This window comes from Pseudomonas orientalis, from assembly GCF_002934065.1.
In the GTDB taxonomy this organism is placed as follows: Bacteria; Pseudomonadota; Gammaproteobacteria; order Pseudomonadales; family Pseudomonadaceae; genus Aquipseudomonas; species Aquipseudomonas orientalis_A.
In genome coordinates this window covers 2757120-2814790 of sequence record NZ_CP018049.1, presented here as the reverse complement: position 1 = coordinate 2814790, position 57671 = coordinate 2757120, and the positions used below count along the sequence as shown (strand labels likewise).

40 protein-coding genes and 5 pseudogenes (2 of these 45 cut by a window edge) are annotated in these 57671 nt (G+C 59.2%); 21 read left to right on the top strand and 24 right to left on the bottom strand.

What is annotated here, in order from left to right:
* Positions 1 to 326 carry the 5' end (the start) of a VRR-NUC domain-containing protein gene (locus BOP93_RS12535; protein WP_104502873.1) on the bottom strand. 1321 nt of this gene lie to the left of the window's left edge, so only the first 326 of its 1647 coding nucleotides appear in the window; the start codon lies at positions 324 to 326; the stop codon falls past the left edge of the window.
* Positions 327 to 514: 188 nt separating this feature from the next.
* Between BOP93_RS12535 and BOP93_RS12530 the strand changes: the two genes are divergently transcribed.
* Positions 515 to 739, top strand: coding sequence for a YgdI/YgdR family lipoprotein (locus BOP93_RS12530; protein WP_104502872.1), 225 nt, complete (start codon positions 515 to 517; stop codon positions 737 to 739).
* Positions 740 to 886: 147 nt separating this feature from the next.
* Here BOP93_RS12530 and BOP93_RS12525 read toward each other — a convergent pair whose 3' ends face one another.
* The 8 genes from BOP93_RS12525 to BOP93_RS12490 form a co-directional block, all read right to left on the bottom strand.
* Positions 887 to 2311, bottom strand: a complete 1425-nt coding sequence (locus tag BOP93_RS12525) for a polyurethane esterase (RefSeq protein ID WP_104502871.1) — start codon at positions 2309 to 2311, stop codon at positions 887 to 889.
* A 178-nt stretch (positions 2312 to 2489) separates the two neighbouring features.
* Positions 2490 to 5609 (bottom strand): autotransporter serine protease, encoded by a 3120-nt coding sequence (locus BOP93_RS12520; RefSeq protein WP_104502870.1) that lies wholly within the window; start codon positions 5607 to 5609, stop codon positions 2490 to 2492.
* Between the two features lie 157 nt (positions 5610 to 5766).
* The gene (locus BOP93_RS12515; protein ID WP_104502869.1) at positions 5767 to 8724 is read right to left on the bottom strand and encodes an autotransporter serine protease; all 2958 of its coding nucleotides are present in this window, start codon (positions 8722 to 8724) and stop codon (positions 5767 to 5769) included.
* 34 nt (positions 8725 to 8758) lie between these two features.
* Positions 8759 to 10099 carry a TolC family outer membrane protein gene (locus BOP93_RS12510; protein ID WP_104502868.1) on the bottom strand — a complete coding sequence of 447 codons (1341 nt, stop codon included), beginning with the start codon at positions 10097 to 10099 and terminating at the stop codon, positions 8759 to 8761.
* Between the two features lie 2 nt (positions 10100 to 10101).
* Positions 10102 to 11394, bottom strand: coding sequence for an HlyD family type I secretion periplasmic adaptor subunit (locus BOP93_RS12505; protein WP_104502867.1), 1293 nt, complete (start codon positions 11392 to 11394; stop codon positions 10102 to 10104).
* A 91-nt stretch (positions 11395 to 11485) separates the two neighbouring features.
* Positions 11486 to 13228: a type I secretion system permease/ATPase gene (locus BOP93_RS12500; protein ID WP_104502866.1), complete on the bottom strand. Its 1743-nt coding sequence runs from the start codon at positions 13226 to 13228 to the stop codon at positions 11486 to 11488.
* A 104-nt stretch (positions 13229 to 13332) separates the two neighbouring features.
* Positions 13333 to 13689, bottom strand: a complete 357-nt coding sequence (locus BOP93_RS12495; RefSeq protein WP_104502865.1) for a protease inhibitor Inh/omp19 family protein — start codon at positions 13687 to 13689, stop codon at positions 13333 to 13335.
* A 47-nt stretch (positions 13690 to 13736) separates the two neighbouring features.
* Positions 13737 to 15170 (bottom strand): serralysin family metalloprotease, encoded by a 1434-nt coding sequence (locus tag BOP93_RS12490; RefSeq protein ID WP_104502864.1) that lies wholly within the window; start codon positions 15168 to 15170, stop codon positions 13737 to 13739.
* Positions 15171 to 15756: 586 nt separating this feature from the next.
* Between BOP93_RS12490 and BOP93_RS12485 the strand changes: the two genes are divergently transcribed.
* Complete coding sequence (locus BOP93_RS12485; protein ID WP_104502863.1) at positions 15757 to 16029, top strand: DUF1652 domain-containing protein; 273 nt, start codon at positions 15757 to 15759, stop codon at positions 16027 to 16029.
* Between the two features lie 139 nt (positions 16030 to 16168).
* Here BOP93_RS12485 and BOP93_RS12480 read toward each other — a convergent pair whose 3' ends face one another.
* A complete protein-coding gene (locus BOP93_RS12480) occupies positions 16169 to 18616 on the bottom strand; it encodes a UvrD-helicase domain-containing protein (protein WP_104502862.1) in 2448 nt (815 codons plus the stop codon).
* Between the two features lie 217 nt (positions 18617 to 18833).
* Between BOP93_RS12480 and BOP93_RS12475 the strand changes: the two genes are divergently transcribed.
* On the top strand, positions 18834 to 19529 hold the full coding sequence (locus BOP93_RS12475) for a pirin family protein (RefSeq protein WP_104502861.1): 696 nt from the start codon (positions 18834 to 18836) through the stop codon (positions 19527 to 19529).
* Between the two features lie 133 nt (positions 19530 to 19662).
* Here the strand turns inward: BOP93_RS12475 and pgm are convergent, their stop codons facing one another.
* The 4 genes from pgm to BOP93_RS12455 form a co-directional block, all read right to left on the bottom strand.
* Entirely contained in the window at positions 19663 to 21306 is a 1644-nt protein-coding gene (pgm, locus tag BOP93_RS12470) for a phosphoglucomutase (alpha-D-glucose-1,6-bisphosphate-dependent) (protein ID WP_104502860.1), read from the bottom strand.
* Between the two features lie 108 nt (positions 21307 to 21414).
* Positions 21415 to 22818, bottom strand: coding sequence for a PLP-dependent aminotransferase family protein (locus BOP93_RS12465; protein WP_104502859.1), 1404 nt, complete (start codon positions 22816 to 22818; stop codon positions 21415 to 21417).
* Between the two features lie 34 nt (positions 22819 to 22852).
* Positions 22853 to 24277 (bottom strand): hypothetical protein, encoded by a 1425-nt coding sequence (locus tag BOP93_RS12460; protein WP_104502858.1) that lies wholly within the window; start codon positions 24275 to 24277, stop codon positions 22853 to 22855.
* A 702-nt stretch (positions 24278 to 24979) separates the two neighbouring features.
* Entirely contained in the window at positions 24980 to 26002 is a 1023-nt protein-coding gene (locus tag BOP93_RS12455) for a zinc-dependent alcohol dehydrogenase family protein (RefSeq protein WP_104502857.1), read from the bottom strand.
* Positions 26003 to 26268: 266 nt separating this feature from the next.
* On the opposite strand from BOP93_RS12455, the gene BOP93_RS12450 reads away from it, so the two are divergent.
* The 8 genes from BOP93_RS12450 to BOP93_RS12410 all read left to right on the top strand — a co-directional run bounded on the left by BOP93_RS12450 (position 26269) and on the right by BOP93_RS12410 (position 35549).
* A complete protein-coding gene (locus tag BOP93_RS12450; RefSeq protein WP_104502856.1) occupies positions 26269 to 27183 on the top strand; it encodes a LysR family transcriptional regulator in 915 nt (304 codons plus the stop codon).
* A 368-nt stretch (positions 27184 to 27551) separates the two neighbouring features.
* A complete protein-coding gene (gene hxsD, locus BOP93_RS12445) occupies positions 27552 to 27851 on the top strand; it encodes a His-Xaa-Ser system protein HxsD (RefSeq protein ID WP_034103415.1) in 300 nt (99 codons plus the stop codon).
* Positions 27848 to 29335, top strand: a complete 1488-nt coding sequence (hxsB, locus tag BOP93_RS12440) for a His-Xaa-Ser system radical SAM maturase HxsB (RefSeq protein ID WP_104502855.1) — start codon at positions 27848 to 27850, stop codon at positions 29333 to 29335. The genes hxsD and hxsB overlap by 4 nt, the downstream gene beginning before the upstream one ends.
* A complete protein-coding gene (gene hxsC / locus BOP93_RS12435; RefSeq protein WP_104502854.1) occupies positions 29335 to 30570 on the top strand; it encodes a His-Xaa-Ser system radical SAM maturase HxsC in 1236 nt (411 codons plus the stop codon). Before hxsB ends, hxsC begins: the two co-directional genes overlap by 1 nt.
* A complete protein-coding gene (hxsA, locus tag BOP93_RS12430) occupies positions 30567 to 31175 on the top strand; it encodes a His-Xaa-Ser repeat protein HxsA (protein WP_104502853.1) in 609 nt (202 codons plus the stop codon). The genes hxsC and hxsA overlap by 4 nt, the downstream gene beginning before the upstream one ends.
* 316 nt (positions 31176 to 31491) lie before the next feature.
* The gene (locus BOP93_RS12425) at positions 31492 to 33267 is read left to right on the top strand and encodes an SIR2 family protein (RefSeq protein WP_104502852.1); all 1776 of its coding nucleotides are present in this window, start codon (positions 31492 to 31494) and stop codon (positions 33265 to 33267) included.
* A 612-nt stretch (positions 33268 to 33879) separates the two neighbouring features.
* The gene (locus tag BOP93_RS27790; protein WP_237140414.1) at positions 33880 to 34467 is read left to right on the top strand and encodes a hypothetical protein; all 588 of its coding nucleotides are present in this window, start codon (positions 33880 to 33882) and stop codon (positions 34465 to 34467) included.
* 113 nt (positions 34468 to 34580) lie between these two features.
* Entirely contained in the window at positions 34581 to 35549 is a 969-nt protein-coding gene (locus tag BOP93_RS12410; protein ID WP_104502850.1) for a toll/interleukin-1 receptor domain-containing protein, read from the top strand.
* 65 nt (positions 35550 to 35614) lie between these two features.
* Here BOP93_RS12410 and BOP93_RS12405 read toward each other — a convergent pair whose 3' ends face one another.
* On the bottom strand, positions 35615 to 36457 hold the full coding sequence (locus BOP93_RS12405; protein ID WP_104502849.1) for a hypothetical protein: 843 nt from the start codon (positions 36455 to 36457) through the stop codon (positions 35615 to 35617).
* Positions 36458 to 36459: 2 nt separating this feature from the next.
* The gene (locus BOP93_RS12400; RefSeq protein WP_104502848.1) at positions 36460 to 37782 is read right to left on the bottom strand and encodes an AAA family ATPase; all 1323 of its coding nucleotides are present in this window, start codon (positions 37780 to 37782) and stop codon (positions 36460 to 36462) included.
* 186 nt (positions 37783 to 37968) lie between these two features.
* Here BOP93_RS12400 and BOP93_RS12395 point away from each other — a divergent pair.
* Positions 37969 to 38154 (top strand): annotated as a pseudogene (locus BOP93_RS12395) (transposase); the annotation flags it as partial.
* A gap of 178 nt (positions 38155 to 38332) precedes the next feature.
* Here the strand turns inward: BOP93_RS12395 and BOP93_RS28180 are convergent.
* The 3 genes and pseudogenes from BOP93_RS28180 to BOP93_RS12380 form a co-directional block, all read right to left on the bottom strand.
* Positions 38333 to 38535: pseudogene (locus BOP93_RS28180) on the bottom strand (IS3 family transposase); the annotation flags it as partial.
* Between the two features lie 466 nt (positions 38536 to 39001).
* Positions 39002 to 40073: pseudogene (locus tag BOP93_RS12385) on the bottom strand (IS630 family transposase).
* Between the two features lie 164 nt (positions 40074 to 40237).
* A complete protein-coding gene (locus tag BOP93_RS12380; protein ID WP_157943497.1) occupies positions 40238 to 43273 on the bottom strand; it encodes an HD domain-containing protein in 3036 nt (1011 codons plus the stop codon).
* A 233-nt stretch (positions 43274 to 43506) separates the two neighbouring features.
* On the opposite strand from BOP93_RS12380, the gene BOP93_RS27550 reads away from it, so the two are divergent.
* Both BOP93_RS27550 and BOP93_RS12370 read left to right on the top strand, forming a co-directional pair.
* Positions 43507 to 43938: a hypothetical protein gene (locus BOP93_RS27550; protein ID WP_162303205.1), complete on the top strand. Its 432-nt coding sequence runs from the start codon at positions 43507 to 43509 to the stop codon at positions 43936 to 43938.
* 151 nt (positions 43939 to 44089) lie between these two features.
* Positions 44090 to 44431, top strand: a complete 342-nt coding sequence (locus BOP93_RS12370; RefSeq protein WP_205885800.1) for a hypothetical protein — start codon at positions 44090 to 44092, stop codon at positions 44429 to 44431.
* Positions 44432 to 45062: 631 nt separating this feature from the next.
* On the opposite strand, the gene BOP93_RS12365 is transcribed toward BOP93_RS12370, so the two are convergent.
* A complete protein-coding gene (locus tag BOP93_RS12365; RefSeq protein ID WP_104502846.1) occupies positions 45063 to 45581 on the bottom strand; it encodes an SgcJ/EcaC family oxidoreductase in 519 nt (172 codons plus the stop codon).
* A 167-nt stretch (positions 45582 to 45748) separates the two neighbouring features.
* Between BOP93_RS12365 and BOP93_RS12360 the strand changes: the two genes are divergently transcribed.
* The 5 genes from BOP93_RS12360 to BOP93_RS12340 all read left to right on the top strand — a co-directional run bounded on the left by BOP93_RS12360 (position 45749) and on the right by BOP93_RS12340 (position 51920).
* Positions 45749 to 46933: a sensor histidine kinase gene (locus BOP93_RS12360; protein ID WP_104502845.1), complete on the top strand. Its 1185-nt coding sequence runs from the start codon at positions 45749 to 45751 to the stop codon at positions 46931 to 46933.
* Positions 46930 to 47583 carry a response regulator gene (locus tag BOP93_RS12355; RefSeq protein ID WP_104502844.1) on the top strand — a complete coding sequence of 218 codons (654 nt, stop codon included), beginning with the start codon at positions 46930 to 46932 and terminating at the stop codon, positions 47581 to 47583. The genes BOP93_RS12360 and BOP93_RS12355 overlap by 4 nt, the downstream gene beginning before the upstream one ends.
* A complete protein-coding gene (locus tag BOP93_RS12350) occupies positions 47580 to 49898 on the top strand; it encodes an ATP-binding protein (RefSeq protein ID WP_104502843.1) in 2319 nt (772 codons plus the stop codon). Before BOP93_RS12355 ends, BOP93_RS12350 begins: the two co-directional genes overlap by 4 nt.
* On the top strand, positions 49895 to 50404 hold the full coding sequence (locus BOP93_RS12345; protein WP_104502842.1) for a response regulator: 510 nt from the start codon (positions 49895 to 49897) through the stop codon (positions 50402 to 50404). Before BOP93_RS12350 ends, BOP93_RS12345 begins: the two co-directional genes overlap by 4 nt.
* 250 nt (positions 50405 to 50654) lie before the next feature.
* Positions 50655 to 51920: a pectate lyase gene (locus BOP93_RS12340; RefSeq protein ID WP_162303215.1), complete on the top strand. Its 1266-nt coding sequence runs from the start codon at positions 50655 to 50657 to the stop codon at positions 51918 to 51920.
* Here the strand turns inward: BOP93_RS12340 and BOP93_RS27780 are convergent.
* The 4 genes and pseudogenes from BOP93_RS27780 to BOP93_RS12320 all read right to left on the bottom strand — a co-directional run.
* Positions 51896 to 52510: pseudogene (locus tag BOP93_RS27780) on the bottom strand (alpha/beta fold hydrolase). The gene BOP93_RS12340 and the pseudogene BOP93_RS27780 sit on opposite strands and share 25 nt — an antisense overlap.
* A 69-nt stretch (positions 52511 to 52579) precedes the next feature.
* Complete coding sequence (locus BOP93_RS12330; RefSeq protein ID WP_104502841.1) at positions 52580 to 53839, bottom strand: type II toxin-antitoxin system HipA family toxin; 1260 nt, start codon at positions 53837 to 53839, stop codon at positions 52580 to 52582.
* The gene (locus tag BOP93_RS12325; RefSeq protein WP_104502840.1) at positions 53832 to 54149 is read right to left on the bottom strand and encodes a helix-turn-helix domain-containing protein; all 318 of its coding nucleotides are present in this window, start codon (positions 54147 to 54149) and stop codon (positions 53832 to 53834) included. The genes BOP93_RS12330 and BOP93_RS12325 overlap by 8 nt, the downstream gene beginning before the upstream one ends.
* 235 nt (positions 54150 to 54384) lie before the next feature.
* Positions 54385 to 54510, bottom strand: a pseudogene (locus BOP93_RS12320) (short-chain dehydrogenase); the annotation flags it as partial.
* Positions 54511 to 54777: 267 nt separating this feature from the next.
* On the opposite strand from BOP93_RS12320, the gene BOP93_RS12315 reads away from it, so the two are divergent.
* Positions 54778 to 55581, top strand: coding sequence for a response regulator transcription factor (locus BOP93_RS12315; protein WP_104502839.1), 804 nt, complete (start codon positions 54778 to 54780; stop codon positions 55579 to 55581).
* A protein-coding gene (locus BOP93_RS12310) for a hybrid sensor histidine kinase/response regulator (RefSeq protein ID WP_104502838.1) crosses the window boundary here: on the top strand, positions 55581 to 57671 show its 5' portion. It continues 312 nt past the right edge of the window; 2091 of the gene's 2403 nt are visible here — the first part of the coding sequence; its start codon is at positions 55581 to 55583; its stop codon lies beyond the right edge, outside the window. The genes BOP93_RS12315 and BOP93_RS12310 overlap by 1 nt, the downstream gene beginning before the upstream one ends.

Sequence of the window (57671 nt, the reverse complement as noted above, 5' to 3'; positions counted from 1 at the left end):
AACTCACTTTTTTGCAGCAAGCCGAACAGCTCTTCAAAGCCCAACGGGCATTGGTCCTCCACCCAACCGGATGCCAGCAGTGGCTGCATGGCCGCGTGCGGACAGCCGATTTCCAGGTAGTTAAGCTTTGCCCCACGAAAATGCACGCCCTTGCGCATGACCATGCGCACCAATAACGCTTGTGACGCCTGGGGCAACCTGTCGAATTGCTGAATGAACTGCAATTCGTCCGGGTCGAGCAGATCGGCATAGCGCTGCTCCAACCACATCAGCACTTGGCGGAAGTTGTGCAGGTAATACAAGGGGTCTTCGAGGGGGTGGCTCATGGCACAACGCGGTCAACTACTGGTTATGCATACAGAGTGACGCTGCAAACGGTTTGTTGCAATCAGTAATAGATAAATGGCGCCTGCAACTTTTTGAAAAAAAGCGATCAGATGAGGGAGCTGATCGCGTAACATTTATGCCTCGCAGCCAGACGCTGCGGGACTTTTCAGGGTTAAAGGTAAGGGTAATGAACATGAAGAATTTGGGTCTTCCACTGGTTGCACTCACTTTTCTGGTACTGGCCGGTTGCTCCACGCAAACGGTGGTCACGTTGCAAAACGGCACACAGTATCTGACCAAGGACACACCCAACGCCAAGACCGCCGACGGCTTCTACGAATTCACCGACATCGCCGGCAAGAGTATTCGTATCAAGGCCGATGATGTGGCGACGGTGCGCAAGGAACAATAATTTCAGGCTGGCCTATATCAAATGTGGGAGGGGGCTTGCCCCCGATAGCGGTGTATCAGCCTGCTTATAGGTAGCTGACCCACCGCTATCGGGGGCAAGTCGAATCGTCGCACCGCCCCTCCCACAGTTTTAACCGCATTCCAATAGTCAGCCGATCATAATCCCCTCCCCCGACACACTGCTCACCCCCACCAGCGTCACCGAGTCGGCACCGAAGCTGATCACGGTATCCCCGCCGACCAGCTTGGCATGATCGCGATAATCCGCGCTGCCCTGCACGTCCGTGAAGACCAGCTTGTCCGTCGCCTGGTAGCCCACCACGCGATCATTGCCAAAGTGCCCGCTGAACAGGAAGGTGTTATGCCCGCTGCTGTCGCGGATCGTGTCATTGCCTTTGCCGCCCTCGATAAAGTCCACGCCCTTGCCGCCCTGGATCAGGTCGTCGCCGTGACTGCCGATGATGAATGTGTCACCCTTGTGCGCCTCGGCATTGCGGTTGAGGTCTTGCACCCAGGTGGTGGCCCGCGCGGGGTCGGACAGGTTGGCGACGATCACCGTGGAGTCGCGGGTCATCTGCTCATAGAAGCCGGAGTCGAGAATGCGCGTCATGCCATCACCGTAGCCGGTGGGCAAGTGCGACACCCAGGTCGGCAGGTTGAGGATGGAAAACGGCAGCACGTTCCACAGCGATGACGCGTAGTGGTCGTTGAAACTGACGATATTGTCGGTGGTGGACTCATGGGGGTTGTCGTGCACGCCCAGGGACGACGGGTTGAACGATGCGCCATCCAGCGCACGGAACACCGGGTCATTTTCGTAGCCCACGTTCAGCACCTTGTCACCGGCGCTCTGGGTCGGCGAAGCATAGGCCACATAGTTGGCGTCCTTGTAGAAGCCCGACCATTTGCTGTCGCTCAAGTCAGCCATGCTGTTGACCGCCAGCCCACCGAGGCTGTGACCGCTGACCAGTACGTCCTGGCCGTTGAGGCCATGGGCACCGGCAAACTCGGCGACGTTCTTGAGCAAGCCGCCGAAGGCTTCGCCGACGTAGTTTTTCGCGTAGTCCTTGGGCCCGAACGCGGCGAGCAGGTCGCTGATCACATCGCCGATGGCGTCACTGATCAGGTGTTCCCGCGGCCCCGACGTGCCGCGAAAACCGATGCCGATTTCCTGCAGCGTGCCGGCGTCATCGTATTTGCCCAGCACTTCGACCTGGGCCGAGGCGTAGCCGGGTTTCTCGCCAAAAAATGTCCCCCGCGCGTCCACCTTGCCGGTGTAACCCAGGGCGCTTGCGCTGATCGGCGTCCACCCAGCCGCGTGCACCGCGTCAAGGGCGGCTTTTTCCGAGTCCGGGTTCCAGGGGATGCCGCCAATCACCCCCTGGGCATCGGTGCCGCCGATCAAGGCGCTCACCAGCGTGGCCGGCAAGCCCAGGCCCAGGCCATTGTTCTGGTAACCCACGGCAAACCCGTGATCCAGGTTGTGGTAGGCATACAACGTGATCGCCAGCGCATCGGCGAACAGCGCTTTGGAGCCCTCGGTCCCGAGGTTTTTGTAGTCAAAAATACCCATGGCACTGCCTCTCTGTTGTTGGATTTGTCGAGAAAGCGAAAACACCTTTTGTCCATCACCCGCTGTAGGAGCGAGCTTGCTCGCGAAGATCGTCAACGATGACGCGCTCTACCTGAACAACCGCGCCGCACTTGAGTTTTTCGCGAGCAAGCTCGTTCCTACAGTGGTTTTTAACGCGTCAGAACGCCCAGTCCAGGCTCAAACCGACGCCATGCACTTTCTCCTTGCTGGCCAGCAAACCGTTGTAGTCGAAGTTCACCCGCGCATCCTTGCTCAACGCCAGGCTCACCCGTGCCCCGACCAGGGCGGCATCGCGCACCATCGGCGCGCTTTCCACCGCGAACGAAGGGCCGCCGGAGGCAAACGCCAGGTGCTGTTCGGCGTCCGTGCTGCTCAGGTTGTGCTGCCAGCCCAGGGTGCCGGACACTTCCAGTTGCTGATGATCATCGACGTTGAAGGTTTTCAAGGCACGCACACCCAGGGTGCTCAGCACCAGGTCGCGGCTGTCGTCGCCACTTTTCAGCGCAGCGGCATCGCCCTTCTCTTTGAAGCTGTCGGTGTCCAGGTGCACGTAGGCCAGGTTGGCGAATGGCTCAAGCGCCAGGGGTTGCAGGTTGATGCGGTACGCCGCCTCGGTGAACACCTGGGTGCTGTGGGCATCGACCTTGGCTTTCTGCTTGCCGCTGACATCGCCGTATTGCAGGTCACGCTTCACATCGGCGCGGTGCCAGCTGTAGGTTGCGCCGCCACTCAGGCGCCAGGCGCCGATTTCATGCCCGGCATAGGCACCAAAGTGGTAACTGTCGACCGAGGCACGGCTATGGGTGTCGCTGCCCATGTTCAGCGACGTATCGCTGTAGCCGGCCACCAGGCCGATGCGCGTTGCGTCGTCGAGGGCACCGTCCACGCCGGCCAGCATGCCGCCGATGGACGTGGTGTAGCCCGCCGTGTCGCTGCGGCTGTCGGTCTTGCCCCAGGCCCCCAGCGCTTTTACCCACACATTGCCACGACTGTCGATGGCATGGCTGGTCGCGCCCATTTCACCGTTGCGCAGCCGCTCGCCGACCGCTTCGCGCACGTAGCGGCTGTCATTGACCAACGCAGTCTCCAGGGCTGGATAGACTTCGCCACTCAGTTGCTGGAACGCGCCCTGTGCCGAGGCCGCCGTTGGGGCCAGCAACAGGCTTTCATACACGCCGTTGCCTGCGCCCAATTGCTCGGCGGCTGCGGCGACGGCGCGCTGGTTTGGCGTCGCGGCCACGCTGGCGAAGCTGTTGGTGCGAGCCACATCCAGCTGCACACCGCCCGCCGCGTAGTTCAACGTGCCGCCGATGAACAGGTAGTCCGGCAGTACCGCACCGAAGCGGCCGGTAATACCGCCCGCTGCTTGCAGGATGTTGTACTGGCGGCCGATCAGGCTTTGCGCCTGGGTCGCGCTGAGCAAGGTCGGGCTGTTTTCCAGGGCCAGGGTCACGGTACCGCCATTGAGCGTGGCGGTGCCGCCGGCGACGATGCGGTCGCTGCTCGTGGGCGACAGCTCTACCGCGTAAGTCGAGCCCGCATCGAAGGTGACATTACCCGCCACGTTCAGCGTACCGATGGAGTTGCCCGGCGCCACAGTGCCGCCGCTTCTCGCGGTCAGCGAGCCGATACGCCCCGAGCCACCGACCACGCCGCTCTGGCCGACGGTCACGTCGGAGGTGAGCGAGCCGTTGATCGCCAGCAAGCCCTGGTTGACCAGGGTCGGGCCGCTGTAGGTGTTGGCGCCGGTCAGCACCAGGGTGCCAATGCCCTGCTTGGTCAGGCCGCCATGCCCGGCGATGTCATTGCTCCACACATCCAGCCCGCAATGGATGTCGGTGCACACGCGCTGGGTCGGTTTGCCGGCATCCACCACCGCGCCAATGCCCGGCAGGTCGGCGACGAACTGGCCACTGCCATAGGCGCCGTCGATGCGAAACTCGGCCGGAATATCCTCGGCGGTAACGAACATCCCCGGACCGTTGATCGCCTTGCCCAGGTTGATCATGCCCCAGCCATACAGCGAGTCGATGCCCGGCGCACCAAGGTCGGTGGCGGTGGTCTTGAGCAGCGTGGAGATCTGGTCGCCGCTCATGTACGGGAAACGCTCCATCAGCACCGCCGCACTGCCGGCCACATGAGGCGCGGCCATGGAGGTGCCGTTGAAGTTGGCGTAGTCGTTGGTGAGGTTGTCCAGGTTGGTGCCGTTGATGATCGAACTGAAAATCTTCGTACCCGGCGCCGCTACGCAGAAACTCGCCGCATAGCCACAGCGCGAGGAGAAGGTGCTGATCACGTAGGGGTTGGCGCTCGTGGTGTCCGGGTTCTGCTGCAGGGCCGCCACCGACAGCCAGTTCGGCGCAATCTGCGGCACGAAATACGCCAGGCCCGAGATCGCATCCGGGTTGTTGCGGTTGTAGTCGTTACCGGCGGCAAAGATGGTCAGTACACCGCTGCGGGCCGCGTCGATCGCACCTTGATAGGCACCACCGGCAATCGTGCCGAGGATCGGCCGGATGTTGTTGAACTGCGCCTGGGCTTCATTGACCGTGAAGTTGGGGAACGCCGGATCGCGCCCGCCCTTGGCGTACTGATCGCCGATGCCGATGCCCCAGCTGTTATTGATAATGCGCGCGCCGCTGGCGACCAGCGCATCCCAACCGGCTTTGTACACCGCGCCATCGTTGCCCAGGATGATCCCGTCTTCCGGGCCGGGGTCGCCGTTTTCGGCGCTGATGATTTGCGCGTTGAACGCCACGCCATGCATCGGCCCGCCATCGCGGTTACCCGCCGCAATGCCGCCGACGTGGGTGCCGTGATTGCCCAGCTTGCCGTTGGAGCCCAGGGACGGCGTGCCGTCATAGCGAAACGCATCACCGGCCTTCACCGGGATGTACGGATCGGTGTACTGGCGGATGCCCTCGGTGACGATCGTCACCACTTTGCCCGGGCTGGCGAACTCCGGATGCTGGGCGTACACCGGCTGGTCGAAGATGCCCAGCTTGACGCCCTTGCCGGTGTAGCCGGCGGCGTACGCGGTGTCGGCGTGCACGGCGCCCAGGCCCCAGTCGGCCTTGAACTCGTTACTGCGCCAACTGGCGGCATCGCCCGGCTTGCCGGTTTCCATATAGGGTGCGGCCTGGGCGGTTTGCATGCTTGCGAGGCCGCTGGCCAGGCAGCACAGCAACGCGCCGTATGGCACGCGGCTCAACGCCTTGAGCGGATAGCCCGGCCCTGTGTGGAGGGCAATGGTGAACCCTGACTTGCGTTTTTTCACGGTGACCTTCCTTAGTTTTCTTATTGCCAGTAGGTGAATCACTTTCCCTGTGGGAGGGGGCTTGCCCCCGATAGCGGAATGTCAGTCGCCGGATGTACCGGCTGACCCACCCTCATCGGGGGCAAGCCCCCTCCCACATTTGATCGGTGGTGTGCCTTTAGAACTGCCAGTTCAGGCTCAGCCCCACGCCCTGGGTTTTCTCGCGCCCGCCCAATTGGCCGTTGTAATCCAGGTTGACCCGTGTCGACGGGCTCAGCGCCAGGCTCGCCTGCAGCCCTACCAACGCGGCGTCGCGCAGCAACGGTGCGCTGCGCACGGCAAATGACGGCCCGCCGGCGACAAACGCCAGGTGTTCCTCGGATTCCACCGCCGTCAGGCTGTGCTGCCAGCCCAGCGACCCGGACAGTTCCAGTTGTTGATGGTCGTTCAACACCAGGGTTTTCAGTGCGCGCACGCCAAGGGTGCCGAGCACCGCATCACGTCGGTCACTGCCGCGTTCCAGGGCCGCCGCAGCGCCTTTTTCGTGGAACGAATCGCTGTCCAGGTGCACGTAGGCCAGGTTGGCGAAAGGTTCCAGTGCCAGCGGTTGCAGGTGAATGCGGTACGCGGCTTCGGTGAACAGCTGCGCGGTGCGGGCCTCAAGCTTGGTCTTTTGCTTGCCGCTGACCTCGCCGTATTGCAGGTCACGCTTCACATCGCCGCGATGCCAGCTGTAGGCGCCGCCGACACTCAGGCGCCAGTCGCCCAGCTCACGCCCGGCATAGGCACCGAAGTGGTAGCTGTCGATGGACGCCGAGGAATGGGTGCCGCCGCCCATGTTCAATGAGCTGTCGCTGTAGCCGGCGACCACACCGACGCGGGTCTGTTCGTCCAGTGCGCCGTCGACACCCGCCAGCAAACCGCCGAGGGAGGTGGTGGAACCCGCCGTTTCACTGCGCGCATCCGACTTGCCCCAGGCGCCCAGGGCCTTGAACCACAGGTTGCGTTCACCGGCCACCGGCACATGGCGCAGGCGCTCGCCCACCGCGTCGCGCAACTGGCGGCTGTCGTTGATCAACATCGCGCCCACGGCCGGGTAGATTTCACCGGACAGTTGCTGCAAGCCCTGTTGCGCGGTGGCAATCGAGTCGGACTGCAGCAGGCTTTCGTACACCGGGTTGCCGGCCCCCAACTGCTCGGCGGCCGTGGCGACGGCGCGCTGATTGCGGGTGGCGCCGACGCTGGCGAAGCTGGCGTCATTGCGCCCCACCGCCAGTTGCACGCCGTTGGCGGCGTAATCCAGCGTGCCGCCGAGGAACAGATAGTTCGGCAGCACCTGGCCGAACTGGCCCTGGATACCGCCGGCCGCCTCGAGAATCGAGTATTGCCGGCCGATCAGGCTCTGGGCCTGGCTCTGGCTCAATAACGTCGGGCTGTTTTCCAGGGCCAGGGTGACGGTACCGCCCCCCAGCACGGCCTTGCCGCCGGCGACGATGCGGTCGCTGCGGGTGGGGGTGAGTTCCACCGCGTAGGTGGAGCCTGCGCCAAGATTCACATCCCCGGCTACTTGCAAGGTGCCCACCGAATTACCCGGCGCCACGCGTCCGCCGCTGTTGACCGATAGCGCGCCGATCCGCCCGGAGCCGCCTAGGGTGCCGCTGTCGTTGACCGTTACGGCCGAGGTCAACGCGCCGTTCACCGCCAGCAGGCCGCCGTTGACCAGGGTTGAGCCGCGATAGGTGCTGTCGCCGCTGAGCACCAGGCTGCCCGCGCCGGATTTGATCAGGCTGCCTTCGTACACGCGGTTCGCCGCCGCCTGATCACGCGCGCTGCCCACGGCGTAGTCGGCCTGGTCCTGCTGGCTGGCGCTGGCGCTCACGCCGTTCTGCCAGCCTTTGTCGAGCAGGGTTTGCTGCCAGGCGCTGTGTTCAGCGCGGTCTTCGGCCTGGCGCTGGAGCAAGGCCTGGTCGGAGATGCCATTGCTCCACACATCGCCCTGCCCGGCCGCGAGGTTCACGTTCATTGCGCCGAGCAACTGCCCCGGCCCGTGCATCGCCCGGCCGAGGTCCGGCACGCCCCAGCCGACGATGGCGTTGGGGGCCTGGGTGATTGAGCCGTCAAGCTGCGTGGCGGTGGTCAACAGTACCTGCAGCGCCTGTTCGTTGGTCATGTAGGGATAGCGCTCCATCACCAGCGCCAGGGCGCCGGTGGCATGGGGCGCGGACATCGAGGTGCCGGATTTCACCCCATAACCACCGTCCGGGATGGTGCTGTTGATCAGCGCACCCGGGGTGGAGATGCACCAGTATTTGGCGATGCCGCACTTGTTGTACTTCTGGTTGTTGGCCTTATCCAGCCCCGACACTGCCAGCCAGTGACCTTCCAGTTCCGGCTGGAAATACGGCAGCGCCGAGCGCACGCTGGCATTCGCATAGCCGCTGTTGCCGGCGCTGAACACGTTGATCACGCCGGCCTTGGCCACATCCGCCGCCGCGTCCAGCCAGGTGCCGCGGTTGTAGTGCTGAGCGTAGGCCGCGTGCAGGTCACCGAGGGTCTGGTAGCTGACGTCCTTGGGTTGGCTGCCCCAGCTGTTGTTGATGGCGCGCACGCCGGAGTCCACCAGGGCGCTGTACACCGTCTTGAAATACTTGGGGTCCGGGGTCGGGCCGAACAGGAAGCTGTCGTTGGCGTTGGTGTTGCCGACGTAGACCTGTGCGTTGTACGCCACCCCATGCATGCCCACGCCGTCGCGCGCCGCGCCCATGGTGCCGGTGACGTGGGTACCGTGGGAGTCGTTGTTCGGGTTGAGCGCGCCCGTGGTGCTGAAGGCACTGCCATCGACGTACGTGCCGCTGGCGGTCACCGGGTGGAAGCGCTCTTTGGACGCTTCGGGGTGATTGGCATCGAAACCCGAGTCCAGCGCGCCGATTTTCACGCCCTTGCCGCTGATTCCGGCGGCATAGGCTTCATCGGCCTTCATGCGCCCCAGGCCCCAATCGCTCTGGTATTCGGCGGAACGCCAGCTGGCGGGGTTACCCGCTTGGCCGGTCTCGGTGTATTGCGCCTGCGCCGCAACGGACAACAGCAGCAATGAGCCTGCGGTGAAGGGTTTGAACCGTGGTGAATCGGTGATCATCCGTACACTCCTGTTTTATTGTTATGGCGTGCCCCTACCGCGTTCGCTCCGGGCCGAAGGCTTCGTCCACCTTGGCCAGGTCGGTGTCGCGCAGGTTGCCCGCGTAGTAATGCAATTTGGTCCAGGCCATCAGGTAGTCGTACCGCGCCTGGGCCAGATCGCGCCGGGTGCTGTAGAGCTGCTGCTCGGCGTTCAACGCATCGAGGTTGACCCGCTCGCCGCCGAGGATGCTTTGCTTGGTCGATACCACCAGTGCCTCGGCGGAGGTCAGTGCCTTCTGATAGGCGCGCAGCTTGCTCACCCCCGACAGGCATGCGCTGAACTGGCGACGCAGTTCGATCAGGGTTTCGCGGGTCTTGCCTTCCAGTTCGTACTCGGCCTGTTCCATGGCGCGGCTGGCCTGGCGCGTGGAGGCCGAGATAGCGCCACCGGCATACAGCGGCAGGCTGACCTCGACGCCGATGGTGTTGGTGTCGTAGCGCTGGTTATAGGTGTTGCCGCTGTCCGATTCCTGCTTGCGCGAACTGGCGTAGGCGGTAATTTTCGGCAAATGCCCGGCGCGGTTGCGCTCCACTTCATAGCGCGCCACTTCCAGGGATTGGCGCTGCGAGGCCAGCACCGGGTTGTTGGTCAGCGCCAGTTCGTGCCAGGTGGCGTAGTTGGCCGGGCTCAGGCTGAACGCGGCGAAGCTCTGATTGAGCGGTGCCAGGTCGTCGATATTGACGCTTTGCACACCGATCAGCGCGCCCAGTTCGCGCAGGGAAGCATCCTGCTCATCCAGGGCCTGGATCTCTTCGGCGGTGGCCAGTTCATAGCGCGATTCAGCTTCCAGGATGTCCGTGCGCGTGCCCTCGCCTGCCTTGAACAAATGCTCGTTCTGCTGGAACTGCTGCTCGAAGGCTTTCTTCTTGGCGCGGGCAATGTCGATCTGGTCCTGGGCGAACAACGCCTGGGTGTAATAGCTCAACACCCGCACCAGCAGGGCCTGGCTCTTGTCGCGAAAGCTCTCGTCGGCAAACAGCGCCTGGGCCACGCCCTTGCGGTAGTTGGCGTAGGCTTCGTAGTCGAACAGCGGCTGTTGCAGGCTGAAGGTGGAACCGTAGCTGTTGTAGTTGCGGTCGTCGCGATAGCTGCCGCCGCGCCCGTCGGGCAGGTGCGCTTCGGAATTGTTGCGGCCCTTGTTGTAGTTGTACGACAGCCTTGGCAACAAGCCCGCGCGGCCGATGGTGCGGTTTTCCAGGCCGGCGTCGCGCTCCTTGATCGCGCCGAGGAACACCGGGTCGTTGCGCAGGGCTTGCTCGTACACATCGAACGGGCCCATGGCGGCGTGCGCGCCGGCACAGCTGAACAGCAAGGCGAAGAACACCGGTTTCATGCTCATTCCTCGGTCAACGCGGAGCCGGCGCGATCCAGCAGCGGCTTGAACAGATAATTGAGCAACGAACGTTCGCCGGTGCGCACGAACATCTCGGCGGGCATGCCCGGCTTGATCACCAGGCCGTGAAGTTTTTCCAGCGCCGCCTCGCTGACAGTGGTGCGCAGCACGTAATACGGCGCGCCGGTTTTTTCATCGAGCATCTGGTCGGCAGAAATCAGGCTCACTTCCCCCGGGACACGTGGGGTGCGGCTCTGGTTGAAGGCGGTGAAGAGGATGTCCACCGGCAAGTGCGTGCCGACCTTGTCCACCAGATGTACCGGCAAGTGCCCTTCCACTTCCAGGCGCGTGCCTTGCGGCACGATCTCCAGCAAGGTTTCCCCGGCGCGCACCACGGCGCCCTCGGTGTGTACGCCAAGGTTGACCGCGATGCCATCGGCCGGTGCGTTGATTTCGCTGTGCTGCAGGTCGAACCCGGCGGAGGTGAGTTGCTGCTCCAGGGTCAGGCTGCGCAGTTGCGCGTCGGCCAGTTGGCTGCGCACTTCCTTCTGATATTCCTCGCCGTGCTGCTGCAATTTGAGGCGCGATTCGACAATGCCCTGTTCGACGCGGCCACTCTCGCCGGCGTTTTGCGCCAGGTCCTGCTGCACCTGGGACAACTGGCGCTGGTAGTCCATCAGGCGGTTGCGCGGGATGTAGCCGTTGTCGGCCAGCGGTTGCAGACTGCTCAGCTGGTCGCGCAGGGATTGCGCCTGGGCGGTCAAGTCGCTGCGGGCACGGCGCATACCGCTCAACTGCGACGTGGCGCCGTCGATGCTCGCCCGAATGCCAGCCTGCTCACGGGCAAAGGCTTCGCGGCGGCTGCTGAACAGTTGGCGCTGGCCTTCAAGTACCAGCGCCAGGGCCGGGTCGGGGTTGTCGCTCAGTTGCGCGGGGAAGCTGACGCCGGGCAGATTGTCACGTTCACTCTGCCAGCGTGCGGCGCTGGCCCAGGCCATACGGTACTGGGCTTGCAGCGATTGCACGTCGGCCTGGTGCTGGGTCTGGTCAAGGCGAAACAGCGGCTGGCCTTGTTTCACCACCTCGCCTTCGCGCACCAGAATCCGGCTGACCACGCCGGGGCTGAGGGTCTGCACGGCCTTGCGCTTGCCCGACACTACCACCGTGCCTTGCACCGGGATGCCTTGATCCAGCGGCGCCAGGCTGGCCCAGAGGAAGAAACCGCCGGCGCCGACCACGGTCAGCAGCCAGCCCATGCGCACGAAGAAGCGCGCGTCGTGTTGTTCGTAAATCATGCCAGTATCCTTACTGCTTGACGCAAAACGTGTAGGAGCGAGCTTGCTCGCGAAAAACCCACAGGCACTGTGTGTATCCAATCGGAGCGCGTCATCGTTGACGACTTTCGCGAGCCAGCTCGCTCCTACCGCCGGTTTTTTCCCTCGGTGCCTCGTGCTGGCCGGACAACGCGCGCAGCACGTCCTGGCTCGGTCCGAACGCCTGCAGCTGGCCTTCGCTGAGCACCAGCAACTTGTCGGCCTGGGCCAAGGCGGAGGAACGGTGCGTCACCAGCACCACGCTGCTGCCCTGGGCCTTCATCTGCACGATGGCGCTGGCCAGTGCCGCTTCGCCGACGGTGTCGAGGTTGGAGTTGGGTTCATCCAGCACGATCAGGCGCGGCCCGCCATACAGGGCGCGGGCCAGGGCAACGCGTTGCTTCTGCCCGCCGGACAGACCGCCGCCGTTGTCGCCCAGAACGGTGTCGTAGCCCTGGGGCAGGCGCAGGATCAATTCGTGCACCCCGGCCTGTTGCGCGGCCTTGACCACCCGCTCCGGGTCTGCCTCGCGAAAACGCGCGATGTTGTCAGCGATGCTGCCGCTGAACAGTTCGATGTCTTGGGGCAGGTAACCGATATGCGGGCCAAGATCATCGCGGTTCCAGCGGTGAATATCCGCGCCGTCCAGGCGCACGGTGCCGGCCAGGGTCGGCCATACGCCCACCAGCACCCGGGCCAGGGTGGACTTGCCCGAGCCCGAGGCGCCAAGCACACCCAGCACTTCGCCGGCGCCCAGGTTGAAGCTGACGTGGTGCAGGGTCGCCAGGCGTCGACCGGGCGGGCCGGCGCTGACCTGCTCGAAGCTGACCTGGCCCTTGGGCGCCGGCAAGGCCATCTGCTCCGCTTGCGGGGGAAATTCGCGCAGCAATTCGTCGAGGCGCTGGTAGGCCAGCTTGGCTGAACTCCACTGCTTCCACACTGCAATCAGTTGGTCGATAGGGCTGAGTACCCGGCCCATCAATATGGAGCCGGCGATCATCATCCCGGCGGTCATATCGCCCTTGATCACCAGGAAAGCGCCCAGGCCCAACACCAAAGATTGCAGGCACAGCCGCAAGGATTTGCTCAGGGAGGTGATCACCGAGCCGGTGTCGCTGGCCTGGTTCTGCAAGCCGAGGAACTGCGAATGCACCGCGAACCAGCGCTGGCGCAACGCACCGAGCATGCCCATGGCCTGGATGGTTTCGGCATTGTGCAAATGGCTGGTGGCCAACTGCGTCGACTGCTGGGAAAACCCGCTTGCGTCACCCAGCGGCTTTTTGGTCAGGTACTCGTTCAGGCAGGCCAGGCCGATCAGCAGCACCGCTCCCGCCGTGGCCAGTACGCCAAGCCACACGTTGAACAGGAAAATCACGAACAGGTAGATGGGAAACCAGGGTGCGTCGAAAAACGCGAACAGCGCAGGCCCGGTAATGAACTGGCGAATATGGGTCAGATCGCCTAGGGATTGCCCGGCATGCCCCTGCCCGCGTTGCAGGTTGCGTTCGAATGCGGCTTTGTAGACGCGCAAGTTGAAACGTCGCTCCAATTGGCTGCCGATGCGGATCACCACAAAACTGCGGATCACTTCCAACAGGCCAATAAAGGCAAAGAACCCGACGACCATCAGTGTCAACATCACCAGCGTCGTTTCATTCTGGGAGGACAGCACGCGGTCGTACACTTGGAGCATGTAAATCGATGGCACCAGCATCAACAGGTTAATCAAGGCGGTAAAACAGCCAACGCTGATCAAGATGCTTTTGTATTCACCCAGCGCCTTGAACAAGGGCGCAACACTATGGGGCTTGGCCATATCTTTTTATCTTCCCTGAATCCGGATGGCGCGCAAATAGTTGCCCGACCCCTGAATAAGGAGCGGTCAACTAACAAATGAAGTTATAAGCTTATAACTGGAAACTAAGGCGTGCGCCGCAATGCAACTACGCCACCGGATTTAGTGCGGCCCTCATATTCGCCTTCCTTCTGGCGATTCAAGTGCGTGATCCCGCTGCCTTCGGCATTCATCAGCCAGATACCGTCCGGGGTGGGCGACCAGGTCAGGGGCTTTTCACCCAGCCATTGCGCCACACACGCCACATCGCCGCCCAGGCTGTTGGCCTGCTCTTGCAGGTCCAGCGCACACACCTGGTCACCCAGGTGCAGCTGCCAATGCCCCGCCAGCTGCGCGGTACTGGGTAAAACAAGACTGCTCGCCATTGCATGGGCTCCTGCCGACACGATCAAAAGGGTCAACCACTTGGAAAAACGCTGCATCGTTTGGCTCCATCCTGGAACGCGGCGCCGAAGCGCCGCGCCTTACATCACGCCACGATGTCGCTGGCAGCCGCCTGGCCCACGGTGGTGACGAGGAAATCCGCCACGCCGTGCCCGGAGAAGTCCACCGCCAACGTACCCAGGTTTGTACCTGAGGCGTAGGACAGAACCGCGTCGCCGGCATGCCCGGTGAAGGCATTGACGAAGGTCACGCCCGCCCCCTTGGTGATACCGGACAAATCGATCTTGTCCGAACCCGAGGTGAAGTCAAAGATCTTGTCCGCAGCCCCTGGCTTGGAGTCGGAACTGGCACCGTACACGAATGTGTCGCTGCCGGCGCCGCCCCACAGTTGGTCCGCACCGCCACCGCCGTAGATGAGGTCGTTGCCGGCCCCGCCCTTGATCAGGTTAGCGGCCTGGTTACCAATGATCAGGTCGTTGCCCGCGCCGCCGAACGCGTTCTCGACGGTGACGCCCTTGGCAATGGACACGTTGCCCACCAGGCCGCCAACGTCGGAGAACGAGGTCGCATTGAGGTTGATCTTCTGGTTCTGGGTAAACCCGGAGAAGTCCAGGGTGTCGTTGCCGCCACCGTCCCATACCGAGAACACCAGCTTGTCGGCATTGGATGTGGCGCTGAGAAAATCACGCCCGGTGTTGGAGTTGAAACCGTAGGTGGTGTCACCGGCGCGGGTGTTGAGGTTGGCACCGTAGAGCTTCTGGATCGCGGCGATGTCGTCGATCAGCGGACCGGAAGCGTACGCCTCGACCCCGCCTTTGCTGAAGTTCTGGTTGGTGTTGCTCTCGCTCCAGTAACTCATGAGGCTATAGCCACGCGTGTCCTGTCCATAGGTCGCGTCGTTATAGGTCGGGTTGCCATTCCCGGCGTTGTAGTCGCCAGGGTGAGCCAGGCCCAGGGTGTGGCCGATTTCGTGGGTCAGGGTTTGCCGGCCATAGTTGTTCAGGTCCGGCGCCTTGTTCTGCGTGTAGCTGTTGTTGGTCAGGTACCACGAGGTGCCGTCGTAGCCTGCACCGGTGCCGGGCAGGTAAGCGAACGCCGCCGCGCCGTCCTGGCCACCGCTGTAGTTGCCGAAGGTCATATGCCCGTCGCCGCCGGAGGCCTTTTCGGTAAAGGTCACGTTGGCCACATCCGACCAGGATTGCATGGCCAGCGCGGCCTGTGCTTTCTGCTGGGCGTTGAATTGGCTGAAGCCCGAGATGCCATGTTTGTTCATGGTGCTCTGGGTAGCCGAGGTGAGGAAGGTGTAGGTCAGATCGATCTTGCCGTTGCCATCAAAGTCCCGGTACGCGGCGCCATCCCGCAGCAGCTGGGTGGCTGCCTGGTCCACGCTGTAGGACGGTTTGCCATTGACCGTGAGGTTGCCGCCACGGTCATACAAATGGCTGAAGCTATCGATTTGCGAGTAAGCAGTGCTGGCTTGCGCGGCAGATACAATAGCCTTGTCTTTTACTTTTGACATAAACGTACTTCCTTGTTTGCAAGTGCATCAGTCTTTGTTCGATAGGAACCTCGCGGGCGAGGATAGTCCTATCACTCACCTCTTTTGAAGGCGTAAGAAAACTGACACAACTTGAAATCTTTCGTCTACAAATATTTCAGCAGGTACAAAGAGACCTCGCTTCAACTTGAGGAAGTCACGTGCAACGTTTGTTGGGGACTGTCGCGGTTGCGTGGCTGAATAGCGCCAAGCGATATTTAAATATTAAATATAAGTAAAGCCGCTGTAGTTGGTTGATCGACTTGAATAATGGATCCAATACATTGTCACGGTGTCAATGGCGAGATTAAAGAGCCACTACTTTTACTATTACATGACGCTGTCCCCTTTTACCGGGGCATACTTGGCGACGACCACGAAACGCGATCGAGTAGTGGCCTTTTGCCGAGTTCGCAGCAGGACATGATCCAGATCAATATCAGCTGAAAGAACCGCCGAACGGACCTGAAAAAGTCGCCTCTCACTTGCGAACGAATGCTATTTTGAAGGCTCGACACCAAGACTATTGAAGGTCCTGGCCCCTGCCGCGAGCTAAAGGAAGCGCTCAATGAACAAGGTGGGCAACATGAACAAAGTGACATTTCCCAACGCGTGCCAGCTGATGCGCTGGCATTTTCATCCGATGGGCTTCGAGGGGAGTATGGACGCCCCCGGGAGTATGGTGGCCCGTCTGTTTGATCGGGCCAGCGGCGAGACATTGATCGCTATCGCCGGCATTCCCTGCGCCACCGTGATGAATGCTGCCGATGTGGAGCGCATCATCGAGGCGGTGGAGGCTGAGCTTGATAGTTTTGTGCCGCCGTTGCTGTTGCGGGCCTGATCGATTGCGGCTAACCGATGAGATCCAATTGTGTGAGGGGGCTTGCTCCTGATGGCGTTGGGTCAGTCACTGCAAGGTCGAATGACAAATCGCTATCGGGGGCAAGCCCCCTCCCACATTTGGATCGCATTGAGGCCGATTAACCGCGCTGATCGTCGAAGAACGCTTTCTTGCCGTCTACCCGCTCCGACGCCCTTGGCACATTCACCGCCTGGCCTTCAGGCTTTTCCACATACCAGTAGCAGTGGCTTACCGCGCGCGTGATGCCGACGTAGGCCAGGCGCAGCACTTCGTCTTTTTGTGCATTGTCGTACGCCTCGCTGTCGCCGTCCTTGCCCAGCCCCGCCATGCGGTAGACCTGGTTCTTGTAAGGCGAGCTGGTGAGGTGCTGGCAGTCACCCAGTAAAAACACCGTGTCCGCCTGCAGGCCCTTGGCGCTGTGATAGGTCAGCTGTTTGAGCCTTCGTGCTTGGGGCGGCAAGCTTGAATCCAGATTAACTACGACCTGAATATGCTCCTGTATCAACAGCTTATCGCTGCTTTTTCGATATAGCATCAAGATCGTATCGCCCTGCTGGTAACGCTCGCGCAATTGCCGCGCCAGTGCCGCTTCGTCGCGCTGCCGTACTGTCACGGGCACCAGCGGCTTTGGCTCGCCACTGGCCTTGGCCTTTTTGCCGGGAATGGCCGGAGCACTGCGTACGATGTGCTCGGCAGCATCGATGATGTGTTGATGGCTGCGGTAGTTCTCGTTCAGCATCACCCGCGTTGTAGTCGGTGATGCAAACTCCTGGTTGAATTCCATGAAGTACTTGGGCGAACTGCCACGCCAGCCATAGATCGACTGCCAATCGTCCCCCACGCACAACAGTGATGAACGCTGCGCGCCCCGCCCGACATGCATGGCCGGGCCGCGGCTGCGGATTTCACGCAAGCTGGCGCGGATCCACGAAACGATCTGCGGCGATACGTCCTGAAACTCGTCGATCATCAGGTGCGACATCGGCCGCAGCAGCGGATCGCTTAGCAGCTTGAGGTTTTCCGGGGTGTTTTCGCCGAACAGCGAAAACATGCGGTTATAGGTCATGATCGGCGGCGATTGATCAAGCAAGTGATCTTCCAGGGCTTTCCAGAAAATGCCCAGGGCCTCGAAGAACAAGCGGTCCGGGTCATATTTGGCAAAGCTCATGCGGCCCACGGCGCTGGGCACATCCAACCCGAGGTTCTCGATAAAGCCGGCGGCCATTACAAAGCAGTCCAACAGCGGCGCTGAAGCAAGCTCACCCTTGACCTTGTAATCAAACCCGGGCCCGGCCGTAGCGTCGCCTGCAAGGCTACTTAACAGTCTATTTGAAGACTCATAACTCTCCAGCCATATCAAAGGCTTGCGGCAGAAAGCTTGAAAAAGTGTGCGCTTTACCGCCCACTCCGCACGCACCGAAAGCTTTGAGTTGGGCCGGCTGATCAGGGCGTTTTCCCGGGAATCGAAGCCAAGCACCACCCAGGCGTCCAACTCGGGGATATAGCCATGGCAATGAAATGTCGACCCGTTGATGTCGAAGGTCTGCCGGCTCGGCTCGATGCCCTTGATCGGCCACGCGCCTGCGCGAAACCACAGATCCTCGATGACGTCGCAGAGTTCTTCATCGCGCTTGGCCGCCAGTTCCGTCACCGCCACGCGCTTGTGTACATCCGGGTGATCACGCTCCAACTCCTTGAGCTGCAACCCCTGGCGGGCCAACGGCGCGATCAGCTCACGAAAGCGTGCGTGGCTGCCGTGCAAGCGGTGGTAGCAGGCGTTCATCTGTTGGCGCTGGGCGTCGTTGATCCGCAGGTCGAACGGGTTGCTATCGGCGTCCTCGAACCCGGCACTGAGATTCTCGAATGCCTGCAGTCGCTCAAAGCCCGGCAGGCTGCGCACCATCGGCAGGATGCGTGAGTGAAAGGTGCGCACCACTGCCTGGGCTTCTTTCTGCTCAAGGGGTTGGCCCCACAGGCTGAGAATCTGCATGAGCTTTTGGATAAAGTCTTTGCGCGATTCGCGGGTGAACGTCACCACGGTCATCGAACTCAGCTCGAAGCCCAGGTAGTGGGTGAGCAGCAGGATGCGCAGCACCAGGGAGGTCGACTTGCCCGCGCCTGCGCCGGCAATCACTGAGGTCGAGGGCGTGTCGCTGAAGATCATCTTCCACTGCGCAGTGCTCGGCTGGGCGTGGGCCGGCAGCAAGCGTGCAACGTCGGCCTTGATGCGCTTTTTGATGTCGGCGGTCAGGGGCAATCGCCAGTCGTCGAACAGGTTGTCGTCAATGCCGGGAGCACGGGGTTCGTCGGAGCGGAAATCGCGAATCAGCAGGACTTGCCGGCCCTCTTCCAAACCGTCCGCCTTGCCCTCGCGGTAGCCATACTCCACACCGGCTTCATGCCCGCTGCGAAAACCGTCGGCTTGACCATGCAACCAGGAGAACCGGTGCTGGGCGCGCAAGCGCGTGAGGCCGTGTCCGAACAGGCGCGCGGCAAGCCGTTTTAACAGCGGCATTTCCGCTAACGGGCGCAATTCAGGGGGCAGATCGGGCTGTGGACGCGGCACGCGGACTCCTGCGATGAGCTGGGTTTTGACAGTGCGCCATGGTCGCCGGAATTGGCGCAGAGTTCCAGCCAAATGCTTTGCTGTCATGCAGTTAGGCGATGAAGTGAAAGTTATTGCCCTTATTTTCCATCGAATCAATCGATAGGAATCAGGCATTTTTTACGCTTTTTATCGATCATGCGCTGTTGGATCATAGGGCCATCAACAGGAGACGATCATGCTTGAACTTCGACCCTTCAACACCCTGGGCGGCGCCCACCACGGCTGGCTCGACGCCCATCATCATTTTTCGTTTGCCGAATACCATGACCCCGAGCGCATGCACTGGGGCAACCTGCGGGTGTGGAATGACGACATCATTGCCCCAGGCACCGGCTTCCCGCAGCACTCGCACCGCGACATGGAGATCATCACCTACGTGCGTGAAGGCGCCATCAGTCATGCCGACAACCTTGGCAACAAGGGCCGCACCGAGGCTGGCGATGTGCAGGTAATGAGCGCCGGCACCGGGATCGCCCACAGCGAGTACAACCTGGAAGCCACGCCGACCAAGATCTTCCAGATATGGATCATCCCGAACCAGGCCGGGTTACCGCCGTCCTGGGGCGCCAAGCCGTTTCCACAGGGTGTTCGCGAAGGTTTCGTGACCCTGGCCAGCGGCAAGGCCGGCGACACTGAAAGCCTGCGCATTCGCGCCGATGCACGCCTGGTGGCGGCTAACCTGAAGGCCGGCGAAACGGCCGAATATCGGCTGGACAGCGGGCGCCGAGCGTACCTGGTGCCGGCAACGGGCGTGATTGAAGTCAATGGCTTGCGTGCGCAAGCTCGAGATGGGGTGGCGGTTGCCGATGAGCAGGTGTTGCGGGTGACGGCGATTGAAGACAGTGAGATCGTGCTGGTCGATCTGGCCTGATCTGAAGTCTTGTCAGGGATCTAATGTGGGAGGGGGCTTGCTCCCGATAGCGGTGTGTCAATCGTGCATTCGATACTGATCGACCGCTATCGGGGGCAAGCCCCCTCCCACATTTTTGATCTCAGGGTGTCAGTTACTCGGAGATCGCTCCATCTACCAGCACCTGAGCCTCTTGCACCAGCTGCTTGAGGTGATCTTCGCCGATAAAGCTCTCGGCGTAGATCTTGTAGATGTCCTCGGTGCCGGATGGACGTGCGGCGAACCAGCCGTTTTCGGTCATGACTTTCAAGCCGCCGATGGCCTGGTTGTTGCCGGGCGCGTGACTGAGGATCTGCTGGATGCTTTCCCCGGCCAGTTGCGTGGAGGTGACCTGCTCCGGCGACAATTTACCCAGCAGGGCTTTTTGTGCCGGCGTGGCCTTGGCATCGACGCGGATGGCGAACGGCTCACCGAGGGCGTCGGTCAGGCCACGGTAGAGCTGGCTCGGGTCCTGGCCTTTGCGCGAAGTCATCTCGGCGGCGAGCAGGGCCGGGATCAGGCCGTCCTTGTCGGTGCTCCAGACGCTACCGTCCTTGCGCAGGAACGAGGCCCCGGCGCTTTCTTCGCCGCCGAATCCCAGCGAGCCTTCAAACAAACCGTCGGCAAACCACTTGAAGCCCACCGGCACTTCGTACAAACGCCGGCCCATACGCGCGGCGACGCGATCGATCAGGCCACTGCTGACCACGGTTTTGCCCACGGCCGCATCGGCGCGCCAATCCGGACGGTTCTGAAACAGGTAATCGATGGACACCGCCAGGTAGTTGTTCGGCGCGAGCAACCCGCCGGACGGAGTCACGATGCCATGACGATCGTGGTCAGGGTCGCAGGCAAACGCCACATCGAAGCGCTCCTTGAGGCCGATCAGGCCTTGCATGGCGTAGCTCGAAGACGGGTCCATGCGGATCTGTCCGTCCCAGTCGACGCTCATGAAGCGGAAGGTCGCGTCGACTTCCATGTTCACCACGTCCAGGTTGAGCCGGTAGTGTTCGGCAATCGCCGACCAGTAGCGCACCCCTGCTCCACCCAGCGGATCGACGCCCAGGCGCAAACCGGCGCTGCGGATGGCATCCATGTCGATCACATTGACCAGGTCAGCCACGTAGCTGTTGAGGTAATCATGGCGGTGGGTGGTATCGGCCTTGAGCGCCTGGGCGTGCGTGACGCGCTTGACCCCGGCGAGCTTGTTGGCCAGCAGTTCGTTGGCCTTGGCTTCGATCCACTTGGTGACATGGGTGTCTGCCGGGCCACCGTTAGGCGGGTTGTATTTGTAGCCGCCACTTTGCGGCGGGTTGTGGGACGGCGTGATGACAATACCGTCGGCCAGGCCACGTGTGCGGCCACGGTTGTAGCAGATGATCGCATGGGAAATTGCCGGCGTCGGCGTGTATTCGTCGCCTTCGGCGAGCATCACGTTCACACCGTTGGCGGCGAATACTTCCAACGCACTGGCGCCAGCCGGCGTCGACAGTGCGTGGGTGTCCAGGCCGACGAACAGCGGACCGTCGATGCCCTGGGCCTCTCGGTACAGGCAGATAGCCTGGCTGATCGCGAGCACATGCCATTCATTGAAGCTCAACTCGAACGAACTGCCACGGTGACCGGAGGTACCGAACGCCACGCGTTGGGTGGAGATCGCTGCATCAGGCTGGCCGGTGTAATAGGCCGTGACCAGTCGCGGGATATCCACCAGCAACTGGGCTGGTGCCGGCTTGCCCGCAAAAGGACTGATAGTCATGCATAAACCTCGGAGAAAATAAGAGTTCGGAAAAATGACAGTTTACGGGGACTTGGACTACTGCGCGACGGTATCGATCCCATGATCAATACAGAAATTTCATACACCTCAAACCTTCGACTGCTGCAGTGCCCCGGCCAACGTATCCAGGGCGATATCCAGGTTCGGATGACCGCTGAATGCGTGACTCAGGCGCATATGCTGCTGATGCAGGCCGCTGAGGCTGAACAGCTCACCGGGGGCGATCACCACCTGTTGCGTCACCATGCGCTGGAACACTTGATGCATATCCACCGCCACCGTCGACTGCAACCAGAAACTGGCGCCGGCACCCGGCATTCGGTAGCTCACCCGGCCCTCCAGACGCTCATCCAGGCGTTGGCTCATGGCGTGCGCTTGCTCGCGCAGCCGCTGGCGTAATGTCTGCAAATGCTCGTCAAACCGCCCATTTTCGTACAAGCGGGCGATGGCCCGCTGGCGGATCGACGACATCCGGAATGCACGCAACAGAAATTGGCGCTGCAATTCGCTGCTCAGTTGCCGCGACAGCACAAAGCCGAACGGTGCTTCCGGGCCGAGGATCTTTTCGAGTGACGAAAACACCATCAGTCGCTCCGGGTTGACCAGGTGTCGCAGGGCCGTTGGGCACGGCACGAAGCTGAGCTCACCAAAGGAGTCATTCTCCAGCAGCCAGCAACCGAATCGATCCAGCAGATGGGCCACCTGCAACTGCTCCTGTACCGACAACACGCTGCCTGACGGCATGCTTACCACCGACGAGAGCAGCACCAGATGCACCGGCTCGTGGCGCAGCAAGTGTTCAAATGTCGTCAAATCGAAGCGGCCATCGGCGTGCCAAGGCAATTCGATCACCCGCACGCCGGCGCCCTGCAACAGGCGCAAGACCCGATAATCGCAGGGTGACTCGACGACCACTACCGTGCCCTTGAGGCCCAGGGCGTCAATCACGATCTCCAGGACACCGCGCAGGTCCGCGCCGATATACACCTCGTCCGCCTGCCAGCAGCGCGTGGGCGACGAGGTATAGCGTGCCGCCAGCGCCGCGCGCAGCTCCCAGACGCCAGCCGGTTGCGAGCGGGTTTGCAGATGGTGCGGATAACGACGAATCAATTGGCGCTCCAGCGTGAGCAGTGCGCCATCCAGTGAGCCCAGCAGTGCCGGTTCATCGCCACTGAGCACCACCATGGCCGGCCGCCGCGTTGCCGCATACAGGCGCTCGAGCAGGTCGGCATCATTTGTCATTTGCGCATGGGTGGCTACGGGCCAGGCAAAGTAGCCGGACTTGGCCACCGAGTAGATCCGGCCCTCTTTCTCCAATATCGAGTAAGCGTACTGAATCGTCGAGATCGACACCTTCAACCGGATCGACAGTTGCCGCAGGGAAGGCAGCTTTACCGGTGTTTCAAGACTGACTTCATTGATCAGGTTGATCATGTAGCGGTACACCGCCTGATAGGCAAAATCCGCCTGTCGTTCTCCTCGCAGCTTCATGAGCATCCACCCGGGTGTGCACGTAACGGCACGCTTAACGTCCCGACAACTGTGCAATCTGCGCCTGCGCCCGCATTCCGCGCCGCTTGCGCGCCTGGGTGGCGCGGCCCGCCCGTTGCGGCCGTTTGCGGTACAAGTGCTGCAGAAGAGCCAATGGCAAACCACTGGTATCAATCAGCCATTGCTGCAACATATCCGCAGCGGGCTTGCCCTGCAGCGCCTTGTGCAATTCAGGAAGCCCTACCAGCATGCCGGGGTGGCATTGACGCAGGTAACCCTCCAGGCGTTCGCCGTGATGAATGAAGGGTGAGAACAACAGGCAAGTCAGTTGGCCCTCGTCCAGGCCAAAGAATCCCCTGGCGCAGGTGGTCGACAACACGCGCCCATCGTGGCTGCCCATCTCGTCGATCAGGCTCTCCGGGATTTTTCGACGGCCCATCGCATCCCTCGCCTGGCGCACAAACGCTTCGACGCCCTCCTCGTAGGACAACGCCCGCAGGCACTGGGCCTGCAGCCCATGCAGATGGGCCATGAGCAATGGGTTGGGATAGTCAGGATGACTGAAGTGAAAGTCGAATGGATCCGGCTTGTGCGCCAGGAACTCGGTGAGCAGCGGTGCCGAGGCGATATCGACCTCCTCGAGCAGGTCGGCCACCCCGATATAGGCCAGATGGCGATGTCCGCCACGGCCAGGGTGGTCGGCCTCCACATATTGCTCGCCATAGAGATCGCGGTAGCAACCGGTACTCCACTCCTGCATGCGCGCAAACAGGATATTGAGCGACGCGTGCCGGCGCGGCGGCACGGTGACGCCCGCGCCCAGGGCCGCGCGCTTGAGCCAGGCCAGGTATTGGCTTTGCTTGCGCGGCGAGTCGCCGCTGACCACGGCGTGTACGCCGCCATTCCATGTGCTGGCGCGTTGGCAGAAATCCCCCAGGGCCAGGTAAGTATCGTTGCACAGCGTGGCGCGCACATCTCCGGACGTCAGGTGCCCGATCATCAGCATATTGCGCTGGCTGACCTCACGACCGACGCTGGATGCGGGCCGCTGATGGTGGAAAGGTTGCACCTCCTGGTTTTCCACCATCAACAGCTCCACGCGAGGATCATCGTGGAAAAACAGCGCGCTGTAGCCCTCATTCAGGCTGTCGAGTGTCGCCTGGGTCATTCCGGCATGCCGCAGCGTCGCTACCCGCAAGTGAAACGTCTTGGGCGCACGGCCAGCGATGCTCAACTGCGCCGCCCGCAGCAGTGCCAGGGTATAACTGCTGACCTCGCCGCCGCCGTGGGCGATCAACACTTTGTAGTCAGCCACTTGTTCCATACCGCCCGCCGCCACCACTATGCGCTGGATCAACAATTGAAGTGCAGTCCTTTCGGCACGAGTGAAGTGCCCCATCAAACGTTGCAGAACTTGCTGGTACACATAGTTCATGGCTTGTTCGTGAATTGCGCTCATCGTTCTACTACCTGAGTTGAAATATCAGTTTCAAAGCAACTTTTTAATGTCGTTGCCTGGCCCATTACATCTGTAGGTTTGTCTTCCGCTGGAGGGCACAGAGATGATTAAACACTAGCACCTGGCAACAAAATCACCGGGACAGGCACCTGAGCCATGTACAACCAAACCCGTGCACAGACGCGGCAATCCAGGGCTTCGTGTGGTCACGCCGCATACCCTAGGAATATTCTGACAATTTCCTACAGCGCTTTAACTAATAAACTAGCGAAACTTCCGACAAATATTAAATCACTCATTTAATCCTGCTTCGTGCAACAAGATTGGATATTCCGAGTGCTTTTCGGCCGCCAGGGTATCGCTTGGTTAGTTCGCTGATGCAAGACAGTAATGTGCAATAGCTAATCATTGCTCAATCCTTGAGATGATGGTGAAGCGACAATTATCGGCGCTCAAATAATGATTAATAGATACAGAACAACGCAGGAAAGCAGTTCAGATGACCCGCCGCGCGAACTTCAGTAACGCCCACATGACAACGCCGCGCTGGATTTCAGGGCGGCGTAAGGACCAAAGGCATTGTTTACAGGGCGCGGCGCCCTCGGTGTGGTTCAACCCTGGCGTTGGTTAAGCCCTGACAAATGGCGCATCTGCCCTATACGCGCAGACACTGGAGTATTCATTTGCGAATACTCCTACAGCTCAAACAGCTTCAACCTGCAACGCAACCCGTTCGCGGCACGGGCATTCGTCCATGTAGCGATGGGCTTCGACGAACTGGCTGAACGGAAACACCGTGGTTTTCAGCGGCACCAGCACCCGGTCGGCAGTCAGTTGGTTGATATCACGCAAGGCACGCTGCAACGCGACCTGGTCCTGAATGATGCCCAGCTCCGGCTTGCCGGTGAAGTTGCCGATGCAATGCACGAAGAACTGAATATTCTTCTGGAACGCCGCGCATGCCGGGAATGGCGTCTGATTGCCGCCTTGCAGGCCGTACAACACCAGGCTGCCGCGTGGCGCCAGCACATCACCGAGCAGCGACATCTGTGGCCCGCCGAGGCCGTCGAACACCACATCGACGCCACGATCACCGGTGATTTTGTTGATTTGCATGAGCAGGTCCTGCTCTTCGGTGACGATCACTTTTTCCGCCCCAAGGGACAGCAGATATTCGCGCTCGGCGCTGTCCTTGGTCGCGGCAATCACTCGTACACCCAGCGCTTTGCCCAGTTGCACAAACGAAGGCCCGGCGCAGTGGCTGGCATCGGTGACCAGGGCGAACTGCCCGGGCTTGACCCGTGCCAGGTCCATGTAGGCAAAATAGGCAATCAGCAGCGGCGTGTAATGCACGCTGGCCTCGATGGGGCTCAAGACATCCGGGTAACGGGTCAGGGCCGAACGCGGCAGGACGATCTGCTCACCATATACCGGGTAATCGTTAGGGCTTTCGGCGGGGAAACTGGCGACCTTGTCGCCCACCGCCAGGTCGTCCACGCCCTCGCCCAAGGCGACCACCACACCCGCCATTTCATGACCTAGGCCGGACGGCAGACGCGCATGGGATGACGCCAGGTTCTGGCGCCATAGAATGTCATACCAGCTGATACCAATCGCGTCGACACGCACCTGCACTTCGCCCGGTGCGGGCTGCGCGGCTGCATGCTCTTCGCATTTGAGCACCTCGGCCGGACCAAACTTGTGAAAACGAATCGTGCGGGACATCGCAAACCTCGTCAAAGTAACCTCTAATGCCATGAACTCTATCTGGGCTTTACGGGTAAGGCCACCGGTCGCCATTAATAGTCGACATGCCTGTCATTGATTCGCATGTGAGGAATAGACCTCAGCTAACGTAGGAAAACTCAATTATCCGGTGCAGAGTACCAGCCTTTCCCCGTAAGATTCATGCCGGTCATGCTTCGGAGTGGAACCTCGGAGGTTCTTGATGGCCGCTCTCGTCAAGTTAGCTGACTCTTCCAGGACACAAGATGAACCGTAACGACCTGCGTCGTGTCGACCTTAACCTCTTGATCGTATTCGAAACCTTGATGCACGAGCGCAGTGTGACCCGCGCCGCCGAGAAACTGTTTCTCGGCCAGCCAGCCATCAGCGCGGCCCTGTCACGCCTGCGCGGGCTGTTTGACGACCCGTTGTTCGTACGCACTGGACGTAGCATGGAGCCGACGGCCCGCGCCGTGGAAATCTTCGCCCTGCTCTCCCCGGCGCTGGACTCGATCTCCACCGCCGTCAGCCGCGCCGCCGAGTTCGACCCGGCCACCAGCAACGCGGTGTTCCGCATCGGCCTGTCCGACGACGTGGAATTCGCGCTGCTGCCGCAACTGCTCAAACGCCTGCGCGCCGAAGCCCCTGGCATCGTGCTGGTGGTGCGTCGCGTCAACTACATCCTGATGCCCGGCCTGCTGGCTTCTGGCGAGATTTCCATCGGCGTCAGCTACACCGCCGACCTGCCGGCCAACGCCAAGCGCAAGGTACTGCGCCGCAGCCTGCCCAAACTGCTGCGCGCCGACAGCGTGCCCGGCTCCTTGAGCCTGGACGACTTCTGCGCAAGACCCCATGCCTTGGTGTCGTTCGCCGGTGACCTGAGCGGTTTTATCGACGAAGAACTGGAAAAACTCGGGCGCAAACGCCACGTGGTGCTGGCCGTTCCGCAGTTCAACGGCCTGGGGACCCTACTGGCAGGCACCGATATCCTCGCCACCGTGCCCGATTACGCAGCCGACGCGCTGACCTCGGCCGGTGGCCTGCGCGCCGAAGACCCGCCGCTGCCGGTACGCTCGTTCGAACTGCACATGGCCTGGCGCGGGTCGCAGGATAATGATCCGGGGGAGCGGTGGTTGAGGTCGCGAATTCAGATGTTTTTTGGCGACCCTGAGAGTCTTTAGACGTCGTCTGGCAGGCTGTTCGGCTGATCATTTCTGCCTTTCCACAAACCATGGAGCTCCATTCATTTCCGGTGGATTGCTACATTGGGGGCACATCTGAGGGCATGCGTTGGATGGTTTGAAAAGGATGCCCCCAACCTAAGGCCAAGCAGGCTATTGATGAGGATAGGTCTGACCGGACTCTCTGCGAGTTGCTATACCGGCCTGAGATTTTCAGCGAAACGGTGAACATGCAGCCGATGAACATTTGATGATTCTTCGCATTCACACTGAATAGATGCGTGCAAATGTAAAAAATTATGATGGCATAATGCCTCGGAAAGCGGCAATATCCATACGTTCCCAACGGATTTTAAGGAGCGGTTCCGATGACATGGCCAGTCACGCTGAAGCTCGATATCTCAGCCTACCCGCTCAGCGTGGTGCAACGCGCCGCTTATTCACTGGCCGACACTGTCGCAATCCAGATCGGTATTGAAGCCAATCAAATTAGCCTCACGGCCCACCCCGCTGAAGCAAGGTTAACGCTTTCCCCGGAGCAGGCTCACTCACTGATCCTCCAGCACCTGAACGACTTCGCCCTGCGCGACCATATCAACCGCGAAACAGCAGGGTTACGTGAAATCCTGGCCCGAGCCGCGCTCGCTGGATGTGGGATTTCCCAGTGACACTGATTGCGACAGACGCCAAGCACTACCGCTTGCTGCCTTTTCGATTCATGCGCATGAACACGGGACAAGACCGTGACATCCTACTCACCTCCGATACCGGTGAGTACATGCACGTGAACGACGCGCAATTACGAGCCCTCAGTTACTTCGACGTTCAAGCAAGTACGCCTTTTTACAAGGACCTGCTGGCCCGCCACTTCATCTACGAACCAGGTCGCCACGACCCGTTCCCGGAAATGGCCGCGCAGTATCGCAGCCGCAAAGACTTCCTCTTCCAGGGCCCTGCACTGCACTTGTTCGTGGTTACATTGCGCTGCAACCACACCTGCCAGTACTGCCAGGTGTCGCGGGCCCCTCTGGGCGGATCCGGCCACGACCTGTCGGAAGCGGATGCACAGGCGGCGGTCGATCGCCTGTTCGAATCGAACGCTCCCGCCCTGACTGTGGAGTTTCAGGGTGGCGAACCGCTTCTGGCCTTCGAGCGCGTCCGCCAGATTGTCGAATGGGTCGTTGAACGGAACGTGGTCGAACAACGGGATATCCAGTTCGTCATTACCACCACGCTGCACCACCTGACGGAGGAAATACTCGACTTCGCAGAACAAAATCGCATCCAGTTTTCGACCTCGCTCGATGGGCCGGCGCCCTTGCACAATGCCAACCGCCCTACCCCGTCACGAGACTCCTACGAACGCACTGTAAAAGGCATCCAGTGGGTCCGTGAGCGCCTTGGCCATGATGCAGTTTCCGCGCTGACCACGCTGACTTCAAGAAGCCTCGAACAACCTGAAGCGATCATCGATGAGTATGTAAGCCAGGGCTTCTCCAGCATCTCACTTCGGCCTCTGAGCCCTTATGGATTTGCCACCAAGAGTGCCCATCGACTTGATTACCCTATTGAGCGATACCTGGCCTTCTACAAGAAGGCACTGGCCTATTTGCTGCATATCAACCAACAGGGCGTATACCTCTCAGAGAGTTATGCGAGCTTGTTGCTGAAGAATATCCTGACACCCTTCTCCTCCGGCTATGTAGACCTGCGCTCCCCCGCTGGCGCAGGCACTGCGGCGCTGGTCTACAACTATGACGGTGACGTCTATCCCTCGGACGAAGCCCGAATGTTGCTGGAGATGGGTGAAGACGGCTTGAGGCTCGGCACCGTGCAGCAACCCTTGTCTGAATTACTCGCATCGCCCGTTATGAATGCGTTGCTCGCCAGTGGTGTAGCAGAGGCGCTGCCGGGATGCTCCGATTGCGCACTTGTCCCGTACTGTGGTGCTGACCCCGTCGAACACTATGCCCGCCAAGCTGACCCGATCGGACACCGAGTGTTCAGCAGCTTCTGCAAGAAGAACATGGGGCTGCTGAAGCATCTTTTCGGCCTGCTTTGCGATGGCGACGACAACGTGCAGAGGGTGCTGCTGTCTTGGTTGAACAGGCGCTCTTACAACGATGTCCGGTTCCCGGGTTACAGGGGCTGATGGCGATGCTGCGCAAAGATACCCACTTCGAAATCCTTCACCTGAATGAGCCGAAACTGCTCAAGGTCATCACTCTGGATGAGTTCATCGAACAAGGCCTGGCTGTTTGTGCTGGAAGCGCTGAGTTCGGTGACCTGCTGCTTTGGCTGCCAAACGAAGAACGGCTACGGAGCCCGCATCTGCTCTCATTACCAGTGGGTGGATTCCTGATCCCGGAGCCATTGATCGGCGACTTCGACAGCGCGCGGCCACACCTGCACACCCCTAAAGATGCGAATGTCGTGCAGCCCGGCGATGTCATTGCCATCACACCAGGCAACGCGATGGTGCGAGTGCTCTATCGACGAAGCTCAGACAACAACCTGCTGTTCATGACCGATCGTTGCAACAGCCTCTGTCTGATGTGCTCGCAGCCGCCCAAAGATATCGATGACCGTTGGCACATCGAGGAGAACCTACGGCTGATCGACCTGATGGACCCGGGCGAGGAAAATCTGGGAATCAGCGGCGGAGAACCAACGCTTTATCGCGACGGTCTGCTCGAAATCCTGGCCAAGTGCAGAGCCGTTTTGCCGCAGAAATCTATTCATGTGCTCAGCAACGGGCGTCTGTTCCAAGACCCGAGCTGGATCGCAGCGCTCTCTGCCATCGGCCACCCTCAGTTGAGCTGGGGCATCCCGCTGTATGCTGACAATGCCGAAGACCATGACCATGTGGTGCAGGCTCCAGGCGCGTTCAGCGAAACCCTGCAAGGTCTTTACAACCTAGCGCGGGCCAACCAGATCATCGAGATACGCGTGGTGCTCAATCGCCTGACCACGCCACGCTTGCCCGAGCTCGCCCACTACGTGTTCAGGAACTTGCCCTTCGTGCGGCATGTTGCGCTAATGGGTATCGAAAGTACCGGCCTCGCCAGGAAGAACTACGAAGAACTATGGGTTGACCCGCTGGACTATCAAGAGTCGTTGAGCCAGGCCGTGTATTTCCTTTTTAACCGCGGAGTGCCGGTTTCGATCTACAACTTGCCCCTGTGCCTGATCCCGGCCCACCTCTCGCGTTTCGCCCGCCAGAGCATCTCGGACTGGAAGAATCTGTTCATCGATACCTGCCAACAATGCGCTGCCGTCAAACATTGCTCTGGCTTCTTCAAATCCCAAACCGACCGCTGGCAGAGCCGCGGCGTACAACTACTATCGACCGAGGCCTTTAGCGCCTATGCAGGGAGCGCACAGTGAAATTGCTCGACCGCTGGAAAGTCCTGATCAGTGGGATCAGCTTGCTGCCAATGGCAGGTACCACCCTGGCACAGGCGGGCCATCTGTCGCTCGCCGATGCGAACTGGCAACCCAACGACAAGCTACAGCCCCCGGTATTTGCCGATACGCTCAATGCGCCAGACACCGTCAACATCTATGCGGCACATCGCTCGCACAGTTCACACCGGTCCCACAGCTCGCATAGTTCTCACTACAGCGGCTCGGGTGGCTATAGCGCACCTCGCTACTACAGCCCACCCGCTGCCAGTACCCGAAGCTACAGCGCGCCGAGCTCTTCGAGCAGCACCTCAAGCAGCAACAGCCTTTATCAGTCGTCTGGCACTACCAGCGGGATAAGTTCGAGCACTTCAAAGAACCGCGCGACCAATGAGCAGAAAAGCAACCTGGTCACCCGTGTGCAGACCGCACTGATGGTGCGCCAGTATTACCAAGGCACCATTGATGGTGTGATGGGCAAGGCGACACGTGGTGCGTTAATGGCTTTTCAGATGGACAGCGGGCTGACCGTGAATGGCCGGATGGATACGGCATCGCTGAATGCGTTGGGTATCAAGATTCCATAAGTTGTTGGCGCTGATGCGATTTTGACGCAGGCTACCGGAATTCATTGACCCACCCGAGTACTCAAGAAATGATTACCTTGCGGGTGATTTCGGAGGCTGCGTGTGGGTCAGTCAAAATCAGCAACCTGGGTCAAAATCGCATCAGCGCCGACAATCATGGGCCTATCTTGCACCGCAAATAGGTCGATTGGCTGGAGATGCAGCAAGTCGTCACCAGCCACCGTCGCTGCCACCGACCGACACGGATCTGACTACTCTTAGATAAGCCGATGCTCGCGCAGAAACCTCACCTCCCCGCTGAAATTTAGGAATGTGCATGACTGCTGCCATCAGTGATTCAACAGCTCAAATCGCGTTTTCAATGTTTGAAAACAAAGGCGTCTACGCAGTGCTTCTTGGCTCGGGGGTATCACGCTCGGCGGGAATACCGACCGGCTGGGAAATCACCATGGAGCTGGTGAAACGATGGGGCATAGTGTCTGGTGCCGGCGAACAGGAAGATTGGCTCGCGTGGTACGTAGGTCAAACAGGAGAGCAGCCCAATTACTCCACGTTGCTCGAACGCCTGGCGACAACCCAGACTGAACGGCGAGCGATCATTCAAGGCTTTCTGGAACCTAGCGAAGACGAGTTAGAGGATGGCCTTAAACTGCCTACCCCCGCACATCGAGCGATCGCTGCGATGGTCAAAGCGGGTTATGTGCGCGTGATCATCACGACGAACTTCGACCGACTCATGGAAAATGCACTGCGCGATGTCGGCGTTGAGCCAACTGTCGTCAGCTCAGAAGACACCCTCGGAGGAGCGGAGCCACTCACTCATGCGTCCTGCTACATCCTGAAGATCCATGGTGATTACAAGGATGCCAGGATCCTCAATACCGATGGGGAGCTGGGGAAGTATCCGCCAGCGTTCAATACGTTGCTTGACCGCATCATCGATGAGTTTGGGCTGATCGTCGCGGGCTGGTCAGGTGAGTGGGATCATGCGCTGAGGGCGGCGTTTTTGAGGGCGCCCTCCCGTCGCTACCCGACCTACTGGCTTTCGCGAGGAAAATTGAGCGAGCGTGGCCAAGAGCTCATCACTCAGCGGCGCGCCAACGTCGTGACGGGCCTGGATGCCGACACCTTCTTCGATGGGCTGAACCTCAAACTGGAAACCATCCAGCAATCCCGCCTGCAGAACCCAGCCGGCATCGAGCTGACTCTCGCTATGGCCAAACGCTTTATGGCCAGACCCGAACACAGGATTCAGCTCGATGATTTAGTGACAAGCCAGGCTCATCAAGCGATCAGCCATCTGGCTCCTCTATTCACAGAACGACCTCAGGGCAGCACGTCCAAGGACTTTACCGATCTGGTTGAGATATACGAAGCGGCCATCGAGCCACTAGCACGCCTTTGTGCAGTGTTAGGGCGATGGGGTGCAGGTGTTGAGCATTCGATCGTTTTGGATGCGATCAAGGGCCTGCACACTGCGTCTCAGGTCGAGCAGTCAGGCTGGGTAGCTGGACTTGCATTGAAGAGTTACCCGATAGCACTTGTTACCTATGCGTATGGCATGGGACTTGTACGGGCCAATCGCCTGAGCGAGCTAAACGAGCTGTTTAACACGACCCTTATCAACCGGCGCGAAATGCCTTCCCCTGTGGGAGTTGATCTATCACCGTTCTACGTTGAGCGAGCCAATGGCCTGCTTGAATTATGGAGGAGCTTCGAAGACCAAAGTAGAGCTCTTACCCCCTTGTGCAACCGACTCCATGACCGTCTTGCGCCTCGGTGGGCGCCTGACTTCGCAGGTCTGCAGGATCACGGGCTGCTTTACGAACGGTTTGAGTTTTTCAGTTTCCTGTTCTTATGCGAGCAACGCGGAGTCAGTGAAGAATCGCTCGCGGATGCGGTGAAAAACCACGATTTCAAGAGAATCGCATTGGGCCGGCTTTCCTGGCATTCAGAGACCATCAACCGCTTCGCTCACGAATATGCGGCCGAAGAGTACAGGGCCCCGCTGCTGGCAGCAGGGTTCGCACTTGGGTCGCAAAGCTACCTGGAGCAAATGCTTGAAGGACTGAAGCGGCTGTCCAGGTACTGACGCCTCACGCATTCCAATTAATGCAAATACGATTCAAATGGGGTACATGCGTTTGCTGCTGAAAACCTAGGACAAGTTTGGATTCTGGCAGCGGGCATCGAGGGAGGGTGATTTATGCGTTCTTCATCGGGTCACTGCCACTCCTGAACACCTCACCAGAAGAGGTGAGCGTTTTGGTGACCGCGCTACTGCCCCCCGAGCTCATGGCTTACTACGTGTACCTGCTCATAGCATTCGCTATCGTCAGCATCTTCACGCTTAGGGTGACGTTTCGATCCTTTCACCTCATTGGAAGGTCGCGGGAAGTGCACACGTTCTTCATCAACGTAGGAGGTAGCTTGCTGACTGCCTGTAGGGCTGCGTTGGGGGCGATGATTGGTGATCTGCTTGTATGGTGATACCGAGCAGTTGATGACGTGAGTGCAGGAGGAGTACATGCAGTGATCAACTACGCCTCCTTGACCCTGATGTTCTGCATTGGCCTTGCGTGGACAGATGAGACCCGCATACCGTTAGTAGCTACAAATGATGGTGGCTGCTAGCAACTCCAGCACAAATGCCTGGCGCGCGGTCATCACGTGGGTTAACCCAACGACAGACTGAGAAGCTCTGATGACCAAAAACCTCTGTCCCTGCAAGCCCGAGTTTTCGGCCAATGGCTACTTTTTGGCCTGCGACGGTACCAAAATCAAGAATGCTAACAGAGAGAAAACGCTGAATAGCAATCTGCTCCGGCGCATTCCTAGCTGGGAGGAATACCTGAGCTTTGATGGCGCCCATTGCCACCAGCTATGGGCGAAGCTTGATGATCATTGGCGATGCCCGTGCTGCGAACGGACACGATACCAATTGCTACGTTGGACGATGCTTTACCCGAACAAACCGCACAGGCGAGAAGGCTGGGCTGTAGGTCTCCATACTCACCATGACCATGGAACCGACCCTTACGTACGAAAACCGCTTCCTGGAGAACCTCATCGGATCACCACATTTGCTCCCGTCATCATCTGCGAGCAATGCAACAGTGCTGACGGCACGGTTAAGAGACGCCTAGGCCTTCCACATTCCTTTACATTTGCGCCACTTGAGATCCGTCAGTTCGTGTGGCCAACGCCTCACGGCAAGCACATCATTCATTACGAGCGAGCCAAAACGATCTACGACCATGTCACGACTCGAGCACCGTTGTTTTTTGGCTAACAGGTTCAACTGAAGGGCATCCAATCAGCAGTCAAACCAAGCCCACGTCTGTACTTCGCAGCCAAGCTGCCCGTAAGATTGACATCGCACCTATCCGAGTAGGAGTGACCCTTTTGCCGAACGTGTTCTTTTCTTATTGCCATGCTGACGAGGCGCTGCGCGACCAGCTGGAAAAGCAGCTTTCGATGCTCAAGCGCCAAGGCGTCATTGAGACTTGGCACGACCGCAGAATCGGAGCAGGTCAAGAGATCGATGTTGCCATTGATGATCACATCAACAGCGACGAAATTATCCTGTTGCTGGTAAGCCCCGATTTCATCGCTTCCGACTATTGCTACAACATCGAGATGGCTCGCGCGATGGAGCGCCATGCCGCTAAAGAAGCGACTGTCATTCCTGTGATTCTTCGCCCATGCGATTGGCATCATGCCCCCTTCGGCAAGCTGCTTGGTACGCCCCAAGATGGTAAGCCAGTGACCCTTTGGCCTGATCGGGACGAAGCATTTTTGCAGGTTGCGAAGGAGGTTCGGAAGGCCGCCGAGCGACGCAGCCGTGGCCAACCGAACACTGCTCCGCGAGCTGAACGCAACGATTTCAATGGAGGTTCAGCGCCCTCCCTTATCGCCCCGGCTGGCCCTAGGTCGAGTAACCTTCGAATGGCTAAGAGCTTCACCCAGCTGGACAAAGACCGCTTCTTGCTCGACAGCTTCGAGTACATCGCCCGCTATTTCGAGAACTCGTTGCTGGAGCTCCAAGCGCGCAACTCAGGGTATGAAGGGGTGTTCCGTCGGATAGATGCAAATCGCTTTTCTGCGAATATCTACAAGGACGGCCACGACGTTGCAAAAGCGGCAGTGTTTACCGGCGGCCAGATGGGCGCCGGTATCTACTACAGCCATGGAGACTCGTTTGGCGGCGGCTCGTACAACGAGGCGCTCACCGTAAATACGGACGACCAATCCATGTACCTGAAGACCTTCGGCATGGCGTTCCACACTCGGCAAGACCAGAAGCTTTCCCAAGAAGGCGGTGCCGAGACGCTTTGGGGCCTTCTCATCGCACCGCTACAACGCAATCGGTAAATCATTGCTGGGTGCGAATTAGCCAGAACCCAGGGGGCACCTGGCCTTGACGCTAAATAGAGACATCAATCAAGCAACCCCCACTCTCTCAAAAAATAGCGTTTCATCCCAGCAAACGGCTTATCGTCCGAAGCATGCAATCGAACACGCGCCAGCAGATCTTTTCTTTTTTCAACAGTAAAGTTTGCACCCTGAAAAACAAGCGCTAAAGTTTCAAGCTCATAATACGCATTCCACCTGAGCCTTAGTAACTCTTCTCTATTCAGCCCCAACATATCAACAGCTGCATCCACTACCCTAGTTGATCTAGCAGTAGAGTTTGATACCAACCATACTTCCTTTGTGGCCGGCTTCGGGTCCCACGAAAAGTCCAGCTCCGGATCGTTCAAGTAGGGATTTAGAAGATTCGCATCTTCGACCAAAAACAACCCAGACACATCTAGATCACTCGAAGTCACCGGATCAGGACAAAGACTTTTTATCAACTGGGCAAGCGCATTAGAGTCAGTTGGCAAAATAGTCGGAACTACTGGAGAGGGAAGTTTAGGCCCGGAAACAAAAAAATTATCCCCCTTATAGACCTGATTGCACACCTGACAGCTGAACGTATAGTTATCATAACAATAAGCCAACCACCAATACTCACTTTTCGGCCGAAAATGCTCGACATCACCATGAGCTACAACCGCTGTATCCGCCTCACAATATGCACATTTACTGTGAGACTCTTTTTTTAATTGCGGCTTGGCCTTACGCCAAACCTGACGGTTCTTGAACTTAAAACTTACTTTCCCAGTAGCGCCATCCGAATAATAATAACCCAGTAACTTGCTCAATTTTTTCTGGAGGTATGACCCCGTATAACCTTCTAGTCCTTTTCTGGTTCTAATGCGGACAATTTTAATCATCCCTAGCCCTCCAGGCTTTTAACAACCGCCCGTATTTTTGAGGCAGACACAGAGGGACGCTTTTTGCCACGACTGATAGACGAGCTTATTTGATCCAGAAGTTTTTTTTGAGCCAACGCGTACTCAGGGATCACATCCCAATCCGGAGCATCCTTCAGAACCTTTTCCATTCGATGAAGCTGTTGTTGCTCGACAGTGCTTAAGGGGGCGGATCTGGCACTCAGTTCCCGAACCACAGTGCGGGCTTTTTCCACCTCCACGGAATCCAAAGTTTCCAATCCGAACATGGGGCTCATTAGCAACTGGTGCAGCATCATTTTTCGAGGTTCACCCTGGAACGGAACCAAACAGGGGGCATTGGTTTGCCCGTCTCGACGAATCACATAGAGTTCACCTTCCCCGCTTTGTTGAGCTGTCAACGCTGAGTGTGTCGTAGCAATGAACTGGAAATTTGGCAACGTCGTGGAGAGAAAATCCACCAGACGACGACGCCACACTGGATGGAGATGCAAATCCAGCTCATCAATGAGCAACACCCCCCGAGCTAGCAGGGGATCTTTCCGATCGGGAAAAGCTTCAGTCACTCTAAAAAGAAGATCCCCGCACCACGCAGCCATGTTCTGATATCCATCAGATAGCTGACTCAAAGGTACTTCACCGTCTACAGTTTTAAAAATAATTTGCCTCAGGTCTCTATCAATACGCGCAAATTCCATACCTGGAAGGAGTTGATTCAATGCCTGGCTCACCGCACCAATTGATTTTCTACCTTTGCGATAGTCAAGATCCATTGCCCATTGCTCCAAGGATATAAGCGAGGCGTCAGGAGAAAACATAGTAGCCAAGCCTTGGGCGCGAGGATTACGTGATCGCTCCTCAGGAAAAGTTGATCTAGAATTTGCCAAAGTTGGTCTTCGTGAAACGCCGTAACCGAGCACAAAATAATTTCGCTCTGCCTTAAACAAGGCATTATCCAACGCCTCTAGAGACGCATGATTCCGATTGAAAATACTTCGAATTCCATCACCTCGGTGAATCTCTAAAGCAATTTCACGAACCTCACCTTTCGCGGTAACTAATGTGCCTTCAATTCTGCACTTTTTGGCACCATTACGGATCCAGATGTCTGGCTCCCCCAAAAGCTCTGGCAAAGCATCACTCCCGGAAAGCAGTAATGCGATAGCACGTAGCACAGAGCTCTTTCCGCACCCGTTTTCACCCAACAAAAGAGTCCAACGCCTTGCTTTACTTCTAGGCGATCGAAAGTCAAGCTCGATAGACTTTATTGAGCGTACATCATGAAGTGCAACTCGTACTAAAAACATCTGTCCCCCTTCCAGTGCGTGCCTCTTCAGTTTACACAAGTTTCAACTGACTCATTGAGCATTTCATGATAGCCGCTTTGGACTCTCACTCTCGCACAACGGAACACATAGCTTTCTGTTGACAGTGTACCAGTACAATCAGCGCGCGCCTCTCCGAATCGTCCTCCACAAGCCGATGACTAACAGATGCTCAATGGCGTGTTCTGGATGTTTTGCTCCGGTGCGACCTGGCGAGTCATGCCTGAGCGATACGGCCCTTGGTCTACTGTTTATCAGCGGTTTAGACACTGGTGTAGCCAGGGCATCTTCGACAAGATGCTCAAGCGCCTACACGTCAAACTCAACACTCAAGGTCTGATCGACCTGGGCACCTAGTGTATTGACTCAACGGCATTCAACCAGGTCGAAAACACAATCAGGCCATGGGCGCTTGGGTCTTCGAACTGGCTCTTCGCAGGATCACTGCGCAGTGGTAAACGGGCGGCGGCGATCATGAGCCTGATCCAGTCGGCGCGCATGAGTGGGCACCCCTACCACCTTGGTATTCCCCCCGGGGATCCCCCAGTAGTCGTTGAGCTTTTTTAGCAGCACCAGCAACACGGCTGTTTCTGCCAGCGCCTTCTCTTTGCGATGAAGTTCGCTCTCAAGCTGCTGGATACGTTTCTTGTCCTTGCGTATCTGCTCGCGCTCTTCCTTGCTCAGGACTTTCTCGGGCTGCATGCCGCGGATGAAGGACTGCCTGTTGGCGCTGATGCGATTTTGACGCAGGCTACCGGAATTCATTGACCCACCCGAGTACTCAAGAAATGATTACCTTGCGGGTGATTTCGGAGGCTGCGTGTGGGTCAGTCAAAATCAGCAACCTGGGTCAAAATCGCATCAGCGCCGACACGAATAGGTCTCCTGGGAACTCGCCGGGCTGCTGCCGACGCATTGCAGCATAAAAATACTGCAACGCAACGCCGAAGCAGGATGAGGACTGTCACAAGAACATTAAATACTGACTTCAGGGCGCACACTGAAAGCTAGCCAAAGCCACACTGGTGTTTATCAGGAATCGCCATTCACGATCGCTAGCACAGCCGATGCAAGTGGGGGCACAAATGGGGGCACAACTCTTTTTTTTCGACCTTAAATAACCGTCCTAGAGCCATGTCAAAATGTTCTTCGGCTTGCCTGAGAGTCTCTAGTGTGGTGTTTCAGAAGTACCACTGAAAAATCACTTGCCTAGCGCTCGTGCTGCACGAGCGACTGAGGCGAGAATATCTTCTGCCTTCTTATGCCACCGAAACGGCTTCGGATTCTGGTTGTACGTTTCCAGGTAATACTCAATCGAAGCTTCTAGATCTTTGACGCTAACGTGTGCTTGCCGCTTGATCCATTTCTCGCTCAGCGTTGAGAAAAAGCGCTCGACCAAATTCAGCCACGAGGCCGACGTCGGTGTGAAGTGGATGTTGTAGCGTGGAAGCGCCGCAAGCCAGGCTCTGACTTTGTCGGTCTTGTGCGTTGCGTAGTTATCCATGATCAGATGAATCGGCATTTCAGCAGGTACCGACGCATCGATCTCTTTCAGAAAGGCAAGAAACTCTATGCTGCGATGTTGACGCCTCAAGCGGCCGATGACCTCACCGGTTGCTACATCTAGAGCAGCGAACAGAGAGGTCGTACCGTGTCGTTTGTAATCGTGCGTGCGAGTTGCAGGGTTGCCCGGCGATAGGGGTAAACCAGGTTGCGTGTGGTTCAAGGCTTGAATCTCACTCTTCTCATCAACGCATAGCACCAAGGCTCTCTCGGGCGGATTCAAGTACAGCCCAAGGATGTCGTGGACCTTGTCGACAAACAACGGATCGGTGGAGAGCTTGAAGGTTTTTTCCAGATGCGGCTTGATCCCGAACGCGTGCTGATACGCATGATGCTGGCAGGAGAAAGGCCCGTCTCGCGGCTCATGCGGCGCGTACTCCAGTGACTGGAGTCGTCGGGCTTACCTTGCAATATCTGATTTACTACTTGTTGAACCTGCTCATCCGAAATCGTGCGTGGCCGGCCAGAGCGCGGCTCATCGTTCAAACCCAACAATCCCAACTTAGCGAAACGCTGCCGCCACCGCGATACGACATCCTTGCTGGTACCCAAGCGCTGTGCAATGTCATTGCCAGATTCGCCGGCTGCACAAGCGAGGACTATTTCGGCCCGCAGACGTGCATCCTGGGGCCTTTACGGAGTTTGACCCGACGTAGCAGCTCCGCATTTTCAGTTTCAGATAGGGTAATGACAGTCGCTGGTCGGCCCATGTCGATACACAACTCTTGATGAGTGGGTTTCTACAGAGCCTAGTCCAAATTTTCAGCGTTACTTCTGAAACACCACACTAAGTGTCTGGCTCGAAAATAAGCTGTTCACTTTTGACGGCGAATTGGGCGCTCGCCAAAAGTGAACGTATTTCCGAGACAGGACACTAGCAGCGGGCTTTTTGCCAGGCGTCCGAGCATGCCATCACGTCGAGGTTGATGAAGTCGGCCAACGACTGGTAGGCCTCGCGCATTTCTTCACGGGTCATCGGTTGCTTCAGCTTGCCTTCGGTCCATTGGCAGATTCTCTGCAGTTGTTCGTCATCGAAGCGAACCTCTGCTGGGCCATAATCATTGGAGCCAACAAACAGCAAAGGTACGAGAACCCTGTCTTGAGAGAGGTCATGCTCAGCGAGGTTGAACAGTCTCAAGTCGACATCCGCTCTCAACGAGAGACGTTCAAAAGCCTTGCCTGGGTTCATGTAGTACCGTGAATTTCCGCCGGATGAATGCAGCGCCTTATTAAGAAAGTACGCCAATGATTCCTTATCCAAAGGTTCTTGATAGTCAGTGGCGAACTGAAAATAGATCCTGCCGATTGTACTACCATCTTCAAGCCCGATCATGTCTCGGTAATGTTCAGACGGTGGGCAGTAGATGACTTTTGCCGAAATCGAATGCCCTGGGACTTTTAACCACTCTCTAAATATCAGGTCCCCCATGGCTTCAAATTCATAAGGAAGTATACGCAGGCTTTCCAGGTGATCAACCGCATCCACATAGTAATCCTCAACCCAGAGTTTCCACGTTGGCCGACTATAAAACTGCTCTATAGTCGCTGGCTGACGGCCCGGCCTAAAACCCTGCCACGTATCCCTGAACTTTTCGGACAACACCCCCCAGCGCGGACCATAATAGGCCTCCATTTCCTTCAGGAAGATCGAGTAGTCTATTTTAGTGCAGTCAAGCTGCTTGAATAATTGCTCCTTCAGCCCCTGTGCCAGATCAAACTCAACGGTGTGATAAAGCGCCTCAAGCACCGCTCGCCTAAAAGCTTCTCGTGCTTTTTTCGACAATGTGTCGCGATTAAAATCCAGCCATGTTCCCGCACCACCGGAAACGAGATTGACTTCAACATTGACGAGAGGGAATGAAATGGAGTCGGTATCAAAGTGCTGCCCGCGATAAGCTGCGTAAAAAGTTTCCTCTTCCTGCTGCGTAGCAACAGGAAGAGGCTTGTAACGAATCTTGAGTTGCGTATCTTTCATGTCGATGAATCGCCATCCCTCGGCTTTGCCAGACTTACCTCCCGCATAGACATCCGCGATATCGAACCGTCCTCCTTTCGTTACCAAGGTGCCGTCTATTTTTATCAGTGGATCATTTGCAAACTCCACTACCTTGTCGAAAAGTTTTCCCGCCTCATAGGGAAATGACTCATCCAGCAAGGGGTCTCGCTTGCGTGCGATCCTGGCGGCTACCGTGTCCCTGTCTTCGCCGTCAGACCACCAGTGCTGTGTGAACGCATCCAGCTTGAACCTCAAGGTCATCTCGGTCCCGTAGGGTTCAGCGATATCTTCAGGCAGCTTTCTCAGCAGTACGAGCCCACGGTTGGGGCCCGAAGGCTTGTGCATGACGATGTCGAATATTTCGTTATTGACGACATTTTTGGTGCGCACATTTATCTCGTTGCACAAGATGAATGCGCTGTGCAGGCCGATACCGAACGCTCCGGAAGGTTTCGCCCACTCCGGCATTTGCCAAATTTCCCTCTGGCGCTGCTGATTCCGTTGCGAGCCGCCAATGCTCAGCATGAACTCCAGGTCGTTTCGGGTGATACCGGTACCTTTGTCTCTGATGCGCAACTGCCACGTCGTCAATGCAGAGTCGGCATCCTGCTCGGTATCGAGTTCTTCCAGCGTGACTGTCACCGCATGCGCATTAAAGACTGTTTTCAGCTTCTCGCACCCTGGTTGTTTCCAGTCCAGTGCAGGATCATTCCTATGGGTCAGCCAGACTTTCAGCAAGGTCGCGTCCACCGCATTCTGCAACAGCTCACGGATACACGCGTACTTGCTGCCATAAAGGTTCTTGCCCTCAAGCAGTTCGGTGACCTTTTCTGAGTCCAGTGAGAACGCCGGCCTTACGCCATCCTTCAGAATCTGCAAGTTTCCTTTCAACCGCACAGTAATCGGCCCCAGCATGGGCAACAACCCAAGCTTCCTGCTCGGCACAATATCCCGCCAGTTGTTGCGCTGGTTGCTGACCTCCTCCTCCAGCCAGCTGAACCATTTGAACGCTTCCATGTAGCCATCCACCGTCTCGCACTCGGCCACCAGCTCGATACGCTCGGGGTCGAGGCGCAAGTGGCGCATGCCGGCGTGCTTGTCTTCGTGGGCCTTGCTCAGCGCCGGGCGGTGTTCGCCGGCGATGCCCTGCATTACCGGGCAGAAGCGGTTGTCGTCTAGGTCGAGCAAGTCGCCCATACGCAGCAGGCAGGCGACGAAGCGTGGGTGGCAGTCATCTTTGCCCAGGCCGGCCTCACGGAATGGCAGGCCCTCGGGGGCCAGCAGGTCCTTGAAAGCGGCACCGTGCATTTGGCAGATACGCCCAAGTACTCGGATGAGCCTGGCCGGGATCAGTTCGGTGCGTGGCGAGCTCAGCCCGATCGAGGTCATCGGCGAACGCACAATCTCGGCCGCACGGTCAGCGTGTTGCCTGCGGAACCATTCGGCCAGCAGTTCGCGCAGTTTGCCCAGCATCTCCACCGGGCTTTCGCAATCGAATATCAGCCCGGTGTCCGAACGGGACTTGAACGCGCGTGCAATGGCGTTCAGCTCGTGGTAGGGCTGAGCACATATCCCGTCGATATATGCTGCGAACCCTGGTTCGGCGATGGCCTTCTGCAGGTCGGCATGGGGTACTACCATGCCGATGTCGTGCCAGTAGGCCGCTTCCAGAATCAACCAGGTATCCGTGGCGGACAGCAGCCTGATGTTGTCGCCTAGCAGCCGCTCGATGTTGATCAGGATCTGCTTGCTGTGGGACTCATCATGTCGACTGTAGTGCGGGAACAGCCCACCGATGCTCTGCAAGGCCTTGGGTATCAGCTTCTTGTCGAAGTCCCACTGACTGGCCAGCAGGCTCAGTGCCGAATGTTTGCCCGCTTTTTCCTTCAGGTGCTTTACCAGCAGATCTGCCATGAAACATCGCTCTCCGGTCTGTCGTCTTGCAACCCAGGCGCTTACAGCCTCTGGATCCAAAAGCGCTACTTTATCTGCATAATGGCGCATTGGCATATAGCTCGTAGGTGGGCTGCCGCATCACACAAGTCCGTCACCACAGGCAACCGCGCCTGGCTGTATATGCAAACGGAGCAGGACTGCGACACACTGGCTATTGAAGTCGCCAGCGTCAGAAACTGCCTGCCGACACTGTGGCAGGTCCTACTGGCCACCAGCGAACTACCCGCGCAAACACCACCCAGCGGGTGTTCGGCGATGCCGGCACCGAGGGCTTGTGCGCCCCCTCCCAGGCGGCACTGGCGCGCCTGACGCAGTTGGCGGCCTTTTTTACTGAGCGGGCGGACGACCCGGGCGCAACCTACTGTCGCCAGTTGCAAGGGGCGGTGCTGTGGTTCGGCCAACTGCTCGCGCGCGATTTTGATGGCGCCCCATGCCTGTTCAACGCCGACCTCGACGAGGTCTCTTGGCTGGTAGATAACGACCCTGACGGTTTTAACCGGGCCGTGCGCCAGGAATGCAACGAACGCTGGCTGGCATTGTGCGAAGGCCGAGACAGCGTATATGCCCCTCGCTCAGAACGTCGAGCGCATCGACGCGGACCCCAGGGTTTCCCCGGAAGCTGATTTCGATCTTTTCTTCGCCAGTCAAAGGGAGATGCAGCGCTGATAGCTTACCGGCAACGTACCGAGCGCGAATTACATTGCCAAGGCCAGGGCAGCAAGGGAAGCGCTCAACGACCGAGATGCGCTCGCTGCTTCTCGCCAAGCCTTGGAGATGCTGAGCGAGAAAGTTTGGCGGTGGCTTGGAAGTCATGGCCAAGGCGTGTTGAATCTGATGTTGGCTGGCGTCGGTGCCGAGCCTGCGTTGAGAAATCTATGCGAAGCGTTGGTCAAGAAATTGGGAGATGCCCAGATGTTCCACCATGCGAACAGAGAGCCACTTCTTGCTGCGTATAGCCGCATTTTGGGTATTCCAGTCAATAATCTTGTCTGGACCTACCTGAACAAAGGCACTCATGAGGAGGCAGACCGCGATGACTTTGACGGGGAACTTGTCGAGGTCGTTGTCCAAACTCTTGAGGAGCTAGACCGCCTAGATCTGCGAGGCGGACGCTAGCATTCGTTGCGGCGTACGCTTGATCTCGGCTGGGAGTAATTGACTTCAACTATCGGGGCGAGTGCACAGGCACGCTCCTTTATCAATAGACTTCTCCCAACACAGATATTACGGCAAGCAGCGTAAGCAGCTAGCCGTAATATCTGTCGCTGAGCTATGACACACCGGACACCGAATGTGATTTGGTGTCCTACCAGGCGCTTAGTGCCCTGCCCTAGGCGACCAATCATCCAGGCATCCCCCGTGCAAGCCGAGTTTGACATACATTGAAAGCCATCGCCGACCACCCTGCTCCGCCTCAGAGATCGCCAATCTCGATCGCCCGCATATCCCGCGCTACTGGGGGCAAAACTGGGGGCACATTAGAATTTTTTCCGCCTGAAAACACCGTCCTAGAGCCAAGTCAAAATGTTTTTTGGCGACCCCGAGAGTCTCTAGGCGTCGTAAGACAGTCTGTTTATTTGATCATTTCTGCCTTTCCCAGCTTCTGCCCGCAGAGACTGCCTATCGTTCGGCCCGTAAGGCGGGCAGAGAAAGGTAAAGCGCTCGATGCGATTGCTTGCCCGATCTGACGTGGCGCAAACGCAAAAAAGTCCACACCCGCAGGGACGTGGACTGTTTGAATCAGCGGTTACTGCTTGGCGTGTTTCACCTGCACTTCAGGCATTGCCGAGGAGTGGTGGTTGAGGATTTTCCATTGATCGCCAACCTGCTCGTAGACGAAGGTGTAGCGTGCCTGCACGTGGCGGATCTTGCCGTTCGCCTCGGTCAGGGTGAAGGTGTAGACCCCGCTGTCCATCGCCACGTTAGTACCCAGTTGGCGGATCTCACGGTAGTTGATCTGGCCTACCGGCTTGAGCATCAGGAAATGGTTGAAGTAGTCCGTGATCTGCTCCGGCGTGACACGCACCTGGTTGGACACCGTCGGCTGCAACACCGCGCCCGGCGCATACAAGTCAACCACTGTCTTGACGTTACCGGTCTGCAAGGCGCTGTTCCAACGGTCAAACAACCCGGCAATTTCACGGTCTTTCGCATTGGCAGGCGCCTGGACCACTTCGCGGTAGACATAGGGTGACGTTTCGGCAGCCTGCACGAAGGGGGCGCTCAAGGCGAAAAGCACGGCGATCGACACGGTTTTGAAGTTCATTGGGATGCTCCTGTTGTGGATGAGCACACTTTGCCAATCGCCTGCCTGCCCGCCATCGGCCAACCGGAGTTGTTTAACTATGCCATTTGGCAGATGGCGCCCCGCCCGCTCAACGAGGTTTAATAGCCCGCCTCGCGCCCGCGAGCCTGTGACACCGGAGCCCAAGCATGCAAAACACGCCACACGATCCCGGTAGTGCCTTGGCGATCCGCGCGCATTATCGACAATCCGAAAGTCGCACCGCGCGTTTGCGGTTGCTGGTGGATACGGGGCAGGCATTGCCGCAACTGGCGCCTGATGCCATGCGCGAACGCGTGTTGGCGCGGGCATGCGCGTTCCTTGCAATGGACCACGGGCTGATTCAGGAGTGGGATGCCGAGGGATGCGCCACTGTCACAGCACGCCATGGCACCCAGCATCGATTAAGCAGCCTCAGCGCCGTCGCCGATCGCCGCTTACGCACACCGTGCTGGCTGGAGCTGCCGGGAAGCGCCCTGCCCAGTGTGTTGCAAGTGCCGCTGCGCGGCGGTGATGGTGATGCCTTTGGCGTACTGATACTGGGCAACAGGGTCAGCCTGCGCGCGCCAGACCATGAAGACAGTGAATCCCTGCAACTGCTCGCCACGCTGCTGGCCGCGCACCTGCAAAACGAACAATTGCTGAGCACCCTCAAAACGCGGGACAGGACGCTGTCCGACCTGGTCAACCGACTGCTGCGCGCCCAGGAAGACGAGCGCAAACGGGTGGCTTACGACCTGCATGACGGCCTGGCGCAAACCCTCGCCGGTTTGCATCAGCGTCTGCAAGGGTTCGCCGGCCGTTGCCCAGCGCTGCCCGGCACACTGAACGCGGACCTGCAGGCGATTCTGACACTGGCCCAACACTCGGTAGGTGAAGGCCGGCAACTGATCGCCGGCCTACGCCCGACGGTGCTGGATGATTTCGGCTTGTTCAAGGCGCTCGACAAAGAGGCCGACCGCCTGCGCGAAGCCGCTGTCAGCGTGCAATGGGCCACCGCCTACGAGGGGCGCTTGCCCAGCCAGGTGGAAATTGCCTTGTTCAGGATCGGCCAGGAAGCCATCAACAATGTCCTTAAACATGCGCAGGCCAGCCATGTGCAACTGGCGTTGGAGTTGCGCGAGGACCACGCTTCACTGCAGGTAAACGACAACGGCAAAGGCTTTACCCCAGGCCAGCAACTGGACAACAAGGACGCCCAGCACCTGGGCCTCGCCACCATGCACGAACGCGCCAGCCTGCTGGGTGGCCAGCTCAATTGCGCCAGCGCGATCCACTGCGGCACGCAACTGCACGCCCGCGTACCGGCCTATCTGAATGGAACACTGCAATGAATGCCGTATTGCGTCTGGTGCTGGCGGATGATCATGAAGTCACGCGTACGGGCTTCGTCGCGTTGCTGGCCGGCCATCCGCAGTTCGAAGTGGTCGGCCAGGCCCGTGATGGCCAACAAGCGGTGGAGCTGTGCGAACAGTTGCTGCCTGACATCGTTATTCTCGATATTCGTATGCCGGTGCTCAATGGGCTCGGCGCCGCCCGCCTGCTGCAACAGCGCCTGCCGGCCATCAAGGTAGTGATTTTCACCATGGATGACAGCCCCGACCATCTGGAAGCCGCGATGAATGCCGGCGCGGTGGGCTACCTGCTCAAGGACGCCAGCCGTAACGAGGTGATCGATGCCTTGCAACGGGTCGCCGCCGGTGAAGAAGCGCTCAACAGTGCGGTGAGCGCTCGCCTGCTGCGACGCATGACCGAGCGCAACGCCAATGGCGTGACGGCAACGGAAAACCTGACCCCACGGGAGCGTCAGGTGCTAGGGCTGGTCGCGAACGGAATGAGCAACCGGAAAATCGGTGAACACCTGGGGATTACCACCGGCACCGCTAAAGCCCACGTCGAACGGGTGATCGGCAAACTCGGTGCGGCCGATCGCACCCAGGCCGCCGTGCGGGGTATCGCGCTTGGCCTGGTAACCCAGGCATGAGGGTGTTCTACGCCAGGCGATGGGCCGACTTGCCCCTGCGCGGCAAGGCGCTGGTGGTGATTTCACTGCCGCTGGTGGTGCTGTTGTTGTCGTTGGTGCTGATCTACATCACCGAGCGTCAGACAGCCCGCGCTGAAGAGGACGTTCGCCGCGTGCTGCGGGTGCAAGGCGATATCCGCGCCGTGCACACCCTGCTGGCCGAAGCCGCCGCCAGCGTGCGCGGATACCTGCTGACTCGCCGCGATGACTTCCTGCCGGGCTACCTCAACGCCAAGCCGCAGATTGAGTCAGCTCTGCGTCGACTCGACGGCGATGTTCGCGATCAACGGGTGCGTGAGCAACTCGCGTCGATCACGCCGCTGATCAACAGCAAAATCGATGGGCTGGAGGACATGCTCAACGACCCGACGACAAGCCCTGAGTCGATTACCAGCATTCTCGTCAGCAACAAACACATCCTGGATGCCTTGCGTCAGCACATCGGCACCATGCTCACCCTTGAGGACTCTTTGCTGGCTGAGCGCACGACGGCCGCGGCCGAGACGCGCCAGCGGCTGCTGCTGTCCACTTGGCTGGCGGCCATTTGCGGGCTGTTTGGCGCAATCGTCGCGGTGCTGTTTCTGTCCAAGGGCATTGTCGCCCGGGTGCAGCAAGTACAAGGCAACGCGCAACGCCTGGCCCTGGGGCAACCGCTGCGGCCGCAGCCACCGGAAAACGACGAGATCGGCCAATTGGGTACGCGGTTGGTGGAGGCCGGCTTGCTGCTGGCCGAGCGCGAGCGTGCGTTGCGCGAGAATGAAGAGCGCTTGCGGCTGATCATCGATGGGGTCAAGGACTACGGGATCTTTGCCCTCGATATTGCGGGCTATGTCACCAGCTGGAACGCCGGTGCGGAGCGGATCAAGGGCTACACCGAACAGGAAATCATCGGTCAGCATTTTTCGCTGTTCTACCTGCCACAGGAATGCCCGCAACACCCGGCCATGGCGCTGGATGAAGCCACCCGCAAGGGGCATTACATGGAAGAAGGCTGGCGCCTGCGCCAGGACGGCACACGCTTCTGGGCCAGCGTGGTGATCACGGCGCAGTTCGATGCGACCGGAGCCTTGCGCGGTTTCTCGAAGATCACACGCGACATTACCGACCGTCGCGCGGCGGAGATTGCGCTGGGCACCGCCCGCGAAGAAGCCGAACGTGCCAGCCGGGCCAAGAGCGAGTTTCTCTCACGCATGAGCCATGAACTGCGCACCCCACTCAACTCGATCCTGGGCTTTGCGCAACTGCTGGACCTGGATTCGGCGGCAGGGCAAAAAGCGCAAGTCGGTCACATCCTGCGCGCAGGCCAACACCTGCTGACGCTGATCAACGAAGTGTTGGACATTGCCAAGATCGAGGCGGGACGCTTGCCGTTGAACATCGAACCGATCCCTTTGGCGGGTACGCTGCAAGAAGCCCTGGCGCTGGTGTCCCCCATGGCCGCCGACGCGGGCATCCAGTTGCAGGCGCTGCCCACCCTGGCGGCGGATATCGGCATCGTTGCCGATCGACAGCGCCTGACCCAGGTGCTGCTGAACCTGCTGTCCAACGCCATTAAGTACAACCGGCCTCAGGGCCAGGTGAGCATTGAAGTCAAGATCGAGGGGCAACGCATCGGCGTGTCCGTCTGCGATACCGGCAAGGGCATCGCGGCCAATCACATCGGGCAGCTGTTCAAGCCGTTCGAGCGCCTGGGGGCCGACCCGAACGTCGAAGGTAGCGGCCTGGGCCTGGCACTGAGCAAAAGCCTGCTGGAAAAGATGAAGGGCGGACTGAGCGTGCACAGCCAACCCGACATCGGCTCACGCTTCACCCTGGAACTGCCCTTCGTGCGCGTACAGACGTCCGGCGACCTGGCCGCAGCCGTAATCGATACCACGCCGGTGCGCCCTGCCCCGGCGCTGCAGGGCAAGGTGGTGTATATCGAAGACAATCTCTCCAGCCTGGCGCTGATCGAAACCTTGTTGCACCGCCGGCCGGGAATAAAACTGCTGTCCAGCATGCAAGGCCAACTGGGCCTGGACCTGGCCGCACAGCATGCGCCCCGGTTGATTTTACTGGACGTGTCACTGCCGGACATCGACGGCCTCACCGTACTGCAGCGCTTGCGCCGGTCTGCGATCACCCGGCACACACCGGTGCTGATGATCACCGCCGATACCAGCGACCTCACCCGCCAGGCCCTGCACGACGCCGGTGCAACGGCGATATTGAATAAGCCGATTAACGTCCCCGCGTTTCTTTCCCACCTCGACCAGTACTTTCCGGAGCCCATGTGAACCTCGACCAGCGCATTCTGATCATCGACGACCAACGCCCGAATCTCGATCTGGTGGAGCAATTGCTGGCGCGCGAAGGGCTGAGCAACGTACTGAGCAGCACTGAGCCATTGCGCACACTTGAGCTGTTCAACAGTTTCGAACCGGACTTGGTGATTCTTGACCTGCACATGCCCGAGCTCGATGGCTTTGCCGTGCTGGAACAACTTAACCGGCGCATCCCCAACGGCGAATACCTGCCGATCCTCGTGCTGACCGCCGATGCCACCCGCGACACCCGCCTGCGCGCCCTGGCGCTCGGCGCCAGGGATTTCATCAGCAAGCCCCTGGATGCGCTGGAAACCATGCTGCGGGTGTGGAACCTGCTGGAAACCCGCGTGCTTTATAAAACCTTGCGCACGCTGGTGCCGGCAGATCAGATTGAGTTGTTGCAACGGCGCGGCTCAAAGGACGGCACCGGGCCCACCCACGCGACGACGGCCCCCACCGCTATCCGACGCTGCTAGACGCGGATTCGCTTGATATCGCGTTGCGGCGGCTCGCCAAGCAGGCCCACCAGGCGCCGCACGCAAGATAACAGGCACCAGGATTGCGAGGCAGGGTTGGGACGGACGAAAACCGATTAAAAACGGCCGGCTGACAGCGCCCGGCTGAACCTCAGCTGAAGGCAATGCTTATCGGACTTAAACCGTTTGATAAATACCCGCGCCTGTTCAGATCATGGCGAGCCCGTATTGAGCCCTCAGGAATACGCCGTTGACCTTCCCGATTCAGCCGTTTCTTTCAGCCTTGGTGCTAGCAACCGCTGTGCTGGTCGCGCAGCCGTCTCTGGCGGCAAGCCATGCCGAGGGTTTTGCCAAAGACGTGACCGGAGGTGGCCCGCTTGCGGCCGTGCACCCCGCCACGCCGGCCGAACTGAAAAAGGCGTTGTGTGCACGCTTCGACACGCGCGGCAACTGCACCGATGACACACCGCGTGTCATCGCCCTGGACCATAGGTTTGATTTCCGCGGTTCGGTGGTGTCCGACGGCAGCGCCCAGGTCACAGAGGCCGGGTGCATGGCCAACGCCTGCCCCCACGGCGGCGGGCAATGGGCAATCGACGGTGCCAACCACTTCTGCCAATCGAGACCGCCGGCCACGGTGACGTATGACAAGGCCGGGTTGCAGCGCCTGAAAATCGGTTCGAACAAGACCCTGCTGGGCGTGGGCGTCCACGCCGGCATTCAGGGCATGGGCTTGTTTATCGGGAACGGCGCGCACAATGTCATCGTGCGCAACCTGGTGCTGTCGGACATCAACCCCCGTGTGGTCTGGGGCGGCGACGCACTCACACTGGACGATGCCGACGGCGTATGGATCGACCACAACACCTTTGCGCGTATCGGTCGGCAGATGATCGTCACCGGTTGGGGCAGCGCGTCCCATGTGACGATCTCCAGCAACGAATTCGACGGCCGCACGCCCTACTCTGCAACCTGCGATGGTCATCATTACTGGGTATGGCTGTTTCTTGGGCATCACGACACCCTGACCCTGCTTGACAACTATGTGCATGACACGTCCGGACGCGCGCCCCATTCCGGCGGCATGGGGAATGCCGAGGTACGCGCGCAGCTGGTCAACAACGTGTTTGCCCATCTGACGTACCAGGGCGCGATCATGTCGCGTACCGCCAGCTCCTATCTACTGGCGGAAGGCAATGACTTCGAAGACGTGTCCCACCCGCTGTTTAACGATACCCGGCAACCGGGCCGCGCGTACGCCCTCTTCGCGCCTCTTCCGCCGTCGGCCGACGATTCCTGCCAGGTAGCGCTGGGCAGGCCATGTATTGCCAACCGGCAGCGCCAGAGTGGTGATGACTATCGGCCTCAGGATGCTGCTGCGCTGGAGGCGTTCAAGGCCTACCGTCAGTACCTTGTTGCACCGCAGCCAGCCGACATTGCGCGGATTGAAGTGCTGCGCGATGCGGGTGCCGGTCACCTCATTCCTCTCCTTCATCGTTCAATACTCCCTCCTTGATTACGCAACAGATTCAGGACCCCATCGGCAAATCTTTCCGGAGCCTCTTGAGGCACGTTATGACCAACGCCTTCCAGAATCTCCCGGCGATACGGCCCGATAAAATAACGAGCGAATGGATCGTCCCTGGCAGGTGGATCGACCGCATCAGCGCCCCCTCCAGAACCAGTGAAGGCACCGAGATCTTTGGTTGCGCAGCAAGCCGAGACGCTATGTTCCGGTAGGCTGGATCGCCTTCAACCAATCCGAAACGATGACGATACGAGTGTATTACCACCTCAACAAAGTCGTGGTTCTCAAACGCTGCGGCGGTCGTATCAAACGCCTCCTGGGCGAATCCCCAGGTTGGCGCCTATTGCCGCCTGTTCTCCAGAGCGCATTGTCTGCTCATTCAGAAATCTGGTTTGGCCATAACCACGAAGGTAAGGCGTGAGACATCGCTTCCCAGCCGAGGCAAGGATCCTGGCGACCTCATCGTAGGCATGCACGTCATAGGGGAAGCCGTGCAGCAACACGATGGGAGGTCCGTCTACCGGACCGACCTCCAGGTAGGCGATTTCCAGAACACCGGCTCTAACCGTTTTCATCATTCCCTCCCATATAGCTTGCGCGATGACCCGCTCCTCCCGATCGTCAACGCAGACCGCTGCCCGGTGCTTTTACTGTAGCCGAGCGACGTTCTGATCGATGCGCCCTTGGATAGTGCGCAATGTTTCTCGAGTAATCACCTCTGGGTACAGATCCTCGGCAATGCTCGCAAACCGGCTCGCCACCTCACAAATACCGTCAATCATTCTGGCGGCAACCTGCGGGGGCACCTCGGCTTCCTCGGCAAGCCGAAGCATGTGCGTGCGGGAAATCGACAGGGCTTCCCCCATCACATCCATCTGGTGATACCCGCCCGGTCCCTCGCAGAACGTCACATCGTATGCCGGCGACAATTTCCACTGACCGTCTTGCGACATGATGTAGGCAAAGTTCTTGGGATGATCGTCTCGGTTGTTGAATGCAACGTTGAAGACGGCACGTTTAAAGGCGACCGCCATCTCTCGCACGTCGTTGGTACACATTTGTGTTGCGCGCAGGAAGTTGACGTAGTCCAACACGCCCGGCGAGCGGTAATCGGCCCCGGTAAAGGCCGCAAGGCTTTGCATGGGTATGCGCAGGCCATCCCGGCGGTCAAATCGCTTACTGGCAAATGCCGCCAACCCATCAGGCAGACTGAAATACTGCGTTTCCGGGGTTTCGATACCGCACATGCGCAAGCACTCGGCGTAGGCCATTTCGATGGCGCACACCTCGGCATGTTCTTCCTTGGCCGGAAACTTGACCAACCATGCTTCAAAGCCCGGCGTGACGGCCGTAGTAAACCCGCCGGTTTCGGGATCGCGATAAATGAGAGCCTTAGGCCTTGCACCTTGAGGCGAGCCGCCCACCAGCAGCAACGTGTGCAGGAACTCGCCACCGTCGCCATGAAGCACTTCCTGCACCTGAGCAGCAAGCTGTTCCAGCGGAAAGTGGACTTCCGATGCTTGACCTTCAGGTACCACGGGCTCAAACGTCATGGCCCCCATTGCATTGCTGCCGACGTAGGCCAATCGTTCCAGTGCGCCGATGCGCGCCGTGGTGAGCCCGCGGCGCCTGAACATTCGGTCCATCAGCAACATGCCCCACCCATCCGGCAGGGAATCGTAAACAGGCCCCGGCAGGTGCAGTTGGTGGTCTGGAAAATCTCGGCGCAACGCAGGCCCTTCCAGCGCCAGCCTGTAGGAGGACAGTTCCAGGCCCCTTTGCCTGGCTTCATTGCTGTACTCAAACACGATCATCGGGCGACCGGTCAGGGCAGTCGTGGAGACCAGCGTGCCCCATTGCCACCGCTCACCAAAGCCCTCGTAGAAGACGTTAACCTGCTCAAGCATTGTCGGACTTCCTCTTTATACGCAGGCGCTTGGCGCTGTTTTCGTAGCGCCGAATATCCTCGATGCTGTCCAGCTTTGGCAGGAAGAGGCCTTCAAGTTCTCTGGTTCGGCCAAGCGCCATCGCCACCCGAATGATGTTCTCGAATCCGACATTGCGTCCTGCTTCAAGGTTGGACACTGTGTTGGCGCCGATGCCGGCACGCCCGGCCAGGTCGGCTTGTGTCATGCCCAACGCCAGGCGCTCTGTGCGCAGGCGGTCGCACAGGCGCTTGACGACCTCGCTCGGCTTGCTGAAGCTTAAATCCAACATGGTGTGTGCCCAGCCAGTCTGTTCCCGTTAATGCCTGAAATTATAGAATTAACACGAGCTTCTATCCAACTGCATAGCCACCTTATTTTGGGTCTTATGGCTTATTTTCCCAGATTACACACAATTTATTGGATTTAAGCTGCTTGAACCGATAGCGCGGCCCATGTCGTTTGGAGTCCGGGCAAACACCGAGACCTGTTCCAGACAGGTGCAGTGCGCCGGATAGCAGGCATATTCAACACTCTTTGATTTCCTTCCAGGATTGGGCAACCTGCTCGGCACTGGCGGCGTTGACTCGGGTCAGATCGACGGGATAGTCGACACCCGGGTTTTCGACAAACCGCGTCGCCGTGAACTGGCCTTTCAGGTCAGTTAAAGCGTCAACCGCCAAAAGCTTTCTACGCCCGCGCATCATCGCCATTAAACTTGCAAACGCTTCAGTTCTCCCTTCATCTGCCGCTATTGCTATATCAATTTGTCGCCGCCCCGGCGCGTGACTTATCGTTGCAAAACGCTCTACAGTTCGGCAGGCAGACACGCTTGGGTGAGCGCCTGCTGTCGAATCCCTCGGGTCTTGCCGGCGATATCGCGGCAACGAGCTGGCGAAAAACATAAGAGAACCTGGCGAATGAACAATGGCCACTACGAGCGGCGGACAGCGGCGGCGTCCGATTCGTTGCCGCATATTCTGCTGATCGACGATGTCCCTGAAGATATCCGTGCCACGCTCATCCTGCTCAAGACCCAACCCTGGCGCGTTTCGGTGGCCAGCGACGCCCATCAGGGCTACCAACGGGCGCTCGCCCTGCGTCCGGACCTGATCGTGCTGGATGTCCACATGCCACATATGAACGGCTTCAGCCTGTGCAGGCTGTTACGCGAGGCGCCGGCCACCCGGCATACCCCGATTCTGTTCCTGTCATCGGCCAATACGTCATTGGAGCGCCTCGAAGGGCTGGCCGTGGGCGCGGTGGACTACATCCCCAAGTCCTACGCGCCCGAGGAAGTCCTGGCGCGCATCCGGATTCATCTGCAATTGACCTGGCGAGCGCCGCCGCCCGTTCAGGAACACCTGGCCGAGCCAGCACCGCAGGGCGATGAAATCGTGTTGCGGGCGGCCATGCGCTTGATTGAACAGCAACTGGACGATGTGCCCTCCCTGCCCTGCCTTGCGCAGAAAGTCGGCACCCATGAAAAACGCCTCTCCGCGATTTTCCGTGAGCACCTGGGGCTGACCGTGTTCGCCTACATTCGCGATGCGAGGCTGCGTCGTGGCCAGGCACTGCTCTGCGAAAGCGCCATGAGTGTGCAGGACGTCGCCGAACTGGTGGGCTTTCGCAATGCGTGCAACTTCACCACCGCATTCCGCCAGCGCATCGGCATGACGCCCAGTCAGTTCCGCCAGCACTCCCTGGGCGGCGAGCAAGCCTGATGCGGCTTCTACAGTTCCTGTTGCTGACGCTGGCATTGTTATCCGCCGGCCTGCTGCGCGCCGCCCCCATTGACATCTGCCAGGCTGAGCACCTGGAGCTGATGCCCACGCTGCGCATCTTCGAGGACACCCAGGCCCGCTTGAGCGTGGACGACGTTGCTCGACTGCCCGAAACGCGTCTTGCCGCCCCAAGTCCAGGCTGGCCGACCCAGGGCTATAGCCGCTCCGCGTTCTGGTTGCGCGTGCAGCTCACCAACGCCAGCGACGTGGCGTGTTCGCGCCTGCTGGTGGTAGGGGCGCCGCGCCTGGAGGACATCCGCGTCTACCAACGCGCCGATGGACACTGGAGCGATGCACGCGCCGGTAGCGCTTATCCCTTGACCGAATGGCCCCAGCCCGCCGCACGTCAGCCTGCGTTCTCGGTCTCGCTGGCCGCGCGGGAAAACGTCACGGTACTTATCCGAGTGACAAGCCGTTTCCAAATGCTGCTGGAGCCGCAACTGTGGTCCGAATCTGCGCTGCTGCGCAGTCAGCAACAGACCTACCTGAGCGACGGACTCACCCTCGGCATTGTTCTGCTGGTCGTCCCGTTCGGCCTGATCGTCGGCTGGATCCTGCGCTCTCGATTGCTGACGGTGAACGCGGGCGCGGTGCTCAGCTACATCCTGCTGACCTGCATCCTCAATGGCTACCTGGTCTACTGGCCCGCCGCGCTGGACTGGACACGCGAGTTACTGACCTGCGCCAGCGCGGTCTCGTTTGTCCTGTTTCTGACCTACATGCGTGTGCTGCTGCAGGTGTCCCGCCTGCCCAGAGCCATTGGCTGGAGCTACTGGGTGCCCCTGTCGGGCTGCATCCTGGGCCGGCTCTGGTGGCTGAACGTCGATCCAGTCCAGGGCGCACAAATAATCCAATGGTCGCTGATGAGCTTTTATGCGGTGCTGCTCGCCACGTTATGCATGGCCTGGCGCAGACGCCTGAGTTACAGCCCGATGGCCTGGCTGGTGCCGGGGCTTTTGCTGGGCCAGTTGCTGATGCGGATTTTCTTGCCTCAGGAGCAGTTGCCCTGGCAGTCGCCGCAAAGCAAATACAGCTTATCGTCCACGCTGGCAGGCGTGGCGTTGCTGGTGTGTACCTTGATCATGGAAGTCGCGCGCAGCCGCGGCCGTGAAAAGCACGCGCTGTCCAGCCTCGAACACCAACGCCAGGCCGAGCACGAACGCCTGGAAAGCACCGTCGCGCTGCGCACCGCGCAGTTGCGCGAATCCCTGGCGGCGCGCAGCGCCCTGATGGCGCGGATCAGCCACGACCTGCGCTCGCCGCTGGTGCGCATCATCGACTATGCGCGTCTGCTGCACGCCGGGCCGAACCGCAATTATCCAGCCACGATCGAACGCAATGCCCGCCAGCAACTGGAACTGATCGATGAGTTGCTCGAATTTTCCCGTGGTGAGCTGGAGCAGGTGCAACTGACCCTCGCGCCAGGTTACCTGTACGGCTTCCTCAAGGAGATCGCCAATGAGGCCGGCTTTCTCGCCGCGCGTCAGGGCAACACCTTCGAAGCGGTGCTGGCGGATGACCTGCCGCCGCTGGTCGAGGCCGACTTCAAACGTCTTCGACAAATTCTCATGAACCTGCTGGCGAACGCGGCAAAGTTCACCCGCGATGGCCAGATCCGTTTCGAAGTGAGCGCTCACCCGGGAGCGACGGCTGAGGGCGTGGAGTTGCGCTTTTGCGTGATCGACACCGGTATCGGCATCGATCCACACGAGTTCGAACATCTGCTGCAACCGTTCCGCCGTGGCCGCAATGCGCAGCACCATGAGGGCAGCGGGCTGGGCTTGTCGATTGTGACGCAATTGCTGGCGCGCATGGGCAGCCGGCTCGAACCACACGGCACTGTACGGGGCGGCAGCCATTTGAGTTTCAGCCTACGGCTCAAATGCGCCGGGGAGCAGGATCTGGAGCTCGGCATCATCGACAACAACGCCGCGCCGCTCGACGGCCGGGGCAAACATGTTCTGCTGGTAGATGACGTAGAGCAGAACAGCGAATGGCTGTATGACCTGCTGGCCGGCTATGGCTTTGAC

What these genes read in the sequence shown, in the direction of transcription:
- BOP93_RS12530 (WP_104502872.1), top strand. Translation starts at nt 515, where the DNA reads ATGAACATGAAGAATTTGGGTCTTCCACTGGTTGCACTCACTTTTCTG.
- BOP93_RS12525 (WP_104502871.1), bottom strand. Translation starts at nt 2,311, where the DNA reads ATGGGTATTTTTGACTACAAAAACCTCGGGACCGAGGGCTCCAAAGCG.
- BOP93_RS12515 (WP_104502869.1), bottom strand. Translation starts at nt 8,724, where the DNA reads ATGATCACCGATTCACCACGGTTCAAACCCTTCACCGCAGGCTCATTG.
- BOP93_RS12510 (WP_104502868.1), bottom strand. Translation starts at nt 10,099, where the DNA reads ATGAAACCGGTGTTCTTCGCCTTGCTGTTCAGCTGTGCCGGCGCGCAC.
- BOP93_RS12505 (WP_104502867.1), bottom strand. Translation starts at nt 11,394, where the DNA reads ATGATTTACGAACAACACGACGCGCGCTTCTTCGTGCGCATGGGCTGG.
- BOP93_RS12500 (WP_104502866.1), bottom strand. Translation starts at nt 13,228, where the DNA reads ATGGCCAAGCCCCATAGTGTTGCGCCCTTGTTCAAGGCGCTGGGTGAA.
- BOP93_RS12495 (WP_104502865.1), bottom strand. Translation starts at nt 13,689, where the DNA reads ATGCAGCGTTTTTCCAAGTGGTTGACCCTTTTGATCGTGTCGGCAGGA.
- BOP93_RS12490 (WP_104502864.1), bottom strand. Translation starts at nt 15,170, where the DNA reads ATGTCAAAAGTAAAAGACAAGGCTATTGTATCTGCCGCGCAAGCCAGC.
- BOP93_RS12485 (WP_104502863.1), top strand. Translation starts at nt 15,757, where the DNA reads ATGAACAAGGTGGGCAACATGAACAAAGTGACATTTCCCAACGCGTGC.
- BOP93_RS12475 (WP_104502861.1), top strand. Translation starts at nt 18,834, where the DNA reads ATGCTTGAACTTCGACCCTTCAACACCCTGGGCGGCGCCCACCACGGC.
- pgm (WP_104502860.1), bottom strand. Translation starts at nt 21,306, where the DNA reads ATGACTATCAGTCCTTTTGCGGGCAAGCCGGCACCAGCCCAGTTGCTG.
- BOP93_RS12465 (WP_104502859.1), bottom strand. Translation starts at nt 22,818, where the DNA reads ATGAAGCTGCGAGGAGAACGACAGGCGGATTTTGCCTATCAGGCGGTG.
- BOP93_RS12460 (WP_104502858.1), bottom strand. Translation starts at nt 24,277, where the DNA reads ATGAGCGCAATTCACGAACAAGCCATGAACTATGTGTACCAGCAAGTT.
- BOP93_RS12455 (WP_104502857.1), bottom strand. Translation starts at nt 26,002, where the DNA reads ATGTCCCGCACGATTCGTTTTCACAAGTTTGGTCCGGCCGAGGTGCTC.
- BOP93_RS12450 (WP_104502856.1), top strand. Translation starts at nt 26,269, where the DNA reads ATGAACCGTAACGACCTGCGTCGTGTCGACCTTAACCTCTTGATCGTA.
- hxsD (WP_034103415.1), top strand. Translation starts at nt 27,552, where the DNA reads ATGACATGGCCAGTCACGCTGAAGCTCGATATCTCAGCCTACCCGCTC.
- hxsC (WP_104502854.1), top strand. Translation starts at nt 29,335, where the DNA reads ATGGCGATGCTGCGCAAAGATACCCACTTCGAAATCCTTCACCTGAAT.
- BOP93_RS12425 (WP_104502852.1), top strand. Translation starts at nt 31,492, where the DNA reads ATGACTGCTGCCATCAGTGATTCAACAGCTCAAATCGCGTTTTCAATG.
- BOP93_RS27790 (WP_237140414.1), top strand. Translation starts at nt 33,880, where the DNA reads ATGACCAAAAACCTCTGTCCCTGCAAGCCCGAGTTTTCGGCCAATGGC.
- BOP93_RS12405 (WP_104502849.1), bottom strand. Translation starts at nt 36,457, where the DNA reads ATGATTAAAATTGTCCGCATTAGAACCAGAAAAGGACTAGAAGGTTAT.
- BOP93_RS12400 (WP_104502848.1), bottom strand. Translation starts at nt 37,782, where the DNA reads ATGTTTTTAGTACGAGTTGCACTTCATGATGTACGCTCAATAAAGTCT.
- BOP93_RS12380 (WP_157943497.1), bottom strand. Translation starts at nt 43,273, where the DNA reads ATGGCAGATCTGCTGGTAAAGCACCTGAAGGAAAAAGCGGGCAAACAT.
- BOP93_RS12370 (WP_205885800.1), top strand. Translation starts at nt 44,090, where the DNA reads ATGCTGAGCGAGAAAGTTTGGCGGTGGCTTGGAAGTCATGGCCAAGGC.
- BOP93_RS12365 (WP_104502846.1), bottom strand. Translation starts at nt 45,581, where the DNA reads ATGAACTTCAAAACCGTGTCGATCGCCGTGCTTTTCGCCTTGAGCGCC.
- BOP93_RS12360 (WP_104502845.1), top strand. Translation starts at nt 45,749, where the DNA reads ATGCAAAACACGCCACACGATCCCGGTAGTGCCTTGGCGATCCGCGCG.
- BOP93_RS12355 (WP_104502844.1), top strand. Translation starts at nt 46,930, where the DNA reads ATGAATGCCGTATTGCGTCTGGTGCTGGCGGATGATCATGAAGTCACG.
- BOP93_RS12350 (WP_104502843.1), top strand. Translation starts at nt 47,580, where the DNA reads ATGAGGGTGTTCTACGCCAGGCGATGGGCCGACTTGCCCCTGCGCGGC.
- BOP93_RS12330 (WP_104502841.1), bottom strand. Translation starts at nt 53,839, where the DNA reads ATGCTTGAGCAGGTTAACGTCTTCTACGAGGGCTTTGGTGAGCGGTGG.
- BOP93_RS12325 (WP_104502840.1), bottom strand. Translation starts at nt 54,149, where the DNA reads ATGTTGGATTTAAGCTTCAGCAAGCCGAGCGAGGTCGTCAAGCGCCTG.
- BOP93_RS12315 (WP_104502839.1), top strand. Translation starts at nt 54,778, where the DNA reads ATGAACAATGGCCACTACGAGCGGCGGACAGCGGCGGCGTCCGATTCG.